This window comes from Dactylosporangium sp. NPDC050588, assembly GCF_040654975.1.
Classification (GTDB): Bacteria; Actinomycetota; Actinomycetes; order Mycobacteriales; family Micromonosporaceae; genus Dactylosporangium; species Dactylosporangium maewongense.
On record NZ_JBFAJA010000007.1, the window covers coordinates 1 to 53,527 of the forward strand.

At 72.6% G+C, this 53,527-nt stretch carries 63 protein-coding genes and 1 pseudogene (1 of these 64 cut by a window edge); 28 read left to right on the plus strand and 36 right to left on the minus strand.

The features are described from left to right. Window positions 1-565, plus strand: a pseudogene (locus AB0I21_RS05925) (MFS transporter); the annotation flags it as partial. Window positions 566-868: 303 nt separating this feature from the next. Here the strand turns inward: AB0I21_RS05925 and AB0I21_RS05930 are convergent. Then, on the minus strand, window positions 869-1,891 hold the full coding sequence (locus AB0I21_RS05930; protein ID WP_360559290.1) for a hypothetical protein: 1,023 nt from the start codon (window positions 1,889-1,891) through the stop codon (window positions 869-871). Window positions 1,892-1,982: 91 nt separating this feature from the next. Continuing rightward, window positions 1,983-2,681, minus strand: coding sequence for a hypothetical protein (locus tag AB0I21_RS05935; protein WP_360559291.1), 699 nt, complete (start codon window positions 2,679-2,681; stop codon window positions 1,983-1,985). 467 nt (window positions 2,682-3,148) lie between these two features. On the opposite strand from AB0I21_RS05935, the gene AB0I21_RS05940 reads away from it, so the two are divergent. Then, entirely contained in the window at window positions 3,149-3,889 is a 741-nt protein-coding gene (locus AB0I21_RS05940; RefSeq protein WP_360559292.1) for a hypothetical protein, read from the plus strand. Window positions 3,890-4,015: 126 nt separating this feature from the next. Here the strand turns inward: AB0I21_RS05940 and AB0I21_RS05945 are convergent, their stop codons facing one another. The 4 genes from AB0I21_RS05945 to AB0I21_RS05960 all read right to left on the minus strand — a co-directional run bounded on the left by AB0I21_RS05945 (window position 4,016) and on the right by AB0I21_RS05960 (window position 7,019). Beyond that, window positions 4,016-4,432 carry a DNA-binding protein gene (locus AB0I21_RS05945; RefSeq protein ID WP_360559293.1) on the minus strand — a complete coding sequence of 139 codons (417 nt, stop codon included), beginning with the start codon at window positions 4,430-4,432 and terminating at the stop codon, window positions 4,016-4,018. Window positions 4,433-4,451: 19 nt separating this feature from the next. After that, window positions 4,452-4,955 (minus strand): SigE family RNA polymerase sigma factor, encoded by a 504-nt coding sequence (locus tag AB0I21_RS05950; protein WP_360559294.1) that lies wholly within the window; start codon window positions 4,953-4,955, stop codon window positions 4,452-4,454. Window positions 4,956-4,961: 6 nt separating this feature from the next. Beyond that, entirely contained in the window at window positions 4,962-6,032 is a 1,071-nt protein-coding gene (locus AB0I21_RS05955) for an FUSC family protein (protein ID WP_360559458.1), read from the minus strand. A 111-nt stretch (window positions 6,033-6,143) separates the two neighbouring features. Further along, the gene (locus AB0I21_RS05960) at window positions 6,144-7,019 is read right to left on the minus strand and encodes an NAD(P)H-binding protein (protein ID WP_360559295.1); all 876 of its coding nucleotides are present in this window, start codon (window positions 7,017-7,019) and stop codon (window positions 6,144-6,146) included. A gap of 81 nt (window positions 7,020-7,100) precedes the next feature. Here AB0I21_RS05960 and AB0I21_RS05965 point away from each other — a divergent pair, with 81 nt between their 5' ends. Then, window positions 7,101-7,829 (plus strand): TetR/AcrR family transcriptional regulator, encoded by a 729-nt coding sequence (locus AB0I21_RS05965; RefSeq protein ID WP_360559296.1) that lies wholly within the window; start codon window positions 7,101-7,103, stop codon window positions 7,827-7,829. A gap of 91 nt (window positions 7,830-7,920) precedes the next feature. Here AB0I21_RS05965 and AB0I21_RS05970 read toward each other — a convergent pair whose 3' ends face one another. Beyond that, the gene (locus AB0I21_RS05970; protein WP_360559297.1) at window positions 7,921-8,595 is read right to left on the minus strand and encodes an alpha/beta fold hydrolase; all 675 of its coding nucleotides are present in this window, start codon (window positions 8,593-8,595) and stop codon (window positions 7,921-7,923) included. A 58-nt stretch (window positions 8,596-8,653) separates the two neighbouring features. Here AB0I21_RS05970 and AB0I21_RS05975 point away from each other — a divergent pair, with 58 nt between their 5' ends. Next, window positions 8,654-9,043 carry a helix-turn-helix domain-containing protein gene (locus AB0I21_RS05975; RefSeq protein WP_360559298.1) on the plus strand — a complete coding sequence of 130 codons (390 nt, stop codon included), beginning with the start codon at window positions 8,654-8,656 and terminating at the stop codon, window positions 9,041-9,043. A 220-nt stretch (window positions 9,044-9,263) separates the two neighbouring features. Here AB0I21_RS05975 and AB0I21_RS05980 read toward each other — a convergent pair whose 3' ends face one another. Continuing rightward, a complete protein-coding gene (locus tag AB0I21_RS05980) occupies window positions 9,264-9,887 on the minus strand; it encodes a TetR/AcrR family transcriptional regulator (protein WP_360559299.1) in 624 nt (207 codons plus the stop codon). 107 nt (window positions 9,888-9,994) lie between these two features. Further along, the gene (paaZ, locus tag AB0I21_RS05985) at window positions 9,995-12,019 is read right to left on the minus strand and encodes a phenylacetic acid degradation bifunctional protein PaaZ (protein WP_360559300.1); all 2,025 of its coding nucleotides are present in this window, start codon (window positions 12,017-12,019) and stop codon (window positions 9,995-9,997) included. A gap of 216 nt (window positions 12,020-12,235) precedes the next feature. On the opposite strand from paaZ, the gene AB0I21_RS05990 reads away from it, so the two are divergent. After that, complete coding sequence (locus AB0I21_RS05990; protein ID WP_360559301.1) at window positions 12,236-13,711, plus strand: glycoside hydrolase family 43 protein; 1,476 nt, start codon at window positions 12,236-12,238, stop codon at window positions 13,709-13,711. On the opposite strand, the gene AB0I21_RS05995 is transcribed toward AB0I21_RS05990, so the two are convergent. Beyond that, a complete protein-coding gene (locus AB0I21_RS05995; RefSeq protein ID WP_360559302.1) occupies window positions 13,706-14,785 on the minus strand; it encodes an NADH:flavin oxidoreductase/NADH oxidase in 1,080 nt (359 codons plus the stop codon). The two genes, AB0I21_RS05990 and AB0I21_RS05995, sit on opposite strands and share 6 nt — an antisense overlap. A 146-nt stretch (window positions 14,786-14,931) precedes the next feature. On the opposite strand from AB0I21_RS05995, the gene AB0I21_RS06000 reads away from it, so the two are divergent. Continuing rightward, on the plus strand, window positions 14,932-16,539 hold the full coding sequence (locus tag AB0I21_RS06000; protein ID WP_360559303.1) for a methyl-accepting chemotaxis protein: 1,608 nt from the start codon (window positions 14,932-14,934) through the stop codon (window positions 16,537-16,539). On the opposite strand, the gene AB0I21_RS06005 is transcribed toward AB0I21_RS06000, so the two are convergent. The 6 genes from AB0I21_RS06005 to AB0I21_RS06030 are packed head-to-tail and all read right to left on the minus strand — an operon-like array spanning window position 16,529 to window position 21,840. After that, window positions 16,529-17,173 (minus strand): hypothetical protein, encoded by a 645-nt coding sequence (locus AB0I21_RS06005; RefSeq protein WP_360559304.1) that lies wholly within the window; start codon window positions 17,171-17,173, stop codon window positions 16,529-16,531. The genes AB0I21_RS06000 and AB0I21_RS06005 overlap by 11 nt on opposite strands. Further along, window positions 17,170-18,570 carry a hypothetical protein gene (locus tag AB0I21_RS06010; RefSeq protein WP_360559305.1) on the minus strand — a complete coding sequence of 467 codons (1,401 nt, stop codon included), beginning with the start codon at window positions 18,568-18,570 and terminating at the stop codon, window positions 17,170-17,172. Before AB0I21_RS06010 ends, AB0I21_RS06005 begins: the two co-directional genes overlap by 4 nt. Further along, entirely contained in the window at window positions 18,567-19,343 is a 777-nt protein-coding gene (locus AB0I21_RS06015; RefSeq protein WP_360559306.1) for an ATP-binding cassette domain-containing protein, read from the minus strand. Before AB0I21_RS06015 ends, AB0I21_RS06010 begins: the two co-directional genes overlap by 4 nt. Then, window positions 19,340-20,029 (minus strand): hypothetical protein, encoded by a 690-nt coding sequence (locus AB0I21_RS06020; RefSeq protein ID WP_360559307.1) that lies wholly within the window; start codon window positions 20,027-20,029, stop codon window positions 19,340-19,342. The genes AB0I21_RS06015 and AB0I21_RS06020 overlap by 4 nt, the downstream gene beginning before the upstream one ends. Beyond that, window positions 20,026-20,559 carry an RNA polymerase sigma factor gene (locus tag AB0I21_RS06025; protein ID WP_360559308.1) on the minus strand — a complete coding sequence of 178 codons (534 nt, stop codon included), beginning with the start codon at window positions 20,557-20,559 and terminating at the stop codon, window positions 20,026-20,028. The genes AB0I21_RS06020 and AB0I21_RS06025 overlap by 4 nt, the downstream gene beginning before the upstream one ends. Before the next feature lie 45 nt (window positions 20,560-20,604). Further along, window positions 20,605-21,840, minus strand: a complete 1,236-nt coding sequence (locus AB0I21_RS06030) for an MFS transporter (protein WP_360559309.1) — start codon at window positions 21,838-21,840, stop codon at window positions 20,605-20,607. 75 nt (window positions 21,841-21,915) lie between these two features. Between AB0I21_RS06030 and AB0I21_RS06035 the strand changes: the two genes are divergently transcribed. After that, complete coding sequence (locus AB0I21_RS06035) at window positions 21,916-22,458, plus strand: MarR family transcriptional regulator (RefSeq protein ID WP_360559310.1); 543 nt, start codon at window positions 21,916-21,918, stop codon at window positions 22,456-22,458. Here AB0I21_RS06035 and AB0I21_RS06040 read toward each other — a convergent pair. The 4 genes from AB0I21_RS06040 to AB0I21_RS06055 all read right to left on the minus strand — a co-directional run bounded on the left by AB0I21_RS06040 (window position 22,418) and on the right by AB0I21_RS06055 (window position 24,860). Next, window positions 22,418-23,122, minus strand: a complete 705-nt coding sequence (locus tag AB0I21_RS06040; RefSeq protein ID WP_360559311.1) for an aquaporin — start codon at window positions 23,120-23,122, stop codon at window positions 22,418-22,420. The two genes, AB0I21_RS06035 and AB0I21_RS06040, sit on opposite strands and share 41 nt — an antisense overlap. 217 nt (window positions 23,123-23,339) lie before the next feature. Continuing rightward, the gene (locus tag AB0I21_RS06045) at window positions 23,340-23,966 is read right to left on the minus strand and encodes a TOPRIM nucleotidyl transferase/hydrolase domain-containing protein (protein ID WP_360559312.1); all 627 of its coding nucleotides are present in this window, start codon (window positions 23,964-23,966) and stop codon (window positions 23,340-23,342) included. Window positions 23,967-24,025: 59 nt separating this feature from the next. Then, on the minus strand, window positions 24,026-24,184 hold the full coding sequence (locus AB0I21_RS06050; protein WP_360559313.1) for a hypothetical protein: 159 nt from the start codon (window positions 24,182-24,184) through the stop codon (window positions 24,026-24,028). A gap of 121 nt (window positions 24,185-24,305) precedes the next feature. Further along, entirely contained in the window at window positions 24,306-24,860 is a 555-nt protein-coding gene (locus AB0I21_RS06055) for a hypothetical protein (RefSeq protein ID WP_360559314.1), read from the minus strand. 91 nt (window positions 24,861-24,951) lie between these two features. Between AB0I21_RS06055 and AB0I21_RS06060 the strand changes: the two genes are divergently transcribed. After that, window positions 24,952-25,083, plus strand: coding sequence for a hypothetical protein (locus AB0I21_RS06060; protein ID WP_360559315.1), 132 nt, complete (start codon window positions 24,952-24,954; stop codon window positions 25,081-25,083). A gap of 3 nt (window positions 25,084-25,086) precedes the next feature. Here the strand turns inward: AB0I21_RS06060 and AB0I21_RS06065 are convergent, their stop codons facing one another. Further along, on the minus strand, window positions 25,087-26,049 hold the full coding sequence (locus AB0I21_RS06065; RefSeq protein WP_360559316.1) for an aldo/keto reductase: 963 nt from the start codon (window positions 26,047-26,049) through the stop codon (window positions 25,087-25,089). A 59-nt stretch (window positions 26,050-26,108) separates the two neighbouring features. Between AB0I21_RS06065 and AB0I21_RS06070 the strand changes: the two genes are divergently transcribed. From AB0I21_RS06070 to AB0I21_RS06080, 3 genes are all read left to right on the plus strand, one after another. Further along, window positions 26,109-26,540: a hypothetical protein gene (locus AB0I21_RS06070; RefSeq protein ID WP_360559317.1), complete on the plus strand. Its 432-nt coding sequence runs from the start codon at window positions 26,109-26,111 to the stop codon at window positions 26,538-26,540. Between the two features lie 166 nt (window positions 26,541-26,706). Beyond that, complete coding sequence (locus AB0I21_RS06075; RefSeq protein WP_360559318.1) at window positions 26,707-27,327, plus strand: class I SAM-dependent methyltransferase; 621 nt, start codon at window positions 26,707-26,709, stop codon at window positions 27,325-27,327. 30 nt (window positions 27,328-27,357) lie between these two features. Continuing rightward, complete coding sequence (locus AB0I21_RS06080; protein WP_360559319.1) at window positions 27,358-27,960, plus strand: hypothetical protein; 603 nt, start codon at window positions 27,358-27,360, stop codon at window positions 27,958-27,960. A gap of 41 nt (window positions 27,961-28,001) precedes the next feature. On the opposite strand, the gene AB0I21_RS06085 is transcribed toward AB0I21_RS06080, so the two are convergent. Next, complete coding sequence (locus tag AB0I21_RS06085; protein WP_360559320.1) at window positions 28,002-28,733, minus strand: hypothetical protein; 732 nt, start codon at window positions 28,731-28,733, stop codon at window positions 28,002-28,004. A gap of 108 nt (window positions 28,734-28,841) precedes the next feature. On the opposite strand from AB0I21_RS06085, the gene AB0I21_RS06090 reads away from it, so the two are divergent. Further along, entirely contained in the window at window positions 28,842-29,450 is a 609-nt protein-coding gene (locus tag AB0I21_RS06090; protein WP_360559321.1) for a DUF2716 domain-containing protein, read from the plus strand. Here AB0I21_RS06090 and AB0I21_RS06095 read toward each other — a convergent pair. After that, window positions 29,387-29,929 carry a sigma factor gene (locus tag AB0I21_RS06095; protein ID WP_360559322.1) on the minus strand — a complete coding sequence of 181 codons (543 nt, stop codon included), beginning with the start codon at window positions 29,927-29,929 and terminating at the stop codon, window positions 29,387-29,389. The genes AB0I21_RS06090 and AB0I21_RS06095 overlap by 64 nt on opposite strands. A 148-nt stretch (window positions 29,930-30,077) precedes the next feature. Here AB0I21_RS06095 and AB0I21_RS06100 point away from each other — a divergent pair, with 148 nt between their 5' ends. Then, window positions 30,078-30,992 (plus strand): NAD(P)-dependent oxidoreductase, encoded by a 915-nt coding sequence (locus AB0I21_RS06100; protein WP_360559323.1) that lies wholly within the window; start codon window positions 30,078-30,080, stop codon window positions 30,990-30,992. After that, window positions 30,989-31,936, plus strand: coding sequence for an RNA polymerase sigma-70 factor (locus AB0I21_RS06105; protein WP_360559324.1), 948 nt, complete (start codon window positions 30,989-30,991; stop codon window positions 31,934-31,936). The genes AB0I21_RS06100 and AB0I21_RS06105 overlap by 4 nt, the downstream gene beginning before the upstream one ends. Here AB0I21_RS06105 and AB0I21_RS06110 read toward each other — a convergent pair. Continuing rightward, entirely contained in the window at window positions 31,933-32,484 is a 552-nt protein-coding gene (locus tag AB0I21_RS06110; RefSeq protein ID WP_360559325.1) for a TetR/AcrR family transcriptional regulator, read from the minus strand. The genes AB0I21_RS06105 and AB0I21_RS06110 overlap by 4 nt on opposite strands. A 70-nt stretch (window positions 32,485-32,554) precedes the next feature. Here AB0I21_RS06110 and AB0I21_RS06115 point away from each other — a divergent pair, with 70 nt between their 5' ends. Further along, on the plus strand, window positions 32,555-33,511 hold the full coding sequence (locus AB0I21_RS06115) for an alpha/beta hydrolase (RefSeq protein ID WP_360559326.1): 957 nt from the start codon (window positions 32,555-32,557) through the stop codon (window positions 33,509-33,511). Between the two features lie 28 nt (window positions 33,512-33,539). Here AB0I21_RS06115 and AB0I21_RS06120 read toward each other — a convergent pair whose 3' ends face one another. Continuing rightward, complete coding sequence (locus tag AB0I21_RS06120; protein ID WP_360559327.1) at window positions 33,540-34,067, minus strand: RICIN domain-containing protein; 528 nt, start codon at window positions 34,065-34,067, stop codon at window positions 33,540-33,542. 131 nt (window positions 34,068-34,198) lie between these two features. On the opposite strand from AB0I21_RS06120, the gene AB0I21_RS06125 reads away from it, so the two are divergent. Continuing rightward, window positions 34,199-34,711 carry a macro domain-containing protein gene (locus AB0I21_RS06125; protein WP_360559328.1) on the plus strand — a complete coding sequence of 171 codons (513 nt, stop codon included), beginning with the start codon at window positions 34,199-34,201 and terminating at the stop codon, window positions 34,709-34,711. After that, entirely contained in the window at window positions 34,708-35,472 is a 765-nt protein-coding gene (locus tag AB0I21_RS06130; RefSeq protein WP_360559329.1) for a nucleotidyltransferase domain-containing protein, read from the plus strand. Before AB0I21_RS06125 ends, AB0I21_RS06130 begins: the two co-directional genes overlap by 4 nt. On the opposite strand, the gene AB0I21_RS06135 is transcribed toward AB0I21_RS06130, so the two are convergent. Then, on the minus strand, window positions 35,448-36,386 hold the full coding sequence (locus tag AB0I21_RS06135) for a DUF2332 domain-containing protein (protein WP_360559330.1): 939 nt from the start codon (window positions 36,384-36,386) through the stop codon (window positions 35,448-35,450). The genes AB0I21_RS06130 and AB0I21_RS06135 overlap by 25 nt on opposite strands. Window positions 36,387-36,424: 38 nt before the next feature. On the opposite strand from AB0I21_RS06135, the gene AB0I21_RS06140 reads away from it, so the two are divergent. From AB0I21_RS06140 to AB0I21_RS06150, 3 genes are read left to right on the plus strand one after another with little or no spacing between them, the layout of a single operon-like run. Continuing rightward, window positions 36,425-36,793: a hypothetical protein gene (locus AB0I21_RS06140; protein WP_360559331.1), complete on the plus strand. Its 369-nt coding sequence runs from the start codon at window positions 36,425-36,427 to the stop codon at window positions 36,791-36,793. Further along, window positions 36,790-37,542, plus strand: a complete 753-nt coding sequence (locus tag AB0I21_RS06145; RefSeq protein WP_360559332.1) for a hypothetical protein — start codon at window positions 36,790-36,792, stop codon at window positions 37,540-37,542. Before AB0I21_RS06140 ends, AB0I21_RS06145 begins: the two co-directional genes overlap by 4 nt. Before the next feature lie 9 nt (window positions 37,543-37,551). Then, entirely contained in the window at window positions 37,552-38,130 is a 579-nt protein-coding gene (locus AB0I21_RS06150; protein WP_360559333.1) for a suppressor of fused domain protein, read from the plus strand. Between the two features lie 63 nt (window positions 38,131-38,193). On the opposite strand, the gene AB0I21_RS06155 is transcribed toward AB0I21_RS06150, so the two are convergent. Continuing rightward, window positions 38,194-38,877, minus strand: coding sequence for a hypothetical protein (locus AB0I21_RS06155; protein WP_360559334.1), 684 nt, complete (start codon window positions 38,875-38,877; stop codon window positions 38,194-38,196). A 154-nt stretch (window positions 38,878-39,031) separates the two neighbouring features. Between AB0I21_RS06155 and AB0I21_RS06160 the strand changes: the two genes are divergently transcribed. Then, entirely contained in the window at window positions 39,032-40,177 is a 1,146-nt protein-coding gene (locus AB0I21_RS06160) for a histidine kinase (protein WP_360559335.1), read from the plus strand. Then, complete coding sequence (locus tag AB0I21_RS06165) at window positions 40,174-40,848, plus strand: response regulator transcription factor (protein WP_360559336.1); 675 nt, start codon at window positions 40,174-40,176, stop codon at window positions 40,846-40,848. The genes AB0I21_RS06160 and AB0I21_RS06165 overlap by 4 nt, the downstream gene beginning before the upstream one ends. A gap of 491 nt (window positions 40,849-41,339) precedes the next feature. Here AB0I21_RS06165 and AB0I21_RS06170 read toward each other — a convergent pair whose 3' ends face one another. Next, window positions 41,340-42,020 (minus strand): DUF4304 domain-containing protein, encoded by a 681-nt coding sequence (locus tag AB0I21_RS06170; protein WP_360559337.1) that lies wholly within the window; start codon window positions 42,018-42,020, stop codon window positions 41,340-41,342. A gap of 233 nt (window positions 42,021-42,253) precedes the next feature. Between AB0I21_RS06170 and AB0I21_RS06175 the strand changes: the two genes are divergently transcribed. Then, the gene (locus tag AB0I21_RS06175) at window positions 42,254-42,862 is read left to right on the plus strand and encodes a hypothetical protein (protein WP_360559338.1); all 609 of its coding nucleotides are present in this window, start codon (window positions 42,254-42,256) and stop codon (window positions 42,860-42,862) included. Between the two features lie 10 nt (window positions 42,863-42,872). Here the strand turns inward: AB0I21_RS06175 and AB0I21_RS06180 are convergent, their stop codons facing one another. From AB0I21_RS06180 to AB0I21_RS06190, 3 genes are read right to left on the minus strand one after another with little or no spacing between them, the layout of a single operon-like run. Beyond that, window positions 42,873-44,102, minus strand: coding sequence for an FAD-dependent oxidoreductase (locus AB0I21_RS06180; RefSeq protein WP_360559339.1), 1,230 nt, complete (start codon window positions 44,100-44,102; stop codon window positions 42,873-42,875). After that, a complete protein-coding gene (locus AB0I21_RS06185; protein WP_360559340.1) occupies window positions 44,095-45,483 on the minus strand; it encodes an NAD(P)/FAD-dependent oxidoreductase in 1,389 nt (462 codons plus the stop codon). The genes AB0I21_RS06180 and AB0I21_RS06185 overlap by 8 nt, the downstream gene beginning before the upstream one ends. Beyond that, window positions 45,480-46,883 carry an FGGY family carbohydrate kinase gene (locus AB0I21_RS06190; protein WP_360559459.1) on the minus strand — a complete coding sequence of 468 codons (1,404 nt, stop codon included), beginning with the start codon at window positions 46,881-46,883 and terminating at the stop codon, window positions 45,480-45,482. Before AB0I21_RS06190 ends, AB0I21_RS06185 begins: the two co-directional genes overlap by 4 nt. A gap of 113 nt (window positions 46,884-46,996) precedes the next feature. On the opposite strand from AB0I21_RS06190, the gene AB0I21_RS06195 reads away from it, so the two are divergent. Continuing rightward, window positions 46,997-47,584, plus strand: a complete 588-nt coding sequence (locus tag AB0I21_RS06195) for an HD domain-containing protein (protein ID WP_360559341.1) — start codon at window positions 46,997-46,999, stop codon at window positions 47,582-47,584. A gap of 82 nt (window positions 47,585-47,666) precedes the next feature. Here AB0I21_RS06195 and AB0I21_RS06200 read toward each other — a convergent pair whose 3' ends face one another. Further along, on the minus strand, window positions 47,667-47,900 hold the full coding sequence (locus tag AB0I21_RS06200; protein ID WP_360559342.1) for a cold shock domain-containing protein: 234 nt from the start codon (window positions 47,898-47,900) through the stop codon (window positions 47,667-47,669). A gap of 164 nt (window positions 47,901-48,064) precedes the next feature. Here AB0I21_RS06200 and AB0I21_RS06205 point away from each other — a divergent pair, with 164 nt between their 5' ends. Then, window positions 48,065-48,469 carry a RidA family protein gene (locus AB0I21_RS06205; protein ID WP_360559460.1) on the plus strand — a complete coding sequence of 135 codons (405 nt, stop codon included), beginning with the start codon at window positions 48,065-48,067 and terminating at the stop codon, window positions 48,467-48,469. Window positions 48,470-48,982: 513 nt separating this feature from the next. Here the strand turns inward: AB0I21_RS06205 and AB0I21_RS06210 are convergent. From AB0I21_RS06210 to AB0I21_RS06220, 3 genes are all read right to left on the minus strand, one after another. Next, window positions 48,983-49,351: a DUF3592 domain-containing protein gene (locus AB0I21_RS06210; RefSeq protein ID WP_360559343.1), complete on the minus strand. Its 369-nt coding sequence runs from the start codon at window positions 49,349-49,351 to the stop codon at window positions 48,983-48,985. 402 nt (window positions 49,352-49,753) lie between these two features. Further along, window positions 49,754-50,323 (minus strand): dihydrofolate reductase family protein, encoded by a 570-nt coding sequence (locus tag AB0I21_RS06215; protein ID WP_360559344.1) that lies wholly within the window; start codon window positions 50,321-50,323, stop codon window positions 49,754-49,756. A 154-nt stretch (window positions 50,324-50,477) separates the two neighbouring features. Then, window positions 50,478-50,951 carry a hypothetical protein gene (locus AB0I21_RS06220; RefSeq protein WP_360559345.1) on the minus strand — a complete coding sequence of 158 codons (474 nt, stop codon included), beginning with the start codon at window positions 50,949-50,951 and terminating at the stop codon, window positions 50,478-50,480. Window positions 50,952-51,325: 374 nt separating this feature from the next. Here AB0I21_RS06220 and AB0I21_RS06225 point away from each other — a divergent pair, with 374 nt between their 5' ends. The 3 genes from AB0I21_RS06225 to AB0I21_RS06235 all read left to right on the plus strand — a co-directional run bounded on the left by AB0I21_RS06225 (window position 51,326) and on the right by AB0I21_RS06235 (window position 53,070). After that, a complete protein-coding gene (locus tag AB0I21_RS06225) occupies window positions 51,326-51,613 on the plus strand; it encodes a hypothetical protein (RefSeq protein WP_360559346.1) in 288 nt (95 codons plus the stop codon). A 71-nt stretch (window positions 51,614-51,684) separates the two neighbouring features. Beyond that, window positions 51,685-52,350 carry an SDR family NAD(P)-dependent oxidoreductase gene (locus AB0I21_RS06230; protein WP_360559347.1) on the plus strand — a complete coding sequence of 222 codons (666 nt, stop codon included), beginning with the start codon at window positions 51,685-51,687 and terminating at the stop codon, window positions 52,348-52,350. An 84-nt stretch (window positions 52,351-52,434) separates the two neighbouring features. Continuing rightward, window positions 52,435-53,070 carry a LysE family translocator gene (locus tag AB0I21_RS06235; protein ID WP_360559348.1) on the plus strand — a complete coding sequence of 212 codons (636 nt, stop codon included), beginning with the start codon at window positions 52,435-52,437 and terminating at the stop codon, window positions 53,068-53,070. Between the two features lie 146 nt (window positions 53,071-53,216). Here the strand turns inward: AB0I21_RS06235 and AB0I21_RS06240 are convergent, their stop codons facing one another. Further along, window positions 53,217-53,527 carry the 3' portion of a hypothetical protein gene (locus AB0I21_RS06240; protein WP_360559349.1) on the minus strand. 388 nt of this gene lie beyond the right edge of the window, so 311 of the gene's 699 nt are visible here — the last part of the coding sequence; the start codon falls outside the window, past its right edge; its stop codon occupies window positions 53,217-53,219.

Here is a 53,527-nt window from a genome sequence, read left to right on the forward strand (position 1 = left end):
GGCCGCCCTCGGCGCGCTGGCCATGGTGCTGTGGGGCGGCGCCGAACGCCGCGCCACCGGCATGGTCGGCTTCGTCATCGGGGTCGGCCTCGGCGCCGCACTCGTCGGGCTACGGCCATCGACGGCGCTCGCGGCAGCAGGCAGCCTCATCTGGTACGCCTCGCTCACCATCCTCAACGCCCACTGGCTCGCGATCATCCAGGTCAAGGTCGGCCTCGAACTGCAGGGCCGGGTCCTCGCCACGAACCAGATGCTGGCCGTGGCGATGACACCGGTCGCGTTCCTGACTGCGCCGCCGTTCACGGAGGCGGTCGCGCCGCTGCTGCGGCCCGGTGGCGCGCTCGCGGACACCGTCGGGCGGGTCGTGGGCGTGGGGGACGCCCGCGGCACGGGCCTGATCCTGCTGGCCTGCGGCGTGCTGCTGGTGATCTGGGGCGCGCTGGGCCTGGCCTACCGTCCCCTGCACCGCATGGAGGACGACCTGCCGGACGCCGCAGCGGGCGCCGAGATCCCCGACTCGCTGGACGAGGTCCAGGCCCAGGCCGACGAACAGGCGCGCGTGTAGTCCGACGCACCGGGCGGCCGCGCCGTTTCTCGACGCGGCCGCCCACGAACAGCACGTGATCGGGGGCCAGGCTGACCTCGCGGCAGCACCAGCGATTTGCCGAGGGTTCCGGCCTGGCCGGCCCGATCGGGCACGAAAAGACCACCAGCTCGAAGTGCCGCAGCCAACCCGGTGTCGCCGCACTCGAGGGCGCCGAGGGTCAGGGCGGTGTCGCAGCGGTCGTCGGCCTTCCAGCTCCACCGGAGCGGAGCACCTTCCTGCTGATGAAGAGGAGCACGATCAGTTGCTGGTGTGCGGCCAGCCCTACCGACGCTCTGCCCAGCCGGCCCACGCTGCGAGCCATTCCTCGTGGGCGGTGTGGTGAGCCTGCGGGTCCTGCTCGGCGTCGTCCCGCAGCCGGCGCCAGGCGAGGTGAGCGGGACGGCTGGGCACGGCGTCGCTCAGTCCGGTGCCGTGCAGTAGGGCCTCGCCGATCGCCCGCTCCTGCAGCGCCCGGTCCTCCCGGAACCAGGCCGCGTTGCGGTACAGGTTGGCCAGCTCGTCCACGATGCCGCGCACCGACTCCTCGGCGGCCGGCTCCGACTCGCCGGTCAGCTCCGTGTGGCGTCGTACGGCGGCGCGCCACAGCGTCCCCCAGTGCCACGGCAGGTCGGGCAGCACGCCACCGTCGGCGAGCCACTCGGTGTGTTCCGCCGTGGCCGCGAGGACCATGTCGACGAGCGCACGGTGCGGCTCTCGCCGCGGACCGTCCAGGACCGGCTCGCCGGCCGCCCCTGGTCCGCCCACCGCCTCAGGCTCCCGTTCGCTGCCGCGCAGAGCCGGCGGCTGGCGTCGAGCCAGCATCGCGGCCACGTCGGGGACGGTCTCCACGGCGATGACGTCCGGGTGCCAGTCCTGGGCGCCGACACTGATCTCCAGGTCACCCAGCCGGCAGCGGGCGGCCCACCACCGCTGCCCGGCCCGGATGATCCGGGCCGCGACCGGCGCGCCGTCGACGACCACCGTGGCGTCGCCTTCGGTCCAGTCCTGGGTGGAGAACCGCTCACCCGCCTGGCGCAACTGATGCTCCACCATCGACCGCAGCGGCCGGTGCCCGAACCGTCGCGCGGTGTCCACCACGACCCGGACGTTGCCGGCGTCGTGGACGACCTCCACGCCCAGCACCACGCCGTCGCCCCGGTGCAGCCCGCCGAGCTGCGGCTCGGCGGGCCGGGTCGCCTCGGACACCGCGACCACCCCGAGGTCGCTGCCCTCGAGCGCCTGCCGGATCCGTTCAGTCTGGGCTGCGTGCAGGTCGCTGGCCTTGCGGAATTCGTCAAAACGCATCGCCCACACCTCCCTCCGTGCCGCCTTTATTCTGCCATCGCGGCGCGATCCGGGCACCGACGTCCAGCAGTGCCCGGATCGCACTATCGCATCAATAGATGTTTGTCGAAGTTTTAGGTCCGTAGGAATAACAGACCCAGGCCTCGGAGGTGATGATGAAGCTGCCGTATGTGACCTGCGCCGTGGCCGGCCCAACCGTCAGGTGTACGTCGACGCCGTACATCGTCCACGAGAACGAGCCGGTGAAGCCGTCGTACTCATCGAAGTAGGGCGCCGAGCGGCCGCCCCTGTCCTTGATCTCGATGGTCCAGTGGACGTCCCACGGCGTGCCTGCCTCCGGATGCAGCCGTACGCCTGACGTCAGGACCGCCCAGGCGTAACCGGTCGGGCTGAGATTGACCCACGACGTGCCGCACTCGCCGGTGATCTCGGCGTAGTTCGTGCCCGGGGCGCCCGCCGACTTCGCCGGCAACACGCCCTTCGTGGGCCGGTAGGTGCCCGCCCGGGCCGCGGCGGCCTTCGCGGCCGGCACTGCTGCCTGCGCCCCGTCTGGCAACGTCACGATCTCCAGGCCGTTGGCCTTGGCGGCTGCTTCGTCGAAGCCGACCAGCTTCATCGTCGTCTCGCCCGGCGTCGATGCGCTCGGCGACTGTGCCGGCGACCCGCCGGGAGCCGCAACTGCCGCAGCCGGCGCCAGCAGCGAACCCCCGATCAGTGCCAGCGCGGCCATGCTGGCCGTGAGTAGATTCTTTGCCGTTGCCGCCTTTCGGGCAGCATGGGGCAACGCCATCTTGCCTCCCCGTGAGTGATGATTGAGCCTCCAACCTATTCGATCGATCATGTAATTTATAGATTTACATTACTGAATGATTATATGTGACTACTCAAATGTTGCGCCGCAGCACAAGAAGCCTGGACGGGTTCATTGCGTAGTCGGGGGGTAGCGTTTGGTTGCTGTGTCGATGAGATCGTGTAGGCGGCGGTTGGTGCGTCTGGTGGCTCGGGCGATGTCGGGTTCGTCGTTGCTGTGGATAGACCTGATCGCAGGGTTGTGCAGGGGTCCCGCCTTATGTCTATACGCACCAAAGAATACACTTGTGCCGATGTGCTGGTCGCCGCGGGCGGACTCGGTACGGCGGTGCGGTCGGCTTTCAGGGCGTGTCCAGCGAAGAACGTCTCGGTGAGTAGCGCATGGGTCGATGCGCCCGTCGCGGCGCTGGCCGTGCCGGGCCGAGCCGTCTGATAGAAACTATGTTCGTGGATGAAGAACAGGTGCCCGGCGGGCAGGACCACGTCACCGAACGGCTCCCGTCCGGCGTGCCGCACCGCCCGGTTCGGGCGATCGGCATCTTCACCGGATCGCCGGCGGACGACGTCGCCGAAGAGTTCCACAGCCGGCGTCGTACGCGGCTCGCCCTCACCCTGTCGACCGCCGCGGCGGTGATCCTCGGGTCGTTCCTGCTGGCGCACGACGCCGGGCCGATCGAACTGCCGAGCTCCGCGGGACGCGAACCGGGTGCGGCCGGCGCCGCGCAGCCGGACGGGACGGAACCTGCGGTCGAGTTCGGCACCAGCCCGTCCCCGGGTACCGGAAGCGATCCGTCGGCGGGCAACGGCCGAACCGAGTCGGGCGGCTCGGCCGGACGCCCGGGCAACGCCACGGACGGCGATGGACACACCGACCCGGGGCCGGCCGTCACCACCGCCCCGCCGACGGCCGGCGCGCCGGCCACCACGGCGCCGGTGACGAGCGCCAACCCCGAAGCGACGCCGGCGCTGGTCGCCGTCAGCCTGTCGACCCTCGGCGGGGTTGTGGTCGCCGGCTGCGCCGACGGGAAGGTGCGCGTCCTCGACGTCCGGCCCGCCCCGGGCGCGAAGGTCGCAAACGTGGACGGCGGCGCCCGTGACACGGCGCGCGTGGAGATCGACCTGCTGGCCGCCAAGCTCCGCCTCAACGTGCGCTGCGTCGCCGGTCTGCCGGTCGCCACCCCGGTCTGAAGCCGAGCCGTCCCGGCTGGTGCTGCGACCGCGAGCGTTGGCCGGGTCGGACATGCCGGTTGACGTTCCCGGGTCCGGGCTGTCGGGATGGCAGCTCTCTACGGGCGCGCCGGCTCGAGCCGCCGATCATGTCGTCGGGTCGCTCCGGGCCTCCAGTCGCTCGTAGCGCTGCCGGGCCGCTTGCGGGGTGCCCAGGCCGAGGCTCAGCGCGATGTCCTGCCAGGTCATCGCGCGGGCGCGGGCGGTTCTGAGCAGGTAAAGCTCCGTGGCGTCCACTTCCGCCCGCACCTCGGGTAGCAGGGTCAGTGCCGCGACCAGGTCGGACCTGTCCAGCGGGGGCTCGCCTGGGGCCGGCGGGATCGACCCGGCGGCCATCGCCGCGGCGACGCGGACCACCTCGTGCGGGGCGGCGACGTCCGCGTGGGTATGCCGCGAGCGCAGCTCGGGCGATGCGGCGTGGCGCTCGGTGAGGTGGGCCAGCGCGGCGTACACCCGCTCCGCGCGCCGTGCCTCGGGGTCGGGGAAGGTCAGCATCTCCGTCATACCTTCGGAGCATGCCAGCTCAACGATCTGTTTTCAACAGATTATTCAAATTCAGCGTGTCGGCGATCTCCGCCTCGGTCATGCCCTCGTAGTAGCGCAGCACCAGCACGGCGCGCTGCTTGGCCGGCAGCCCCCGCAGGTGCTGCCACATCGCCTCCTGCTCGATGCGCGCCGCGATCTCGTCCGAGCCGCTGCGCTCGGGCAGCGCGTCGACCGGTCGCTCCCGGTACGGCCGGCTGTGCCACCTCGACTTCGCGGTGTTCACCATCGCGCGCCGCACGTAGCCCTCGGCCGCGGCCGGATCTCTGATGCGCCGCCACCGCTGGCACGCCTTGAGCGGCGTGACCTGCAGCAGGTCCTCCGCCTTGCTGCGGTCGCCGACGAGCAGGTACGCGCTGCGCAACAGGGCGGGCGACCGCGCCGTCACGAACGCCCGGAACGCGTCCTCCGCCGAATCGTCCGTCAACCCTCCACGCACCACTGCCTGACAACATCGGATGGAAGGACGCAACTTCGCGCCCACCGGTTGTCATCCGCGGCGGACGGTTCCAGCCGAGTCGGAGCGCCGCTGGAGGCGGCGACCTCTGGAAGCTCGCCGGCCCGGGTTCAGGCGGTGCCACGGTTGGCACAGGACGATCGCGCCGCCGATGAGGCCGCCGATCACCGTCTCGACCCCCCGGTCGAAGAGGAGCTGCCCGGCCGGGCGGGGCACCGCCAGCTGCCCCATCAGCAGCGCCATCGGGGTGATGCACAGCAGCGCCAGCCCGTAGTGCCGTCCGACCAGCAGCTCCGTGACGATCTGCAGCGCCGCCACGACCAGCACGGTCGCGTACGGCGGAAGGTGCAGCGCGAGCAGCGCCGCGCTGGGCAGCAGCCCGAGCAGCGTGCCGAGGACCCGGTGCGCGGCGCGGGCCAGTTGGGCGGTGCGGCCGGGGGCGCTGAGCGGAGCGACGGCCGCCACGGTCGCCCAGTACGGGTGGCCGATCCCGATCCCGGTCGCCAGGCCGCCCGCCAGCACCACGGCGAGGGCGTAGCGCACCGGCTCCCACGTCCACACGTGCGCCAGCCGGGCCGGTCGGCTCCGCTGCCGGCGGACGAGGCTGCCCACGTTCCCGACCAGCAGCGCGAACAGGCTGCTGGCCCCGGTCACGGCGGCGGCGACCGCGACGTCCGACACGTGGTGCGGGGCCGAGGCGACCGTACCGAACGCGAAGACCAGGAAGAGCGGCCCCGGCGGGTGCCAGTCCTGCGCGGCGGCGAGCACGGCGCCCAGCGCCGCGACGAGCGCGGCGACCGGCACCGCGACCCACGCCCGCGATTCCAGCGAGCCGACGAGCACGCCGAGGACGACCGACGCCGTCAGCGCCGCTGCGGCGCTCGCCTGCATCGCGGCGCGGGACAGGTGCACGTGGTTGCGCCCGTACAGCGAGGTGAACGCCCCGAAGGCGGCGTAGGCCGTCCAGCCCGGGTGGCCCAGCGCCAGCACGGTGAGCAGGGGGACCAGGACGCTGACGCCGGCCCTCAGCGCGGCCCGGTGGGTGCCTCGCATCGGGCGGATGTGGAGCAGGTCCGTGAGCATCGTCCGTGCCTGCTCACCCATCCTCTTCACCCGTCTTGTCCTTATTTGCGATGGTCGCCCATCCTTCATACCGCGCCGGTCAGCTCCGGCCGGGGCAGGGGCGGAAACCGGAGTCCGGGTGTGGCCGCCGGGTCATCGAGCTGCGAGCTGCGCCGCGGTCATCGTGGCGAGGACCGCGCCGGCCGGGACGGCGGGCCGCCCGATGACGGTCTCCAGGGTCGGGTCGGTGACGGCGAACTCGCCCCGGCGGGCGGCGCGGAACATGCCGAGGGTGAAGTCGGCGGCCTGCGGTGGCATGCCGCGCTCGACCGCCGCGGTCTTCCACGCCTCGTCGTCCACGACGACCCGTTCGATGGTGCGCCCCGTGAGGTCGCTGAGCATGCCGGCGACGGCCTCGAAGTCGAGTGCCTGGGGCGCGGTCAGCGGTGCGGTGACGCCGTCGAGGGTGACGTTGCCTGCCAGTACCGCCGCAGCCACCTCCGCCAGGTCGGCGTGGTCGGTCCAGGAGACCGGGCCGTCCTGAGGCGCGACGAGCCGGCCGGTCTCCAGGGCGGCGCCGAGGTGGTGGCCGAGCGTGCTGGCGTAGAACCCGTTGCGCAGGGCGGTGAATGCGACGCCCTGCCGGGTGAGGTGCTCTTCGGTCAAGGCGTGGGTGAGCTGCGGTGCGAAGAGTGAGTCCTTCGCCGCTGCTTGATGGCTCGTGTACAGGATGCGCTGCGCTCCCGCTGCGCGTGCGGCGTCGATGGCGGCGATGTTGGCCGCGACCGCACCGGCGCCGCGGATCGAGGCGGAGATGACCAGCACCTGGCGGGCGCCCTCGAACGCGTGCCGGAGGGTGCCGGGGTCGGTGAAGTCGCCGACCCGGACGCGGACGCCGCGTTCGGCGAGCGCGGCGGCCTTGCCGGCGTCGCGGACGCTGACGCCCACGGTGTCGGCGGGGACCAGTTCCAGCAGCCGGGTGACGATGCGGGATCCGAGGTTGCCGGTGGCTCCGGTGACGATGATCATGTCGCTCCTTGTTTCCGTTGGTATCGGTACGACGTTATCAGCGATTTTCCAACGGAAACAAGTTCCTGTTATCCTCGATACATGGAGCAGACGCAGGTCGCCGGGGTTCGCGACGAGAGCCGTTCCGCCGTCCTCGACGCGGCCGCACGGCTGCTGGCCGAGCACGGCGCCCGCGGCGTGACGACCCGGGCGGTGGCCCAGGCCGCCGGCATGCAGGCGCCGGCCATCTACCGGCTGTTCGGCGACAAGGACGGCCTCATCGATGCCCTCGCCGAGCACGTCATGGCCACCTATGTCGCCGGCAAGTCGGTCTCGGCGGCCCAACCCAGCGGCGACCCCGTGGCCGACCTGCGCGCCGGATGGCAGCTGCACGTCGAGTTCGGACTGGCCAACCCGGAGCTGTACGCACTGCTCAACACCCCCGGCCGCGGCGCGCCCTCCCCGGCGACGACCGCCGGCATCGAGGTCCTGCGCACGCTGGTCCGGCGGCTCGCCGCCGCGGGCCGCCTGCGCGTCGACGAGCGACGGGCCGTGGCCATGATCCACGCTGCCGGCACCGGCACCGTCCTGGCCCTGCTGGGCATGCCCGCGGCACTGCGGGACCCCGGCCTGGCGGACGTGATGTTCGACGCCGTCGCCGACCGGATCCTCACGGCCGCACCTGCGGCGCCGGACGCCACCACGACCACGGTCACGGTCACGTTCGCCGCCCTGGTGCCCGAGGTGCCCGCGCTCACCGACGCCGAACGGGCCCTGATGATGGAGTGGCTCAACCGTTCACTCGACCAGGCGCAGCGCCCGCGAGACTGAGACCTGCGACCGCGAACGGTGCCGCCGCGCTGCGAGCGCGAAGCCGATGCTGCCGTGGCTTCGGCAGGTATGGCGGGACCGGGTTGACTCCTCAGTGCGCTTTGAGGAGGAGTTCGGTGAGCTCGAAGGGCATGGTGATCATGCAGTCGTGGCCGGTGGGCAGCTCCCACACCTCGTCCTGCGGGGGGACGGGGCGCCGCGGTGGAGCGTCGGTGGTGCAGTGGATGTGGGTGCGTGGGATCGCGTGCGCGGCTGGATTGTCGAAGGCGACCGGCTGTTGCAGGCAGCGGACCGGTTGGTCGGACAGCATCGTGTCCAGCCAGGCGAGGTCGGCCGGTTCCGTGACGCCGAAGGAGCGGGACATCGGTGGCACACGCCATGGGGTGTCGGTCTGTGCCGCCCGGTCGATGAGGTGTTGGGTGGCCGGCATCACGTCGACGGCGCTTTCGCCGTCGTGGGGAACCATGGCGTCGAGGAAGACGAGGCGGGCGATCTTGTCCGGTGCGCGGTTCGCCGTTCCGGTGATGACCATGCCGGCGTAGCTGTGGCCGACGAGGACGACGTCGTCCTCGTCGTCGAGCAGCCGCACGACGTCGTCGATGTGGGTGTCGAGTCCGACCTCGGGGCTGAGGAGATGGATGCGGTCGCCGTAGCCGGTCAGGGTCGGTGCGAGCACCCGGTGGCCGGCGGCGCTCAGCAGCGGCACGACGCGGTCCCAGGCCGCCCCGCTGTGCCACGCGCCATGGATGAGGACGTAAGTGGACATGCCTATCCTTCGCTGTGAGGGTGTTTCTTGGGAGCTCCCTCATGCTCTGACGGATGTCATGCAGCGGCAATCAGGCACATTCCGGTGCCTCGGTTCTCTGGAGGTAACCATGCGCAGCGGATGCCGACCGCTGATCGAGGACAAGTGGTCACTGCACGTCATCTCGATGCTGGACGCGGGGCCGAGACGGTTCAGCGAGCTCAAGCGCGGCCTGGACGGCGTCAGCCAGCGGATGTTGACCGTCACCCTGCGCAATCTTGAACGCGACGGCATCCTCGTCCGTACCGTGCTCGAGGTCATGCCCCCGCACGTCGAGTACCGGCTCACCGAGATGGGCGTCACCCTCCACGAAGCGGTCAAGCCGATGATCGCCTGGGGTAGGGAGAACGTGGCCGAAGTGGAACGATCCCGTGCGGCCTACGACACCCGGACCGTCGCGGAACGGTGAACGGGCTGCGCTACCGGCCTGCCCGCTGCGGGCCAGCGCGTCGCACAGCGGGTCCACGACGATGTCCTGCTGCAGGCGGCTCCCGCTGACCAGGGTCACCGCCGCGACGACACAGCCGAGGTGCCGGGCGGCCACGTCAGATGCGACGGCTGGGGCATGGTCAGTGCGGTGGCGGCCAGGTTGCGGGGCTCGCCCATGTAGGAGATCGCGGGAGCGCGGCTCAGGGGGTGGGTTGGGTGGAGAGGCCGTGCAGGGTGAGGGTGACGACGGCGGAAGCGATGTCGGGGGAAGGGCGGGAGGGGTCGGGGCGGTACCACTCGGTGATGGAGTTGACCATGCCGAAGAGGAGGCGGGTGGCGAGGCGGGGGTCGATGTCGGCGCGGATCTCGCCGGCGTCGGCGGCGGCGCGGACCATGGCGGCGACGCGGGTGTCGAGGTCGCGGCGGCGGTGGAGGGCGTCGCGTTCGACGGTGGTGTTGCCGCGGACGCGGAGCAGGAGGGTGACGTACGGCAGCTCGGCCAGGAGGACCTCGGCGGTGCGGCGCAGCACGTGTTCGAGGCGCTGCGCCGGGCGGCCGGAGAGCGCGGCGGGTTCGGCGAGCACCGCGGTGAGGGCGTCGAGGGCGCGGCCGACGCCGAGGCCGAGCAGCTCCTCCTTGCCGGTGAAGTGGTGGTAGAAGGACGACTTGTTCAGGCCGGTCGCGCGGGCGAGGTCCTCCATGGAGGTGGCCTCGTAGCCGCGCTCGTTGAAGACCGTGACGACCTTCGCGATCAGTTCGTCGCGGCTGTACCGGGGAGGGCGGCCGCGGCCGGGGCGCTGCCCGAGCTCGACGGCGTCGCTCATGCCGCCACCACCGCAGCGCTACGGCGTCGACCTGAGCGGCCCGAGACGCGAAACTGGCCGCTCATGCCGCCGCCCCCCCACTGCGCCGCTGCGTCGGCCCGGGACGCTCACCCGGCCGGCTTCGCGACCAGGGTGAGGACGTCGTACTTCGCCACGGACTCGCCGTCCTGGCGGGTGACGTCGGCGTCCCAGCGGACCTCGCCGTAGTCGGCGGACTCGCGCGGGGTGATCTGCTTGCAGGTCAGGGTCACGGTGAGCTCGTCGCCGAACTTGACGGGGGACAGGAAGCGCAGCGAGTCGACGCCGAAGTTGGCCAGGACGGGGCCCGGGTCGGGGTCGACGAAGAGGCCGGCGGCGAGGCTGACGACGAGGTAGCCGTGCGCGACCCGCTCGCCGAAGAGCGGGTTGGCGGCGGCGGCCTCGGCGTCCATGTGGGCGTAGAACGTGTCGCCGGTGAACTCGGCGAAGTGCTCGACGTCCTCCTGCGTGACGCGGCGCGGGCCGGCGACGACGGTGTCGCCGGGGCGCAGCTGGGCGAGGTTCTTGCGGAACGGGTGGACGTCGTCGACGTGCCGCTGCGCGCCGGCGACCCAGCGGCCGGTGACCGCGGCGAGCGTGTCCGGGTCGGCCTGGACGGCGGTGCGCTGCATGTGGTGCAGGACGCCGCGGATGCCGCCCATCTCCTCGCCGCCGCCGGCGCGGCCGGGGCCGCCGTGGACGAGCATCGGCAGCGGCGAGCCGTGGCCGGTGGACTCCTTGGCGTCGCGGTCGTTGAGGATCAGCAGCCGGCCGTGCCAGGGGGCGACGCCGAGGACGACGTCGCGGGCGAACGCGGTGTCGGCGGTGACGACCGAGCCGGCGAGGCTGCCCTGGCCGCGGGCGGCGTACTCGACGAGCTGGTCGGTGGTGTCGTAGGCCATGACGGTGGCGACGGGGCCGAACGCCTCGACCTCGTGCGGCTCGGCCCGGTCCGGGTCGCCGACGAGCAGGATCGGGGACAGGAACGCGCCGCGCCGCGGGTCGGCGTCGAGCACGTCGACCTTCTCCGGGTCGCCGTAGACGATCCGGCCGGCGCCGGTGAGGGCACCGACGCTGCGCCGGACCTCGTCGCGCTGGTCAAGGCTGGCGAGGGCGCCCATCCGTACACCCTCCGCGGCCGGATTGCCGACGACGGTCTTCGCGAGCCGGGCGGTCGCCGCCTCGACCACGGCCTCGACCAGCCCTGACGGCACGAAGGCCCGCCGGATCGCGGTGCACTTCTGGCCGGCCTTCACGGTCATCTCGGCGACGAGCGCCTTGACGAACAGGTCGAACTCGGGCGTGCCGGGGCCGGCGTCGGGGCCGAGCGCCGACAGGTTGAGCGAGTCGGCCTCGGCGTTGAACCGCACCGCGTTGCGGACCAGCGCGGAGTGGGTGCGCAGCAGCTGCGCGGTCGACGCGGAGCCGGTGAAGGAGACGAGGTCCTGGCCGGTGAGGTGGTCGAACGTGTCGCCGAGGCCGCCGGCGACGAACTGCAGGGCGCCGGCGGGCAGGAGGCCGGACTCGACGATGACCTCGATGAGCTCGGCGGTGAGGAACGCGGTCGGCGTCGCCGGCTTGACGATGGTGGGGACGCCGGCCAGGAACGCCGGCGCGAACTTCTCCAGCGGGCCCCAGACCGGGAAGTTGAACGCGTTGATCTGCACCGCGACGCCGTGCAGCGGCACGCAGACGTGCTGGCCGAGGAACGTCCCGCCCTTGCCGAGCGGCTCGACGGGGCCGTCGACGTACACCGTGTCGTTGGGCAGCTCGCGCTTGGCCTTGCTGGCGTACGAGAGCAGGACGCCCATGCCGCCGTCGACGTCGAACTTGGAGTCGCCGAGCGTCGCCCCGGTCCTCGCGGACACGGCGTAGAGCCGCTCCCGCTGCTCGCGGATGTGCAGGCCGAGCGCCTTGAGCAGGGCGGCGCGCTGGTGGAAGGTGAGCTCCCGCAGCGCCGGGCCGCCGGTGCGCCGGCCGTAGTCGAGCGCGGCGGCGAAGTCGACGCCGCTGGAGCTGACCCGCGCGATCTCCTCGCCGGTGACCGCGTCGTGGACGGCCTTGCCGTCGTCGTCGGCGGTGTGCCAGGCGCCGAGGACGTGGCTCCGGAGCATGGGACTGGGCATACGGCTCTCCTCGACCAACGAAAACTCGACCAACGAAACCAGCGGAAGACCAGCGGACCTGGACCAACGGAGGACCAGCGGAACTGGACCAACGGAAGACCAGCGAACCGGCCGGCGGACAAGCAACAAGAACTAACCAAACGTTCAGTCGAATAATAGACCCCCGCCCAGGCCCCGCTGTCAACGCCTTGGAAGGGTCACCGCATGACGAGCGACCTGAGCAACCCAGTCGTTGCCGGCTTCCACCCGGACCCGAGCGTCTGCCGGGCCGGCGACGACTACTACCTGGCCTGCTCCAGCTTCGAGTACTTCCCCGGCGTGCCGATCTTTCACAGCCGCGACCTGGTGCACTGGACGCAGATCGGCAACGCGCTCGACCGCCCGAGCCAGCTGCCACTGCCGCCCGGCACCCGGTCCTCCGGCGGCCTCTACGCACCCACGCTGCGCCACCACGACGGCCGGTTCTGGCTCGTCGTCACCAACGTCAGCGCCGGCGGCAACCGGCTCTACACCGCCACCGACCCGGCCGGGCCCTGGTCGGAGCCCATCGCGCTGCCGGGCGTCGCCGGCATCGACCCCGACCTCGCGTGGGACGCCGACGGCACCTGCTGGTGCACCGTCGCAGGCGTCTCGCAGGTGCGCCTCGACACCGCGACCGGGGCCGTGCTCGGCGAACCGCAGCGGATCTGGTCGGGCACGCCGGGGGCGAAGGCGCCGGAAGCGCCGCACCTGTACCGGATCGGCGACCACTGGTACCTGCTGCTGGCGGAGGGCGGCACCGAGCGCGGCCACGCCGTGTCGGTCGCGCGCGGCCCGTCGCCGTCCGGGCCGTTCGAACCGTGCCCGTTCAACCCGATCCTCACCCACCGGGGGACCGGCCACCCGATCCAGAACACCGGCCACGCCGACCTCGTGCAGGCGCCCGACGGCTCCTGGTGGATGGTGCTGCTCGGGGTGCGCCCCGGCGGCGGCTCACCCGGCTGGCACGTCCTCGGCCGGGAGACGTACCTCGCGCCGGTGCGCTGGGTCGACGGCTGGCCGGTCGCCGGTCCGCTGACCCTGGACCTGCCGGCCGTGGGCTGGCCGCTGTACCCCGCCGCCGTCGAGCCGGTCCGCGACGACTTCGACGGTCCCATGCATCCGCGGTGGGTCTCGCTGCGGCGGCCGCCGTCCACCAGCCCGGACCGGCCCGGCTGGCTGACGCTGCACGCGGCCGGCGGGTCGCTGGACGACCTGGACGTCACCCTCGTCGCCCGGCGCCAGCAGCACCTCGCGTGCCGGGCCAGGACGCTGCTCGACCCGGGTGAGGGCCGCGGCGGTCTCGTGGTCCGCCTCGACGAGGCCCACCACTACGAGATCGAGGTGTTCGCCGGTACCGCGACAATGCTGGCCCGGATCGGCCCGCTGCGCGCCGAGGTGGCGTCCTGCCCGGTGCCGGACGGACCCGTCGTCCTCGGCGTCGACGTGGCGCCCGCATCCACCGACGACCCCCGGTGCGGACCCGACGTCCTGGCGTTCGGCGTGGAGGGCGCCGACGGGACGTTCACCGCACTCGCCTCGCTCGACGGCCGCTACCTGTCGACGGAGGTCGCCGGCGGCTTCACCGGACGGGTCATCGGCATGTACTGCGCCGACGGCACCGTCCGGTTCGACTGGTTCGACTACGCCGGCGGCCTATGAGCGGGGGATCGCGACGGGGCGGCCCGCGCGGTACTGCGGCGGCCACGCGACGTCGTCGCCCAGCTCCAGCGCGGCCCGCTGCGGCCACGACGGCTCACGCAGCAGCGCGCGGCCGAGCGAGACCACATCGGCGGACTCCTCGGCGAGGATCTTCTCGGCCTGGGCGGGCTCGGTGATGAGCCCGACCGCACCCACCGGCAGGCCGGAGCGCTCGCGGACCGCCCGGGCGAACGGCACCTGGTAACCGGGGCCGGCGACGATCTGCTGGCCGGCGTGGTTGCCGCCGCTGGACACGTCGACCAGGTCGACGCCGTGCCCGGCGAGGACGGCGGCCACCTCGGCGACCTCGTCGACGGTGAGACCACCCTCGACCCAGTCGGTGGCGCTGACCCGCACGAGCAGCGGCAGCCGGTCCGGGACCGCGCCGCGGACCGCGTCGACGACCTCCAGCAGCAGCCGGGACCGGCCGGCCAGGTCGCCGCCGTAGGCGTCGGTGCGCAGGTTGGACAGCGGGGACAGGAACTCGTGCAGCAGGTAGCCGTGCGCGGCGTGGACCTCGACGACCTCGAACCCGGCGTCGACCGCGCGCCGGGCGGCCGCGGCCCAGTCCCGCACGAGCGCGCCGATCTCGCCGGTGGACAGCTCGGCGGGCGTGGCGAAGCCGTCGAACGGCACCGCGGACGGCGCGACGGTCGGCCAGCCGCCCTCGGCCGCCGGCACGCTGCCCTTGCCCCGCCACGGCGCGAACGTCGACGCCTTGCGCCCCGCGTGCGCCAGCTGGATGCCGGGCACCGAGCCCTGGCCGCGGATGAACGCGGTGATCCTGGCGTAGTCCGCGGCCTGCCCGTCGCTCCAGATGCCGGCGTCCTGCGGGGTGATCCGGCCGTCGGGGCGCACCGCGGTCGCCTCCGCGATGACCGCGCCGGCGCCGCCGCGGGCGATGCCGCCGAGGTGCACCAGGTGCCAGTCGGTGGGGTGCCCGTCGGCGGACGAGTACTGGCACATCGGTGCCGCCCAGACGCGGTTGGGGAACGTGACGCCGCGCAGGGTCACCGGAGCGAAGAGTCGGCTCATGTCGCCGCCAACACCCCGGCCGGCGCCGCGTCTTCCACCTTATGACCAAGGCAACATCACGGGCGGGCGATGATCGCGAATCACCTTCGGGCAAAGGCCGCGTTTCGTACGGTGGGGTGAGCTCACTCGTACTTCGGAGGCCCCTGGTGACTTCGCCTGCCGGTACACACAACTGGTTCACCGACCTCAGCGTCCGCGTCAAGATCCTCGCCGCGATCGGTGTCGCGGCCGTGGTCGCGCTCGCCGTCGGCATCACCGGGCTGCTGTCGCTGTCCGACACCAGCGACACGGCGCAGCGGATCTACCGCAGCAACGTCGCGAGCGTCGCCGCGGTCGGGCAGATCAAGGCATCCGCGGCGCAGGCCGGGATCGACTCGGCCAACCAGGCCATCTCCCAGAACCCGGACACGGTGAAGAAGTTCAGCGGGATGTTCGAGGACGACCTGAAGGCGTTCGACGCGGCGATGGAGGCTTACCGCAACAGCTTCCCCTCGGGCAACCCGGCGACCATCGACCACCTGGCAAGCACCTGGCAGAGCTGGGTGCAGGTGGTGAGGACCAAGCAGCTGCCCGCCGGCGCCCGCAACGACTACGTGTCGTGGCAGCAGACCCGCGACACGGAGGTCCAGCCGATCGTCGCGACCCTCTACAAGGACATCGCGGAGCTGAACGACGCGGAGCGGGCGGACGCCGCCAGGTCCGCGGCCTCGGCCCGCTCCGGCTACGAGCGCAGCCGCCGGAACTCGATCATCATGCTGGTCGTCGGGCTCGCGCTCGCGCTCGGCGTCGGGCTGGTCGTGGCGCGGGGCGTCGTGCGGTCGCTGAGCCGGGTCCAGTGGGTGTGCGAGGCGCTGTCGGCGGGCGACCTCACGCACACCACCGGGCTCCAGACCCGCGACGAGCCGGGACGGATGGGGCAGGCGCTGGACAACGCGCTGGTCCGGCTGCGGCAGACCGTGCTCACCATCGACGGCTCGGCGACGTCGCTCGCGAGCGCCGCCGAGGAGATGTCGGGCGTGACGACGCAGATCTCCACGTCGGCGGAGGAGACCTCGGTGCAGGCGCAGGCGGTGTCCGCCGCCGCCGAGGAGGTCTCCCGCAGCGTCGACACGGTGTCGGCCGGCAGCGAGGAGATGGGCGCGTCGATCCGGGAGATCTCGCAGAACGCCACCGAGGCGGCCCGCGTCGCGACCGATGCCGTGACGATCACCGAGTCGACGTCGACGACGATGAACAAGCTCGGTGCGTCGTCGGCGGAGATCGGCAACGTCGTCAAGGTGATCACGTCCATCGCCGAGCAGACCAACCTGCTCGCCCTCAACGCCACGATCGAGGCGGCCCGGGCCGGCGACGCGGGCAAGGGCTTCGCGGTCGTCGCGTCCGAGGTGAAGGACCTCGCGCAGGAGACCGCCCGGGCCACCGAGGACATCGCCCGGCGGGTCGAGGCGATCCAGGCCGACACGACCGGCGCGGTCGCCGCGATCGAGCAGATCTCGCAGGTGATCGCCCGGATCAGCGACTTCCAGACGACGATCGCGTCGGCGGTCGAGGAGCAGACGGCCACGACCGGCGAGATGAGCCGCAGCGTCGCGGAGGCCGCCGCCGGCGTCGGCGAGATCGCCGCGAACATGACCGGCGTCGCCGAGGCGTCCCGGGTCACCAGCCAGGGCGTCGCCGAGTCCCAGCAGACGACGGCCGAGCTGGCCCGGATGTCCTCGGAGCTGTCGACGCTGGTGGCGAGCTTCAGGTACTGACGTCGCGGGCGCCGCGCCACGTGAACAGGGCCGTCCCGGCGGCGAACACCAGCGCGGCGCAGACCGCACCGCCGACGTCGCCGGCCGGGCGGCCCGGCCAGATCCACGGTGTCGTCAGGGCGGGGGCGTGCCACTGCGTGTACAGGGCGTACACGCCGGCCATGGCGTAGCCGAGCGGCCCGGCCCACGCGGGGGCGCCGCCGAGCAGGACCGCGCACAGCAGGCCGACGCCGACCAGGCCGGCCAGGTCACGCACGCCCCGGAGCGTGCCGCCGGCCGCGAGCAGCGCGCCGGCCGCGACCGCGGTCAGCGCGAGCGCGGTGCCGAGGCGCAGCCACGGCAGCCGGCCGCCGGTGGCGCGCTCCGGCTCGCCGAACGGGCCGGCGGCGGCGACGGCGATCGCCGCGGCGCAGCCGGTCTCGAACAGCAGCGGCAGCTGCAGCGCCCCGTAGTCCTTCCACTGCCACAGCAGCGCGACCCGCAGCCCGGCGGCGCACGCCAGGATCACCGCGAGCGCCGCCGGCACCCGCCGCCCGACCACGTGCAGCCACACCAGCCGCGCCGCGCCACCCCCGGCACCCCGCCACCACCGCGCGGAGCCGCGCCTGGCGCGGGATTGCCCAGGCGGGGTCATGGCAGCTGCTCCACGGTGAGGGTGCCGGCGCGCAGCGCGTCCAAGTGGTCGGCGAGCCAGGCCCGTCGCGCGTCGGGCGGCAGCGCGGCGAGCCGCTGGGCCGCCGCGGCCGCGTCCGGGTCGGTCACCGATGCCGGGGTGCCGAGCAGGGCGGCGACGACCGCGTCCTGCGCCGGGGTGGCGTCGCGGGCCGCGCCGATGACCGAGGCGACGATGTCGCGGCCGGCGTCCGCCCGTACCGCCGCGGCGACCTGCTCCAGGGTCAGTGTCCGCCCCGGCAGCTGGCTCGGCAGCAGCAGCCGGTACTCCGTCGGGGTCCTGCTCCATGCCTCGCCGGCCCGCGCCACGCCGATCCCGCCGGGCCCGGACCGGTAGGTCGTGGCGGCCTGAGTGACGCGGACCGGCGCGCCGGGCAGCCCCGCCACCGCGCCGAGCACCGGTGCGAGCGCCTCCACCGCGGCCGGCAGGTACACCGCGTACGCCGGATGCAGGCACACCGGGACCGGCGTGCCCGCGCAGATCGGGGTGTAGGGCACCGGCCGGTCGTCGGCGGCGCGGTGCAGGACGGGGATCGCGACCATCCCGTGCGGGTCGATCCGCGCGGTGCCGGCCAGGGCGGCGGCGGACCCGGCGGCGAGCAGCCCGGCAGCGGTGACGGCGGCGGCGGACCGGCGCAGCCACGGCCCGCCGGACCCGGCCGGCAGGCCCACGACGCCGAGCAGCGCCGCGGTGCACCCGGCGAGGAACAGCAGCTGGGCGATCGGCAGGTCGGGCAGGTACCGGTAGAACGTCGCCACCCCCTGGTCGGCGCCGAGGTTCCAGGGGTTCGCGACCAGCGGCGAGATCTGCCAGTGCGAGCGGTCGCCGTGGATGAGCTGGACGGTGAGCTGCAGCGCGAGGAACACGCCGACGGCGGCGACGGGTGCGGTGAGCCGGCTCGGGCGCAGCGCCCCGGCGGCGAACCCGGCCGCGGCGAACGCCGGCAGGCTCGCGGCGCCGACGATCGCGGGCCACCACAGCGGCCCGCCCCACGCGCCCTGCGCGGCGGTCACGCCGTACAGGACGCCGACACACACCAGGTAGGCCAGCAGCGCCCAGCACGTGGTGGCGGCCCAGGCGACGACCTGCCGGGCCCACCGCGGCCGGGCGGTGGAGGTCAGCAGGCCGGTCATGCCGTGGCGGCCCTCCCGCGACCCGATCCACGCCGCGACCCCGACGACGCTCGGCGCGAACACCGACACGGCGGCGGTCTGCATGCTCGTCGCGCGGATGTTCCACAGCGGCGGGTACGCGACGCCGCGCCGGAACGCGACGAGCCAGAACAGCAGGCCGAGCAGCGGCAGCATCCACACCATCGCGTTGCGGCGCAGCTCCAGCCGCAGCAGCCGGGCCGTCACGGCCGAGCCTGCGCCGGGTCGGTGCCCGCCTGCGCGGCCGACGCGAGGACGGCGCTGTAGCCGCGTTCGAGGGGGGCGTCGCCGGCGGCGTCGGTGCCCTCGCCCCGCGCGGTCAGCTCGCCGGGGGTGCCCCGGAAGACCAGCTTCCCCTGCCGCAGCAGCGCCACGTCGGTGCAGGCGGCGCCGACGTCCTCGACCAGGTGCGTGCTCACGACGACGGTGCCGGTCCCGCCGAGGTCGCGCAGCAGCGCCCGGAACGCGACCCGCTGCTCCGGGTCGAGACCCGCGGTGGGCTCATCCAGCAGGATCAGGTCGGGCTCGTTGACGATCGCCTGCGCGATGCCGACCCGGCGCAGCATCCCGCCGGAGAGCGTCCGCAGCTTCGCGCGGGCCTGCCCGCCCAGGCCGACCCGTTCGACGGCGGCGGCCACCGCGCGCGGCACGGCGGCGGCCGGCATCTCCTTCAGCAGCGCGAAGTACTCGACGAACTCCACGACCGTGAACCCCGGGTAGTAGCCGAGGTGCTGCGGCAGGTAGCCGAGCCGCCGCCGGATCCGCCGGCGCTCCCGGTGGTCGCCGGGGTCCAGGCCGAGGAGCCGGATCCGGCCCGACGACGGCGGCAGTACCGTGGCGAGCATCCGCAGCAGCGAGGTCTTGCCGGCCCCGTTCGGGCCGAGCAGCCCGACGACGCCGGGGCCGGCGGTCAGCGTCACCCCGGCGACCGCCTGGGTGCGGCCCAGGCGCCGGGTCAGGTCCGTGATCTCGACGTTCATGACGCCTCTCTCGTGATCCGGGTGGCGAAGAGCGCGACGGCCGCGCAGCAGGCGGCGATCGTCAGGTACGGGACGACCAGTGCGGCCTCGGTGATTGCGGCCGTCATCCGTCCGGCGGCGACCCGCCCCGACAGGACGGTGATGACCCAGCCGGCGACGCCCGCCGCCACGCCGGCGTTCGCCGAGCGGGCGAGCGTCGCGGCGGCGAGGGCGAGGGCGCAGACCGCGGTCATCGGGACCAGCCAGCCGAACGTGACCGCCGTGGCAGTGCCCGAGGCGACCGACGCGCCGAGGCCGAGCAGCGCGTTGAGCCCGAAGACGGCGAGGGCCCGGACCAGCAGCACGAGCCGGTCGCTGACCGCCATGCTGCACGACAGCTCCCACGCCGGGTCGATGCCCGGCCCATACGCGTAGGCGATGCCGGCGGCGGCGACCGCGGGTGCGCACAGGGCGACGTACGGCGTCCCGGTCCCGCGCGTCGCCAGGACCCCGGCGGCGAGCACGACGACCGTGGCGATCACCCAGCCGAGCAGCAGCGACGGCGTGGTCACGAGGGCCCGCGCCAGCCCGGCCGAGCGCAGCAGCCGCCCGGCGAGCCGCTCCGCGGGGCCCGGCCGGCGGCGCCACACCTGCGCCGCCACGCCGACCCAGACGCGACCCAGGTCGACGTCGTCATGCCCGCTCACTGTGCCCCTCCGCCCTGCAGCGCGGCCCGCAGCAGCCGGCGGATCTGGTGCGCGCGGCTCTTCACGGTGCCCGCCGGGACACCCATCAGCTCGGCCACCTCGGCCACGGTGCGGTCCTCCTCGTACATCAGCCGCCACGTCTCGCGCTGCGGGCTGCCCTCAGGTCCGAGGGTCTCGACGGCCCCGGCCAGCTCGACCCTGGACAGCGCCGCGTCGATGGGGTCGGGCAGCTCCTCGACCTGCTCCTCGACCGTGGCGAGGACCGTCTCCGGGCGGCCGCGCCGGCGCAGCCACAGGGCGGCCTGCCGCCGGGCGATGCCCCACAGCCAGCCGCCCGCGCCCTCCCGCCGGTAGCTCCCGGCGCCCCGCCACGCGCCGAGGAACGTCTCCTGCAGCACGTCCTCGACGTCGGCGGCGGGCAGCACCGCGCGCAGCCGGGCGGCCAGCCACGGCGCGTGCCGTGAGAACAGCACCCGCAGCGCGGTGTCGTCGCCGCCGGCCATCGCGGCGATCAGCGCATCGTCGTCCATCACCTACTCTGTTGCGCCCCGGCGGCGTCAGGTTCGCCGATGCTCTCAGTTTTCCGTTTGCCGTCGCAGGTGTCGTACCGACGACGGCGCCAACGACAGGAGCACGGTGACGGTCATGACGGCCGACGCGACCAGCAGCCAGGTGCGCTCGCCGGCCGCCGCCGCGACGGGTCCGGTGAGCGCCAGGCCGAGCGGGCGCATCACGAATGAGCCGACCTGGTCGAAGGCGAACACCCTGGCGAGCTTGTCGGGGGCGACCTGCTGCTGGATGGCCAGGTCCCAGTTGACGCTGAACACCTCCAGGCCGAGCCCGTGCAGGAACGCGCCCGCCATCACCACCGGCAGCGGCACCGGTAGCGCCATGGCGAGCGGGAAGCAGGCGGTCAGCGCGAGGAACGCGGTGCCGGCGAGCAGCATGCGGCGCGGCCGGTACCGCAGGGTGACGACGCCGCCGACCATGAAGCCGGCCATCAGCGCGGCGAGGGCCCAGCCCCAGGCGGCGTCGCCGAACCGGTGGGTCATCAGGACCGGCCCGAGGACGCCCTGCACGCCGCCGTAGACCAGGTGGTAGATCAGCGCCTGGACCAGCAGCGTCCACAGCCACGTGTGCCGGAGGATCTCGCGGGCGCCGCCGGCCAGGTCGTCGAGCATCGAGCGGGCCTCGGCCTTGTCCTGCCCCGTCACCCGCATGGCGGTGAAGCAGACCGCGGCGGCGGCGAACGTCGCGGCGTCCACGGCGATCGCCCAGCCCGGCCCGAACAGCCCGACGAGCAGGCCGGCGAGGCTGAAGCCGAGGATCATCGCCGTGTTCTGCGACAGGCGCAGCACCGACACGGCGGTCGGCAGCGCCGCGGCGGGCACGGTCTGCGGGACGACGGCGCGGGAGCTCGGGCCGGCGATCGCGGCGAGGCCGCCGTTGAGGGCGCTCATGACGGCCAGCATCGGCACGGTCGCCGCGCCGGTCGCCAGGCTCACCGCGACGGCGGCCTGCGACAGGCACGAGAGCGTGGCGGCGACCTGCATGAGCAGCGCGCGGGAGAACCGGTCGCCGAGCACCCCGGCGAACAGGGTGGTGACCACGTCGACCAGCGCGTACGCCGCCACGACCAGGCCCAGCTCGGTCGCCGACCCGCCGAGGTGCAGCACCGCCAGGGCCATCGCCACGGGGGTGATCGCCGACCCGAGCCCGATCAGCGTCCGCCCGGTGAGCAGCCACCGGAACGGCACCGAGTCCCACGGTCTCGTCGGGTTCTTCGCCTGCCTGTCGAGGACGTCCAGCATGCCCTCGAAGGTATTTCGCTAGCGAATTATTTGTCAACGAACTATTCGCCAGCGAACGAATGCTACGATGCGGGGATGGGGCAGGACTTCGCCGACCGTCACGTCGCCCGCTGGCGCGACCACTGGATCGACATCCCGTTCGACGACGCGATCGAGGCCGCCACCGTGCGCCTGGCCCGGATCTCCCGCCACTTCCGCGACACCATCCAGACCGCCGCGGCGGAGGTGGGGCTGCAGCAGTTCGAGTACGAGACGCTGCACCACCTGATGGTCCGCGACACCCCCGGCCACGCCTCACCGCGCGCGCTCGCCGACGACCTGGGCGTCTCCCCGGCGGGCATGACCGGCCGCCTCGACACCCTGGAGAAGGCCGGCTACATCAAGCGGACCCCCAGCCCCACCGACCGCCGCAGCGTCGACATCGAGGCCACCACCGCCGGCGTCGCCATCTGGCGCCGCGCGATGATGCTCCGCGGCCGCGCCGAGGAGGAGCTCCTCGGCGCCCTCTCCGAACGCGAGCTCGCCACCCTCAACCGCCTGCTGAAGAAGCTCACCACCGCGACGGAGACCTCCGTGCTTACGGTCCGGCCTGCTGATCGGACGCCGGGGCCGTCGTGAGCTCCTCCTCCGGCACGGGCCTGGCCGGCAGCTCGTCGGGGTTCAGGGCGAGGAACACGGCGCCGGCCACGGCACCGGCGAGCAGCTGGACGACGATGTACAGCACGGCCGTGTACCACGTGAGCAGGCCCATCAGCCAGACGCCGACGGTGACCGCCGGGTTGAACGCGGCACCGGAGATCCGGCCGACGGCGATGGCGCCCGCGGCGACCGTGAAGCCGATCGCCAGGCCGTAGAAGGAGTTGTTCGGGTTCGTCTTGCTTGTGGCCACGTTGAGCATGACGTACACCAGCGCGAAGGTGAACAGCACTTCGACCAGCAGCGCCGTGAACAGCTCCCGGCCGGACAGCTGCAGCGAAGCGACGTTGCGCGGATTCACCACCCACCGGGTCACGACGGCACCCACCACCGCCGCGACAGCCTGCGCGACCCAGTAGGCGATCGCGTCGGGCAGCGCCAGCTTGCGCCGGACGAGGACACCGGTGGTCACCGACGGGTTGTAGTGCCCACCGGAGACGTGGCCACCCGCGTAGACCATGACCATGAGCACCGCGCCGATGGCCAGCGGAGCGAGCGGCGTCCCGGTCAACACACTCGTGCCGACCGTGAACACCAGGAAGAACGTCCCGATGATCTCCGTGATGTAGGCGGCGTGCTTGTGCATGACTGCCCTCCTCGGCACAGACGGGTCTCGCTCCGGTGCCGCGACCCAGACCGCCAGGCAGCCGGAGCGTGCTCACCTCCTGCCCCCACCCGCCTCAGTTAGGCCAGCCGGCGCTCACGAAACGCGACGAACGGACCAGCGTCGAGAACCGGGTGTCCTGGTGCATGCACGGCAACCCGGTCGACAATCAGATGGCGGGCTGGGCGGATGCCTGGCGTCACGGGTGGGCGTTGGTGAGGACGGCGTCGAGGGGGTGGGGGACGCGGTCGAGGTCGACCGTCTCGACGAGCAGGCCGGCGTAGCGCAGTTTGCGACGGGAGCCGCTGGCGAAGAACCGGCGCAGCTGCGCCTCGGGCGGGCGGTCGCGCCAGACCGGCTGGTGCTGCATGGTGCGGAACGGGCCGAGGTCGCCGTGCTCGTCCAGGAGGGCCTCGATCGCCGGTACGCCGATCGCGCGGATCAGCTCGTCCTCCAGATCGGCGACGCACACGTGGAACCCCAGCGCCGCCATCTCCGCACGCGTCGCCGGGGTGCCGATCCCCGCCCGGGCGAGGCCGCGCCGGAAGACGTGCTCCTCGCCGGCGTCGCACAGGCCCGCCAGTCGTACACCCTGCGGACCGAACGTTGCCAGGAACCTCGGGACCGCGTGCGCGCCGCCGGCCGGCAGCACCACGACCCGCTCGGCGTCGAGGTCCCGGCCCCGGCGCCTGGCCAGGGCCTCGAGGGCGATCTGATCGCTGAGCCCCTCCACCAGCAGGATCGCCGCGGCGCCCGCGACCCTCGCCAGCGCCCGGGCGGTCGCCGCCACGCCGGCCTCAGGGCCGCTCAGCTCCGCGTCGTCCACCTGGTCGATGCAACGCCCGCGACCGCGGTCCGCGCCACCGATTTTCCGGCGGCGCGCGGTCAGCCCGGCCAGCCGGGCAGGGTCGGCAGGATGCGCTCGGCGATCTGGGTGGCGCGGGCCTCGTCGCCCGAGTCGTGCGACTCGCGGATGATCGCGATCTCGGCGGTGCCGCCGGGGTCGGTGGGGTCCCAGGCGACCAGCAGCGACGCGTTCTTCATCCCAGCGGCCCGTCATGACGCCGCCCGCATAGACGGCGATCGCCACGGTGATGACGGCCGGCGGGATCCAGCCGAGGAGGGCGCTGCGTCGCATGGCCGGTGAGCCTACTGGACGGTAACCTCAGTCGATCAGGCGGTTGATGATCTCGTCCGGGTCGGCGTCCTCGGCGTCCTCGGCGTCCGCTCGGACGTCGATCTCCCAGCCGCGGACCTCGGCTCTCGCACCGGGCGCCAGGAACTCCGAACCGCCCGGCGTCAGCTGCAGCACGACGCTGTCGTCGCGCCAGTCGGTCGTCACCGTGACGACGCCGCGGTCGCCGTCCGCCATGCACGCCGCCATCCCGCGCAGCACCGTGCACGCCCACAGCAGCGTCGGCAGCCGGAAGTCGGCCCGCGACTCGAACTCGACGACGAGCGCGGCGGTGGCTTCGTCGTACCGCAGCAGCAACCCGTCCTGGACGAGGTCGAGCAGCACGTCGGCATGGTCGCCGTCGAGCCACGAGTCGCACTCGGCGATCGCGGCGGGCAGCTCGTCCCGGTCCTCCTGCCCGCCGATGACACCGGCCCACTCCGCCGGCGACCAGGCCGACGCCGGCTCGACCGGCGCGTTCAGGTACGCCCGCAGCCGGGAACGTTCGATCCTGACCGCCGCCGTCACGCAGACTGACTCTGACACGGCGACACTGTAGACCGTTTGGAGATGCCCGTGCGCAACCCCGCGGCCGACGTCGCGGGTGTTCCGCACGACGTTCGCCGGAGGCGCGTGGGTGATGCTCCGCGAGGACCCGGACTTCCATCAGCGGTTCGTCGCCACCGTCACCCCCGACCGCGTCGCCGGGCACTGGGACGCGTCCGACGACGGCGGCGTCACGTGGCGCAAGGACTTCGACCTGCTGTAGCGTTCATTGGCCGGCGTACGGGTCGGCCCAGTCGAACCGGTCGGCGGCGTCGAGACGGGCCAGCTGGTCGGCGCTGAGCGCGAGCGCGACGCCGTCGAGCGCCGAGTCGAGCTGGTCGACCTTGCTGCCGCCCAGCATCGGCCGGAGCCCGTGGCTGAGCAGCCACGCCAGCACCACCTGACCGCGCGCGGCCCCGGTCTCGGCGGCCACCGCGTCCAGGGCGGCGATCCTCGCGGTGTTGCCCGGGTGGTCGTACACGTCGGGGATCGGCTTCATCGGGTTGTCATACGCACCGGACAGCAGCGGCGTGTACGCCCACACGTCCATGCCGTGCTCCTTGGCGTAGTCCGCCTGCTCGTCGCTGAGCACCCCGAAACGGTGCACGACCCCCGGCGGCAGCGTGCCGGGCCGCGGCCGCAGATAGGTCGCGTTGAGCTGCAGCGCGTCGAACGGCTTCCCGCCGGTCGCTGTCGCGTGCGCGCGACCGCGCTCCACCAGCCACGCCGGGTGGTTGGAGACCCCGAACCGGTCCGCGGCCAGGCCCTGCAGCGCGTCGACGGTGTCCTCGACCCGCACCGACCGGTCCTCCTGGTGCAGCCACAGCAGGTCGACCCGATCCACGCCGAGCCGCTCCAGGCTCCCGTCGAACGCCTTGCGCACCGCGGCCGGCGACAGCCCCGCCCGCCGCTGCGGCCACGACCCGGGCTCGACCGGCTCGGCGCCGAGCTTCGTCGCGATCCGTACCGTGGTGCCGGGCCGCGCCTTCAACCACCGCCCGATGACCCGCTCACTGTCCCCGCCGTGCCCGCTCTCACTGGCCCAGAACGCGTAGCAGTCCGCCGTGTCGACCCACACCCCACCCCGCTCGACGAACCGGTCAAGCAGCGCGAACGACGTCCGCTCGTCGATCGTCGTCCCGAACATCATCGCCCCGAGCACCAGCGGCACCTGCGTCACATCGTCCATACCGCCGACCCTGACACCTGGAGCGCGCTCCAGGTCAAGCCACGTGCGATCATGCCGCCGTGGGCTTCTTCGGTGGTTTCCTGTACGGCGGCCAGTCCTGGACCGAGGCCGACCGCTCCGCCGCGCGGGCACTGACCGGCCCGTGGCTGCACGTCGACATCCACGACAGCGACTTCGCGGCGCTCACGTACCGCCCCGCGGGCCCGGGTACTGGCGTCGCATTCCTCGGCTACACCCCCGGCGTGTACTTCGGCATGCCCGACGCCGGCCCACCCACCGACGCTCCCCGCGAGGCCGCCGGCCTGGCCGCCTGGTGGGCCGGCCTGAACCCGTCCGCCCCGTCCACCGACCGCGACACCATGGCCGCCACCCTGCTGCCGTACCTCGCCACCGACGAACCCCAGGACGCCGACGACGACAGTTCTCCGTTCGTCGAGGACAAGGTGGACGACTTCCTCACCGCCCTGGGCCTGCCCTCGTTCCGCGGCTGACCCCGCGATGGCAACCCTGGCATCCAGGACGGCGACGCCCTCGTTGCGGAGACCCGCGCGGCCCTGACCCCCGGCCAGCGCACCGTCTTCGACGGTGCCTACCCCGAGCGCGCCTGACCGCGTTCCGGGTCGTGCAGTAGCGTCGGGCGGCGTGGAGCCGGACTGGGTGAGGGACACGCGGGCGTCGTACGACACGGTCGCGGTCAGCTACGGGGAGATGCTGAAGGACGCGTTGGACGGGCAGCCCGTGGTGCGGCACGTGCTGGCGATGTTCGCGGAGCTGGTGCTGAACGCCGGAGGCGGGCCCGTCGTCGATGTCGGCTGCGGTACCGGCCGAGTCACCGCCCACCTGCGAACACTGGGCCTCGACGCGCAGGGTGTGGACCTGTCCCCGGGCATGGTCGAGGTCGCGCGGCGGGACCATCCTGCGGTCAGGTTCGACGTGGGCTCGATGACGGGCCTGGACCTCGCCGACGGTTCGGTGCAGGGCATCCTCGCCTGGTTCTCGATCATCCACGTGCCTGACGACGCGGTCCAGCAGGCGTTCGGCGAGTTCCGGCGGGTGCTGCGGGCCGGCGGGGTGGTGCTCGTCGGCTTCTACGTCGGCGACACCACGAAGCTGAAGACCGAAGGCTACGGCGGCCACCCGATGAAGGTGCACGTCCACCGCCGCCCGATCGAGCGGGTCGCCGGCTGGCTGACCGAAGCGGGCCTGCGCACCGACGTCGAACTGCTGCACCACCTGGACGACACCGTCACCGGCGGCATGCTCATCGCACACACCTGACGGCGCCGGCGATGATCTACGCTGATCCTCGTGGGCGTGGCGGAGGGTGGTCGGATCCTCGCAGTTCGCGTCAGCTTGTTGATGGGGCCGCTGGTCCTCATGTTCGGCGTCGCCGCGCTCGCCGGCATCGTCGGCCTGACCACCGCGCGTGCGGAAGCTGTGTTCCTGGTCGGGACCATCGGCATCGTCGTGCCGATCGCCGTCCTGGCCGGGCGATGGGCCGCCCCGATGCTGGTCGTGGCCGCCCTGGTTGCCGGCTTCCTGGCGTCGGCCGTGCTGTTCACGTCCGTCCCGACGATGGTGCTCTCCGTGCGGGGGCGTCCGACGACAGCGGTGGTTGCGACAAGCACTGACGTCACGGTGCACACCAGATCAGGCACCAGCCACGAGTGGCGGTATCAGCTCGTCGACACGGCCGGCCGGCCGATCCCCGGCCGCCTGGTCGCGACCGGACCGTACTGGCAGCCCGGCGACCAGGTCGACGTGCTGGTCGATCCCAATGGGCGGATCGATCCGCACGAGGCCGGCGAAGCCGACGAGTGGCCATCATCGGCCGTCATCGCCGGGTCGTTGATCGCTATCACGGCAGGCTTGGCGGTGCTGGCCGCCAGGCGAGGCAGGCGTCCCTCGTAGACAACCGGCCGGCCTGATCGAACCCACCGCGGCAGGATCGCTCAGCGGCGGCGGAAGAAGCTGCGCTTCGGCTGCACGAGGTTCTTGATGAGTGCGTGGATCGTGTCGAACGTGAGCACGGTCGGGTTCCGGTCGGTTGATGCGAGCAGGCCAAGGCAGCGCAGCACGAACTCGCGGGGGCCCCGCTGGTCGGCGGTGAAGACGGGACCGCCCGCGAAGCCGGCGGGCAGCGTGCCTCGCCAGCGCACGACGCCGTCAGGGTCGCGGGCGATCGTGGAGGTGGCGATCGCCAGGGGTCGTGCCTCGCCGGGCTCGCCCAGCTCCCGGGTGACGTGGCCCAGGGCGTACGCCCCGCGCGGCTGCGCATCGACGGCGCGGACGTGCTCGGCCTTGGCGGCGGCGCCGTCGGTGATCTGCGTGGTCGCCCAGGACCAGCCCTTCCTCGCCGCGTGTTCGTGGAGGAACGACGTGCTGGTCACCGCCACACCGGAGCGCCGCGCCCACATCTGCTCGAAGTCGGGCACGACAAGTTCGTCCGACGCCGCGCCGGTGGGCTCGACCAGTTCGGGCCGCAGCCGCACCTCGCCGAGCTTGGTGCGCGTCAACCGGTCGGCGGTCAGCCACCATTCGCGGACCTGTTCGCCGTCGGGCGTGGAAGCCACCAGCTCGTTGTAGAAGAACGCCGTCCCCGGGCTCGTGCGCGACCCCACCGGGAGGGTGCTCGCGCTCCAGTGCTCCAGGACCAGGTCGGCGAGTGGATCTTCGTCTGTCACGGCTGACATCTTGCCTGCCGCACGTCCGCGCTGGCGACCCCGAATTCCGCTGGTCGCGTCGGTGGGCGGCAGACTACGGTCATCGCTTGTCGCTGTCCGTAGACCGCTGTGGTCGAGCGCCTGCCTGAGGGGGCGAACGTCGTGGGCCCGCGTGCGGTAGTGAGGCTCAAGCAGGCGGAGTACGACCGCGTGTGGGATCGGTTCTCCAAGCGGTTCGGGTTCCGGCCGGGCATGGCACGCAGCACCTGGCCCGCGATCCGGGAGCCGGTCGAGTCGGTGACCTGGAGCCTCGACCGGTTGGATGACGATCCCGGCGACGTCCAGCTGGATGCGATGGTGGCCGCCGTGCACGCTGGGTTGCGGGAGTGCACGCCGCCGCGCGGCACGCTGCTGGTCCTGGACTGGCAGCACGAGTGCTTCCGGATCCGCCCGCACCGGGTCGCCGCCGGGGACGGATCGGTCTGGGTGCCGAGCGTGATGCCCGACGCGGACTACCACATCCACCTCGCCGAGAACTTCAGCTACGGCACCTTCGGGCATCCCTGGGAGCGCACGCTGTGCGTGATGGGTTCGCCGCTCCTCGACCGGGTCGGCGGGTCCGTGAAGGTGGAGCCCCCGTACACCGCGGCTGAAGCTGTGAAGCGGCTTCGCGGTCATGACGGGCGGAGTTGTTGTTCGATGCGGAGGAGCTTGTCGGCGTTGAGGTCGGTCTCGTAGCAGGTCGGTGCTGGGTCGGTGAAGAGTTCCGGGTACACGACGATCCGCCGCTCGCCGTCGAGGTTGGCCTCGATCGTGCCGATGACCAGGACCGTGCCGGGTGGGATGCGGTCGGGTTGGATGACGACGCTGTGCAGGGCGCCGGGGTGGGTGCGGCGGTCGGGGCTGTCGCGCAGCGGGGGCAGCCGGGCCAGCGCGGCCCGCCGCCGGCGGTTGGACCGCCACTGGTTGCGCACCAGGTTGTGCGCCACGCCGAGCAGCCACGGCAGCAGGCTGGCCTCGGTGAGCTCGGTCCGGCCGCGCGCCGCCCACACCTCCAGGAAGACCGCGGCGCTCAGGTCCTCGGCGAGCGCGGCGTCCCCGGTCCGCCAGAAGCAGAAGGTGTACACCTGCCGCGCTTGCCGCGTGTACAGGTCACCGAACGCGGCGGCGTCGCCGGCCCGCGCCCGGTCCCACAACAGTCGGTCGTCGTCATCCATCACCAATGTCGTGTCCGCCGCCGCCCTCCGCGTCCCGCTCCGGGATCACGGTCGCATAAACGCCGCCCGGCGACGGTGTCACAGGGCGTCGGCCTGTCTCGTCCCAGTGTGAGGAGTACAGAGGAAACGGGACGAGGAGGACGGCGTCATGCGAGTGTTCGTGGCAGGCGGGACCGGGGTCATGGGGCGGCGGCTGGTGCCGCTGCTGGTGGCGCGCGGGCATCAGGTGACCGCGACGACCACGACCGCGGCGAAGATCGGGCTGCTGGAAGGGCTCGGCGCGAAGGGGGTCGTGATGGACGGGCTCGACGGGGCGGCCGTCGGCGAGGCGGTGGCGGCGGCCGCGCCGGACGCGATCGTGCACCAGATGACCGCGCTGTCGTCCGGGCACTCCGGCAAGCCCAACCCGCGGCGACCCGACCGGTTCTTCGCGCTCACCAACCGGCTGCGCAGCGAGGGCATCGACCACCTGCTCGCCGCGGCCGAGGCCGTCGGCGGCGCGCACATCGTGGCGCAGGGGCACGCGAGCATGAACGGCGGGCGCGACGGCGGGTGGGTGAAGACCGAGGACGACCCGCTCGTGGTCGTGGAGGGGACCAAGGCGATCAACCACCTCGAGTCGGCGGTCGTCGCGGCCGGCGGCGCGGTCCTGCGCTACGGCGGCTTCTACGGCGCCGGCTCCCACGACGACCAGGTCAACCTGGTCCGCAAGCGGCTCGTGCCGATCGTCGGGCGTGGCACCGGCCACTTCTCGTGGGTGCACGTCGACGACGCCGCGGCCGCCACCGTCCTCGCCGTCGAGCGGCGGGCGCACGGGATCTTCAACATCGTCGACGACGAGCCGGCCCCGGTCGCGGTGTGGCTGCCGTACCTGGCGGAGTGCGTCGGGGCCAAGCCGCCGCGGCGGGTGCCGGTGTGGCTGGCGAAGCTCGTCGCCGGGGACATGGCCGTCGGCGCGCTCGTGGAAGGCCGCGGCTTCTCCAACGCCAAGGCGAAGCGGGAGCTCGGCTGGAAGCTGCGGTACCCGTCGTGGCGGCAGGGTTTCAAGGAGGCGGTGGCATGACGAAGGTGGAGGAGTTCGAGGAGCTGCGGCCGCTGCTGTTCTCGATCGCGTATCGGATCCTCGGCAGCGTCGCCGAGGCGGAGGACGCGGTCCAGGAGACCTGGCTGCGCTACGAGCAGACGGGCACCCGGCCCGCGTCGGCGAAGGCGTTCCTGTCGGCGGTGGTCACGCGGATCTCGATCGACGTGCTGCGCTCCGCGCGGGTGCGGCGGGAGGCGTACGTGGGGGAGTGGTTCCCCGAGCCGCTGCTCGCCGACCCGTACGACGACCCGGAACGCTCCGCCGAGCTCGCCGACTCCGTGTCGATGGCGGCGTTGCTGCTGCTGGAGCGCCTGACGCCGCTGGAACGGGCGGTGTTCGTGCTGCGGGAGGTGTTCGGGTTCGGCTTCGGCGAGGTCGCCGCCGCCGTCGGTCGGTCGGAGGCGGCGTGCCGGCAGCTCACCGTGCGGGCCCGCCGCCACATGGACGTCGGACGGCCCCGGTTCGAGGCGGACCGCCGCGAACGCGACGAGCTCGCCGCCCGGTTCTTCGACGCCCTCCACGACGGCGACGTCGACGCCCTGCGCGAGCTGCTCTCCGCCGACGTGCAGATGGTCGGCGACGGTGGCGGCAAGGCACCGGCCCTCGCCAACACGATCTTCGGCGCGGACAAGGTGGCGCGCCTGCTCGCCGCGTACTTCCCGGCGGTGTTCCGCGCCGACCTGGGCGTCGAGCAGTGCGAGATCAACGGCCAGCCCGGCGCCGTCTTCCGCGACGGGAACGGCAACGTCGCCGGCACCGTGTCGCTGGACGTGCTCGACGGCCGGATCCAGACGATCCGCTCGGTGGTCAACCCCGACAAGCTCGCCCACCTGGGCCCGGTCGCGGACGGCTGGGCCCTCGCCCGCGAGGTGAAACGGGCCCGGGCGGCAGGGGTGGAGCAGGCGCTCGACGAGGGCCGTTAGCCCAGCGCGCGCAGGACCATGTCGACCAGGGCGTCGACGTCGGTGGTGGTCATCGGCTCGCCGGTCATGCCCATGCGGTGCAGCAGGGTGCCGACGACGACGTCGATGAAGAACAGGACGCGGTGCTCCGGCTCGTCGAGGGCGTCCTGGAGCACCAGCCGGTACGGGTCCTGCAGCTGGGTGGACAGCACCTGCCGCAGCGCGGGGTCGTTGACGGCGTCGGTGAACACGCCCGCGAAGGCGGCGCCGATGCCCGGCTCGCCGATCTTCGCGGCGATCCAGCGGATGGCGTTGGCGAGGAGGGCGGACCGGTCGGCGCCGGTCAGGGGCACCGGGCCGAACGCGTCGACGAGGCAGGCGGTGATCAGCGCGCCCTTGGACGGCCAGCGGCGGTAGACGGTGGTCTTCGCGATGCCCGCGGCGGCGGCGATCCGGTCGACGGTCGCGTGCGCGTAGCCCAGCTCGTGGACCGTGCGCAGCGTCGCGGCGAAGACGGCGGCGTCGACGCCGGTGCGGGGGCGGCCGGGCGGTCTGGTGGAAGCGGGCATGGCCAAACCATACCCAGTTGTGCTACTCCTAGTATCGATACTTCAAGTAGCGTAATTGGAGGGGCGTGCCATGAGAGCACCGCTGGGCATCCGGGTGTTGCAGACGCTGCGCAAGGAGCCGGACTGGCTGGCGATGCCGGCCGAGGACCTGGACGCGTTCCGGACCGCGGAGAACCGGCGGCGGTCCGCGCCGCTGATCCGGGTCGTCACCGGCTTCCCCGCCCGCGGCGTGACGATCCACTGGCACGAGCTGCCGCTGCCCGGCAGGTCGCTGCGGATCCGCGTGTACCGGCCGGCGAACGAGGACGCCGGGAACCCGCTGCCGGTCGTGCTCCACGTGCACGGCGGCGGGTTCGTCGGCACCGCCGTCCAGAGCGACTGGATCAACAGCCACCTGGCCGCGCGGCTGCCCGCGGTCGTCGTGTCGGTCGAGCACCGCCTCGTCGCCGCCGGGGTCCCGTTCGAGGCCGCCGTCGCCGACGGGTGGGACGCGCTACGCCACGTCCTGGACCACCCGGCCGCGCTCGGCGTCGATCCCGCCCGCGCCGCCGTCTTCGGCGAGAGCGCCGGCGGGCTCGTGGCCGCCCTCGCCGCGATCCGGGCCCGCGACGCCGGCCTCGCCCTGCGGGCGCAGGTCCTGGTCAACCCGTGCGTCGACCTCACCGAGACCGCCCTGGACTACCCGTCGATGACCGAGCATGCCGACAGCCCCACGCTGACCGTGCCGCAGTTGCGGCTGTTCCGCCGGCTGGCCGTGCCCGAAGGCACCGACGCCAGGGATGTGTCGCCGCTGTACGCTGGAAGCCTCGCCGGCCTGCCCCCGGCACTCGTGGTCGTGCCGACCCTGGATCCCGTGGCGGACCAGGGCCGCGCGTACACCCGCCGCCTCCGCGAACAGGGCACCCCGGCGCAGCTCACCGAGCACGCCGGCGCGCCGCACGCGTTCCTCAGCATGCCGGGCGTCGTCCCGCACGCCAGGGCCGCCCGTGCCGAGATCACCGGCTTCCTCCACGGCCGCCTGACCTGACCGCCGTGGAGGAAGCCGGGGCCTCACCTCACGCCCACTTCTGGAACATCTGCTTGGTGTTGTTGCGCGCGTTGTTGGCCAGGACGAACCCGACACCGTCCGCGTCCACCCCGGTCTCGACCGCGAGCGCCAGGCCGGAGAGGTCGTTGGTGATGCGCCAGATCTGCAGCCCGTTGTCGCGGATCAGGACCCACTTCTGGCTCGTCGTCTGGTCGCACGGGTTCTGCACCACCGGCGTCCCGGCCGTCGACCCGAGGCCACCCAGCGTGTCGAGGCATTGGTTGCTGTACCGGTTCTGGATGGTGTACCTGTCGTTGCCGAGCGGCGTGAACTTCCACTGCCCGTTGTAAGCCATGTTCCCGTACTCCGCCGTCACGACCTGCAGGTCGTTCGTGGTGTACGGCGCCGGCACGGCGGCCACCTTGTCGGTGGCGAAGCTGCTGAGGCGTTCCCACTCCCCGTCGGCCGCACGGGCCGGCGCCGACACCGCCACCACGCCACCGGCGGCGAGGGTCACGGCGAACAGCAGTCGCATGCTCTTGCTGACGATCGTCATCGCTGACTTCCTTCCGTCATGCCCGCCTGCGGTGGCGGGTCATGACGGCCACTGTCGGCCGCCGACCTTCGCCGAACCTTCGGCAATCCTTGCGCCGGCCCTTGCCCGGCCCGGCGGGATGGCATCATGCGGTGGTGGAGATCGAGGTGGTGCTCGGGGACATCGTCGACGAACAGGTGGACGCGATCGTGACCGCGGCCAACGAGTCGCTGCTCGGCGGTGGCGGCGTCGACTGGGCCGTGCACCAGGCAGCCGGGCCGCGGCTGGCGGAGGCGGGTGCGGCGATCGCCCCGTGCGACCCGGGCGACGCGAAGGCCACGCCGGCGTTCGCGCTCGACCCGCCCGTGCGGTACGTCATCCACACCGTCGGACCGGTCTGGGACGGCGGCGCGTACGACGAGCCCGCCATCCTCGCCTCTTGCTACCGCCGCTGCCTGGCGGTGGCCGACGAGCTCGGGGTCCGCAGTATCGCCTTCCCCGCCATCGCCACCGGCGTCTACGGCTTCCCGCCCGCCGCCGCGGCCAGGATCGCGGCCGACACGCTGCGCACCACCCGCACGTCGGTCGAGCGCGTGCGCCTGGTCGCGTTCGACGAGGAGGCCATGGACCTCCTGACCGCCGCCCTCGCCCGGGAGCCGTCGTGACGCTCGAGGTGCCCGCCTGGGCGGGGGAGGCCGCCCGCGGCCTGGCGCGGCCGCTGGTGTTCGCGACCGTCAGTGGGGCGCATCTGTACGGGTTCGCGTCCGTCGACTCCGACCTCGACCTGCGCGGCGCGCACCTGCTCGCCGCGGAGGAGGTCGTCGGGCTGCGGACCGGGCCGCAGACCCTGCAGCACGCCGGGGTCCGCGACGGCGTGGAGCTGGACGTCGTCAGCCACGACCTGCTGAAGTTCGCGAAGATGCTCACCGGCCGCAACGGCTACGTCCTGGAGCAGCTGCTGTCGCCGCTGGTGGTCGTGACGACCCCGGTGCACGCCGCGCTCAAGGCGCTCGCGCCGGGCCTGGTCACCCGGCACCACGCGCACCACTACCTCGGCTTCGCCGCCACCCAGGAGCGGCTGCACGCGAGGACCGGCGAGCTCAAGCCCGCGCTGTACACGCTGCGGGTGCTGCTGACCGGCATCCACCTCATGCGCACCGGCGAGGTCGAGGCGGACCTGGGCGTGCTCGGCGCTGATCTGCGCTATGTGCCGGACCTGATCGCCGCGAAGCGCGAGGCCGAGCACGGGCCGCTGCCCGACGGCGCCGCCGCGCACCTGGCCGCGGACGTCCCGCGCCTGCGCGCCGAGCTGGAGGCCGCCCGCGACGCCTCACACCTGCCGGACCGCCCTGACCCGGCGGCCGTCGACGCGCTGCACGACCTGGTGGTGCGGACCCGGCTTCAGCCGAACCAGGTCATCGCCTGACCGTGCGCCCTGGTCCACGCGAGGGGTCGCCCGTCGAGGGCCAGCACGTTGTGCAGCGTGTCGTCCGGTTCGTCCGGGATCCGCCCGTACGGCAGGACGTCCGCGCCCTCCACGGCGATCCAGTGGCCGGGCAGCCGCCGTACCACATCCGCGAACGCCAACCGGCGGGCCGACGGCACCTGGTAGAGCACCGAGGTGTGGAAGACGACGAGGGTCGCGCCGCCGGGCGCCCGCGCCGCCAGGCCCGGCAGGTCGTCGACGAGGTCACCGCGGCGCAGGACGGGTGGGTCGGCGGCGGCGACGGCGGCCGCGGCGCGCAACCGGTCGCGGCGGTGCTGGTGCTCCGGCCAGATCAGCGCCTCCAGCCAGGCGACGTCGGCCGGGTCGGTGACGTCGAGCGGGTTCAGGTCGATGCCGGCCCGCCACACCACCTCCGGCAGCCGCTGCGGTGGTGCCGTGCCGGTGAGCGCGCAGTCGAGCACCGGACCGTCCTCGCCGATGATGTCGCCGCCGTTGTACCGGTAGCGGTACCGGTCCGGGTAGAGCCCCGGACCCGCGGACGCCCCCACCTCGAGCAGCGCCAGGGGCTGCGGCAGCGCGGCGAGGACCGGCAGCAGCAGCGCGCACCGCCCCGCCTCGTTCGTCTGCGTGGCCCGCCGCCGCAGCTCGGTCTGCACCGCGGCCCAGTTCGCGACCGTGAAGTCGTGGAACGCCCCCGGATCCTCGACCGGCCCGCCGAGCAGCCGCACCACGCCGAGCAGCAGGTTCGGCTGCCGCTTCGGCTCCGGCACCGTCTCCAGCAGCGCCACGACCTCGGCGTCCCGCGCGATGGCGAGGCACAGCCGCTCGTACACCGGCGACACACCCTGCGCTTCCCGCTGTGCGAATTCGGTGAACCTCGATGCAGTGCTCACCGGGTGATCGTCGCACGACTCTGTGGCACGATCGGGTCGTGGATGACGTGTCGCGGGGACCTGTGCTGGTGATCGGGCTCGACCCCGAACGGATCCCCGGCTGGGACCCTGAGCCGGTCGTCGCGGCGATCGCCCGCGGCCAGGCCCACTTCGCCGAGCACGGCATCGAGGCCGACCTGTGCCTCCTCGCCCCCGACGAGGACCCCGCCACCGCGATGACCGAGGCCCTGACCGCCAAGCCCTACACCTGCGTCGTGGTCGGCGGCGGCATCCGCAAGCACGAGCCCCTCCTGCTCCTCTTCGAGCAGGCCGTCAACCTGGTCCGCCGGCACGCCCCGGCGGCGGCGATCGCCTTCAACAGCACCCCCGAGGACACCGCCGAAGCCGCCCTCCGCTGGCTTCGGTGACCACCTGCTGGTTCCGCCCGCTCGGCGATCCGGGCGAGCACCGGGACGTGCACCCGGACGACCTCGCGGCCGTCTACGACTCCCCGGAGGCGGCCTTCCGCTGCGACACCGCCACGGCCGCGGTGATCGTGTTCCTCGTCGGCGACGCCCACTGCCTGGTCATGCTGCGCTCGGGTGGGACCGACGAGTTCCTGGTCGAGCCGGGCAACGACGACACGTCGGTGTCCCTGTCCGGCGTGCGGACGGCCGTGCCCGCCGGCGCCGTCGTGCCCCGCCGGCGCGGCCTCGAGGCCCTTCAGGGCATCGACGACCCGGAGCGGCTACGCGCCGCGCACTCCTGGCGGGCGGTGCCATGCTGGCTGCACGACCCGCTGCACGAGCGGCTCGGCGACGTCGTCGAAGCCCTGATCGACCGTGCCTACGCCGCCCCACCGGACGCGCCCGCCGCCCTGCTCCATGTCAAACACCTCATGCTGTTCCACAACGAGGCACAGGCCAACGGCTTCTCGGCAGAGTTGGCAGCGGACGCCGCCCTCGGCGCGGACCACCTCGACCTGCCCGACCTCGCCGCCGTCATCCGCGAGATCCACGCGGACGAGGACATCGACTGGCGACGGCTCCACGAGAGGTACCAGGCCTGTTCAGGCCCGTTCGGCGACGACGCCGGGCTGATCCGGGCCGCGGTGGCGCGCCGGTTCGACGCCTTCCCGGGCGAGTTCGGCGCCGACGACCGCACGCCCCACCCGTAGGCTGCTGGCGTGGTCGAGCTCCCGCCGTGTGACGACGTGTGCGGTGCGCTGGAGGAGCACGTCCGGCGGTTCTTCAGCCCCCGTCGCGTCGAGGTGCTGACGTGGGAGGCGGGGCCGATCCGGGCCGCGAACCCGCACTTCCGGGTGCTGCGGGTCGCGCCCGCTGAGCCCGGCGGGCTGTGGGAGTACGTGTCGACGGGCGGCTGGGCGGCCACCGCCGAGCGTGATGACGGCCTGGAGTTCGTCCTCAGCACGCCGGTCGCGACGCCGTGGGCGGTCGAGCTGCTCGCGATGATGGTGTACTACCACCGCGGTGGCCAGCTCGGCCTCGGCCACACGGTCCCGATCGGGGAGCCGTGGCTGCCCGGCTCCCGCTGCGACCACCTGCTGGTCTCCCTGCCCTACCCGTTCGGCCCGGAACTGGAGCTGTGCCACGTCGGCGACCGTCACGTCGAGTTCCTGTGGCTGGTGCCCATCACCGAGGCGGAGCGCGACTTCAAGGTCGCGCACGGTCAGGAGGAGCTCGAACAGCGCTTCGAGGCGGCGGGCCTCCAGTACTGGGACGTGAATCGCGGCTCGGTCGTCTGATCCGGCACCGCCGGGGCACGGTCCGCTCCTGGCCGGCGCATCACCGGCCAGGAGCGGGGACCGTCACCGATCGTCGCGCAGCCAGCGCCAGGCGACCACGCCCACCCAGACCTCGAACGCGAGGGTGCTCACCGCGAGCAGCGGGAACATCGCCCCCGCCAGCAGGGTCGCGCTGCCGGCGAGGCTGAGCACGACGATGACGACGCCCGCGCGGACCAGCCACGGGTTCCTGCCCCCGGCCCGCAGCGCGAGCGCGATGGCCCCCACGAAGAACACCCGGGCGAACACCGAGAACGCCAGCCCGAACGGCGCGACCGAGTCCCAGCCCGCGAGGATCCGCAGGTCCGCCCCGGCGGAGGCGGTCTCGAGGGCCACGTCGTGCAGCATCCCGCCCAGCGGCCAGATCAGCGCCAGCAGCGCGCCGGCCGCGACCGCGACGGTGGCGAGGGCCCCGCTGCCGTCGGCCCGCCGCAGCCGCACGTGCACCGCCCCGAGGAACCCGAGCAGCAGCGTGCCCGCGGCCATGAAGGCGAAGTTGCCGATGCGGTACAGCTGCGCGGCGTCGAACACGCTCTGCCCGCGCTCCAGCGCGGGGTCGGCCGGCGAGCCACCGTGCGGGAGGACGAACACCGTCATCGCCACCATCACGAGCAACTGGCAGACGGTGAAGGCGATCCCGAAGCGGGTGCTGGCGCGGGTCATGTCGGCCGCCGGCGCCTGTGGACGGCCGGTTTCGGTCAAGGTCATGGTGGTTCCTCAAAGTTCGTCGGAAGGGTCCGCGAGGTGCGGATGCCGCCACGGTACGAACGGCGCCGGCCGACCCGCATCGACCCACGGGCTGCTCCGACGATCAGCCCGTGGGATGAGGCCCGCGCCGCTGGTCATGGCTTACGCTCGCCGCGTGAACCCCAGGCTGGACCGGCTGCACGTGACCCGGCTGGACGTCGTCCTGACCGCCGTGCTGACGGTCGCCGGGCTCGTCCAGGCGCTGGTGCTGCCGTTCGCCGCGCCGGGGGTCGGCGAGCTGTTCGTCGTCGGGTCGACGCTGCCGCTCGCGTGGCGCCGCCGGCACCCGGTCGAGGCGGCCGCGGTGTCCAGCGCGTTCTGGCTCATCACGATGGACGGGTTCCCGCTGCTGGGCTTCGTCACGGTGCTGCTGCAGTTCTACGCCCTCGGCGCCTACGGCGCGCCCCGCGCGGCGGTGTGGGCGGTGTCGGTGTGGGCGTGCGTGACGGGCGTCGTCGGCACGCTGCTCGGCCCGGAGGTGCCGACGGCGGCGATCGGCTCGGTCCTCGTCGTCGTCGCGCCGGTCCTCGCCGGGCGCGTCGTGCGCCGGCAGCGGCAGCAGCACCAGGCGCTGCTGGACCTGGCACGCGAGCTGGAGGCGGAGAAGCGCAAGGTGCAGGAGGCCGCGGTCAGCGAGGAGCGGGCCCGGGTCGCCCGCGAGCTGCACGACGTCCTCGGCCACGAGCTGACGCTGATCGCCGTGCAGGCGGAGGCGGCGTCGGCGGCGCTGCGGCTCGCCCCCGACCGGGCCACCGCGCCGGTCGAGGCGATCCGCGAGACCGCGCACCGGACGCTGCGGGAGATCCGTGCCGCGTTGGACGTCGTGGCGCCGCCCACCGACCCCACCGACGCGACCCCCGCCGGCCTCACCGACCTCGCCCGCCGCGCCCGGGACGCGGGGATCGCCAACTCGCTCACCGTCACCGGCACGCCGTGGGCCGGTCACACGTCGGTGTGGCTCGCGGTCCACCGGATCGTCCGCGAGTGCCTGACCAACGCCGGCCGGCACGCACCCGGCACACCCGTGACGGTCGACGTGCACTGGACCCGGGACACGGTCACGGTCACCGCGGTGAACGCCGCCGGCGCCGGCGCGCAGGCCCGCGCCGTCGATGACAGCCGGACCGGCGACCGGGAGGGCCGTGGCCTCGCCGGCATGCGGCACCGGGCCGAGCTGCTCGGCGGCACGTTCGCGGCGACCAAGGGTGACGGGCGCTTCGAGGTGCACGTGACGCTGCCGCAACCGGGAGCGGCCGCATGACCAGCGTCGTCATCGCCGACGACCAGGTGCTGGTGCGGCACGGGCTGCGGCTCATCCTGGAGCTGGCCGGGTTCGAGGTGGTCGCGGAGGCGGCCGACGGCGCCGAGGCGGTCGCCGCGGTGGCCGCGCACGGGCCCGACGTGGTGCTCATGGACCTGCGGATGCCGGTGATGGACGGCGTCGAGGCGACCCGGCGGATCGTCGAGGACACCGCGGGACGCACGCGGGTGCTGGCGCTGACCACGTTCGACACCGACCAGCACGTCCTCGACGCCCTGCGGGCCGGTGCGGCCGGCTTCCTGCTCAAGGACGTCACGTCCGACGGTCTCAGCGACGCGATCCGCCACGCCGTGGCCGGCGAGCCCGTCCTCGCGCCGAGCGTCCTGACCCGCGTCCTGGACCACTTCGCCGCCCGGCAGCCGTCGCTTTCGTCGCCGCCGCCCGGCCTGCGCGACCTCAGCGAACGCGAGCTGGAGGTCCTCGGCCGCATCGGCGCCGGCCTGTCCAACGCGGAGATCGCCGCCGACCTCGTCATCAGCATGGCGACGGTGAAGACCCACGTCCGCCACATCCTCGCCAAGCTCGACGTCCGAGACCGCGCACAGGCCATCGTCGTCGCCCACGACGCCGGCCTCCGCCACGACCCGACCCGCTCCGCCCGCGGCGCGTGACACAGACGCGAGGAGCTCGTCAATCCGAGCCACTCCGGCGAAGGCCCAGCCGGCGAGCGTGATCACGCTCAGCCGCGTCGCGGACAGTGATCCGCCGTCGAACCCGTGCCGGTGATGACCGCTGCGGCCCCGGGGAACAGATCGACCATGCCGTTGGAGTAGTCAGGGTGCTCCGGGGAGGGGGGACGTCCTCGGCGATCCGGTAGCGACTGTCACTGGTGTGCACAGGGCTGCTGGTCACCATGGTGCGCACTCCTTCACGGACCGAGCCTACGCTGCCGGCAGGGGGTGCTGACCATGACGCGACCGCCAGCCGTCGTGGCCGTTCTGAAAATCCTGGAGAACCCTGATGCTGAGGTGGCCTGCCCCCGGTGCGGCGCCGGTCACCTCACCGTCGCCATGGTCGAGAGTTCACATGAGGAGCGAGTTTCCTGCACAAACTGCGATTTCGAGTCATGGGTTCGTCTCACCCCACCGAGCGACGGTTCTGTTTAGCCGAACATTTCCCGAGCCGAGGAGGTCGGCCGAGCCTGCCCCGTTACCCGCCGAGAGCCAGCCGCCTGCTGACGGAGCCAGGCTGCCTGTTCCGCATCACGTGGACTACGTGAAGGGCGATCGAAATCATCGAGGACCCCCTGCAACCGGGGATTCATTCCCTTGCCCGCCAGCACGTAGGCCAGGGCGAGGTCCTTCCGCTTCGTCACCCACCATCCCCGTGCCCCACCATCAAGGAAGTCGGCCAGGCCGCCGGGATCCAGGAGCGCCTGCAGCTCGGGAACTGCGACCTGCTCGAGCCGTTCGCCCAGGACCAGGCCGCAGTCATCCCCACCATCGGTGCCCCGGATGACCCAGCCATCCCGGAGTCGAGACTTCACCGGCGGATCCAAACGACGCCGCAGCAGGCCATGCCGCTCGACCGGATTGGTGGGCCGTTTCTGCGAAGAGTCGTCGATCAAGTACTGCCACCACGCGGCTGGCAGTACCGCCAGATTGACATAGAAGTTGACTTCGTCGCCGTCGTTGTACGACGACTTCTGCAGATTGACGACCGCAATATCCCCGGCAGGCGACCTCCGCCGCCAAGTCGGAGCCGGTCCTCTGAATCCGGCCTCCCGCAGTGGCGGACCCACGTGCATCTTGACCATGGCCCCGAAGGCTTCCTTGGCTGTCACAAGGACATCAGAACATGGCGAAACGGAACGGCGATCATGATCGTTCACGCAGATCGAGCCAGCGCCCCGTTCTCGCGAACGAGACCAGCCGGCGGCCGGTTGGGTGTCAACGGCCTGGCGGCGCTGGCTGGCGGTGGGGTTGTCACGCAGCGGACGGGGGCGGCGCGCAAAGGCGACACGGGGGCCGTGATCAGGTAACTACGATCACTGGCTCTGAGCGTCGGAGGCGTTGAATGACCGTGCAAGAGCAGACATCGACACTGGCCAGTGGTGTTGAGTGGGGCCGCAGGTTGGGGGTGGCGGTCCTGGCCGGTGGCGTCGCCGGGCTGGTCGCCGGGGGTGTCGGCGGGCGGCTGATCATGCTCGCGCTGGCCCGGATGAACCATCCGCGGGCGACCGGGGTGCTGAGCGACGACGGCTTCGTCATGGGCCAGTTCACCCTCGCGGGCACCGTCAACCTCCTGCTGGTCTGCACCGTCATCGGCGCGATCGGCGGGCTGGTCTGGGTTGCCGTCCGGGGTCTGCGCTTCGGTCCGGTGTGGTGGCGGCGGGTCAGCGTGCCGCTCGGAGCGACGCTCGTCATCGGGTCGATGATGGTCCACAGTGACGGTGTCGACTTCACGCTGCTCGACCCGCCGCTCGTCGCCGTGGCCCTGGTTCTCTGTATCCCGCTGCTCGCGACGATCCTCGTCACGTGGCTCGGCGACCGCTGGATCGGCAGCGACCAGACCGTCTGGCAGCGGATGCCGGCGGCGGTCGCCTGGATCGCCAGGGGCGCCTTGGCCGTGTTCGCCGGCTGGGCCCTGGTCGACATCGCCACCAAGGTCGGTCAGATCCTCTAACGGGAGCGCGTCAGGAGGCGAGCGAGATGGTCACGGGGCCGCCGGTGGGGTCGGCGGCCGTGACGAGGCTGAACGGGACGCGGAAGACGCGGCCCGGGGCGGCGGGCCAGGGGAGGCGCGCGGCGCCGATGCGGTGGCCGTCCTGGGTGGCGAGGACGTGGGGGAAGCGCCGGTAGGTGTCGGTCCACAGCTGGAGGCGGCCGCGGACCGGGGGCGGGCCGGTCGGGTGGAACCGCTGCGGTGCGACCCAGCGCAGCGGGGGCTCGCAGGTCAGGGCGACGGGTCGTACATCAGCGGCGGCACCGGCGAGGAAGGCCAGGACGGCGGGGGTGACGTGGCGGCCGTCGAGGGCTGCCAGGTCGGCGGTGTCGACGGGGTGCAGGAGGTTGCCGGCCGCGAACACGCCCGGGACGCTCGTCGCGAGGGTGGTGTCGACGCGCGGGCCGTGGGTGCCGGGGTCGAGGGCGAGGCCGCCGGTGCGGGCGAGCTCGTGCTCGGGGATCCAGTCGCCGGTGAGGACGACGGTGTCGCACGGGATCCGGTGGCGGCGGCCGGTGCGCAGGTCCTCGATGTCGACGGACTCGACGCGGCCGTGGCCGTTGACGGCGGTGACGCGGGTGCGGGTCAGGACGGGGACGCCGAACGCGAGCCGGCCCGGCATCCGCAGCGTCGCGTGCGGCGACTCGGTGGTCATGAGCGCGGGGCGGCAGCCGGCGTGGCGCAGGGTGAGGGCGGCGGACCAGCTGACGAGGTCGGCGCCGACGATGACCGCCCGGGTGCCGACGTCGCGCCGGTACAGGTGGACGAGCTGCTGGAGCTGGCCGGTGGTGTACACGCCGTCGGGGCGGTCGCCGGGGATGTGCCTGGCTGGTCTCGGGCGTTCGCGGGCGCCGGTGGCGAGGACGACCGCGTCGGCGGTGATGACGCGCCGGCCGCGGGGGGAGGTGACCTCGAGGGAGCCGTCACCGGTCCAGCCGGTGACGGTCGCCTCGGTCTCCAGCCGGGCGCCGGCCGACAAGGCGGCGGCGGTGAGGCGGCGGGCGTAGGCGGGGCCGGAGACGAAGCGGTGAAGGTCGCGGATGCCGTACCCGAGGTGGGCGCTGTGCCTGGGGATGCCACCGGTCGCGGCCTCCCGCTCCAGGACGAGAACCCCGTCGCCGAGCCGCCCGGCGAGGGCCGCGGCGGCGGTGAGCCCGGCCGGGCCGCCGCCGACGATCGCGACCCTGACGTGCTCACGCATGCCCACCACCGGTGCCTCCGAGCGTCTCGACCAGGTCGCGGAGCTGGGCGCCGCAGTAGAAGCCCTGGCAGCGGCCGTTCATCGCCCGTGTACGGCGGCGCAGGCCGTTGAGATCCGCCGGCGGGATCGGAGACGTGTACGCGTCGCGGATCTCGCCCATCGTGACCCGCTCGCAGAAGCACACGACGCGCCCGTACTGCGGGTCGGCGGCGATCGTGGCCGCGTCCTGGTACGGGCGGGGGAACGCCTCACCGAGGTTCGGCATGCGCGGCGGGTCCGGCAGGTCGGCGCGAGGTGTCACGTCCAGGTGGCCGGACAGCAGTTCGCCGACGTGCTCGGCGATCGCCATCCCGGCGGTGAGGCCGGTGGAGCGGATGCCGCCGACGAGGACGTACCGGCGCGCGGGGTCGACGTCGATCAGGTAGTCGTCGCGGTCGATCGCGGCGCGCAGGCCGGCGTACGTGGCGGTGACCTCCTCGTCGAGGAGGCGCGGCAGCAGCGCGCGGCCCTTGTCGAGCAGGAAGTCGAGGCCCGCGGGCGAGGTGCCGGTCGCGGTGCGGTCGTCGAGGTCCTCCGCCGTCGGGCCGAGCATGACGTTGCCGTAGACCGTCGGGCTGACCAGGACGCCCTTGCCCGCCTTGGACGGCACGGGCAGCACGATGCACGGCACCAGCGGCCGGGCCGCCTTGTCGAACACGAACAGCTCCCCGCGGCGCGGCGTCACGGTGAACCGTTCGTGGCCGAACAGCCGGTCGACGGTGTCCGCGCCGAGCCCGGCCGCGTTGACCACCCAGCGTGCGGTGACGTCGCCGCCCGTACACACGAGGCGAACGACATCAGGACCGCTGTCGACGGCCGTGACGCGGTGCCCGAGAAGGAGCGTCACGCCGCGGTTGACGGCGTCGGTCGCGAGGGCCAGGTTGGTCGTCCACGTGCAGGTGATCGACTCCCCGGGTACGGTCATACCGCCGAGAGCGCCCGTACCGAGGTCGGGGACGCTCGCGTAGATGTCGGCGGCGCTGACCAGCTCGCACTCGAGGTACCCGTTGCGCTCCGCCTTCGCCCGCAGTGCGGGTAGCGTCGCGAGCTGCTCGTCGTTCCACGCGACCAGCAGCGCGCCCGTACGTTCTACCGGGATGCCGGTGGCCTTCGCATAGTCGCCGAGCATGGTGTACCCGCGGGCGACGAGACGGGCCTCGAGCGTGCCCGGGGTGGCGTCGAACCCGGTGTGCAGGATCGCCGTGTTGGCCTTGCTGGTGCCGTCGCCGACGTCGTCGCGGGCCTCGACCAGCGCGACGGTGAGCGAGGTGCCGCCGAGCAGGCGGGCGATCGCCGCGCCGACGAGGCCGCCGCCGATGACCGCGACGTCATAGGTGGTCATCGCTGCTCGACCGCGGCGTGGAAGCGGGCCATGTGCTCGGCGGCCCGGTCCGGCGACCATCGCGGCTCGTAGAGCGCGGACGGCCGCCATCCGCCGGTCACGTCCGCCGCGGTCAGCGCCGGGTCGAGGGCGAGCGCGGCGCAGGCGGCGGCGCCGAGCGGGGTCGCGTGCGGCGACGGGTACACCTCGACCGGCAGCTGCGCGAGATCCGCCTGCGCCTGCATGAGGACCCGCGAGCGGGTGAGCCCGCCGTCGACCCGCAGCCGCGTCAGGGGCGTGCCGAGGTCGTCGCCGGCGAGCCGCGCGACCGCCGCGACCTGCGCGGCCACGCCCTCCAGGACGGCCCGGACGAGGTGGCCGCGGCTGGTGCTGAGCGTCATGCCCTTGAGCTGCGCGGTCGCGCCGGCGTCCCACCACGGCGCGGCGAGCCCGGCGAGCGCCGGCACGCACAGCACGCCGCCGTTGTCGTCGGCGGCGACGGTGTCGAGCTGGTCGGCGCCGTCGATGAGCCCGAGGTCGGCGAGCCAGCGCACCGCGGACGCGGCCGTGTACACCTGCCCGTCGAGGCAGTACTCCACCCGGTCGCGCAGCCGCCACGCGATCGACGCCGACAGCCCGTGCGCCGACCTTCTCGGTGCCGCGCCGAGCTGGGCGAGCATGAAAGCGCCCGTACCGTACGTGCACTTCGCCTCCCCGGCCCGCAGGCAGGCCTCGGCGAGCAGCGCCGCCTGCTGGTCGACGATGAGCCCGGTCACCGGCACCTCGCCGCCGAACGCCGTGGTCGTGCCGACGACCGCGTCGCTGGCCACGACCTCCGGCAGCGCCTCCCCGCCGAGGCCGAACACGTCGAGCAGCTCCCCGCTCCACGCGCCCGTGTCGAGGTCGAGCAGCAGCGACCGGCTGGCCGTGGACGCGTCCGTGACGAACGCGCCGCACAGCTGGTGCACCAGCCACGTGTCGGTGGTGGTGACGACACCGTCGGTGGTGAGGTGCTCGCGGATCCAGCGCATCTTCGGCGCGGAGAAGTACGGGTCGAGGACCAGCCCGGTCCGGGCGGCGACCGTCGTCTCGTGGGCCCGCCGCGCGTCACAGACCGCCTCCGCGCGCCGGTCCTGCCAGACGATCGCCGGCGTGAGCGGCGCGCCGGTCGCCCGGTCCCACGCGAGCACCGTCTCGCCCTGGTTGGCGAGCGCGACCGCGGTGATCCGGTGCCCCTCGGCGGCGCGCCGCCCGGCGGTGAGCACCGACTCCAGCAGCGCTCCCGGGTCCTGCTCGACCCCGCCGCCGCCGATGTACGAGGGCCGCAGCGGCTCCTCGGCGATCGCCAGCACAGTCCCGCGGCCGTCGGTGACCACGGCCTTGGTGCCCGACGTCCCCTGGTCGACCGCGAGAATGCGCATGGTCACGTATACCAGTTCTCGTTCGCTCCCTAAAGATGAACAACAGGTGAAGCAGGCGCGAACTCCCTTTCGGGATCTCGGCACCGGGCGTTCAGCGTCCTACGGTCGTAGGTATGACGACCATGGTGCGGCAGCGGGTCGACGTCGCCGCGGCCAGGGACCTCGCCGAGGCCCTGCTCACCGACCTGCCGCAGCGCTGGGCGCACACCGCGGGCGTCGCCGCCCGGGCCGTCGAGCTGTGCGCCGCCCTGGGCCCCGCGATGTCCCCGGCCGACCGCGACCACGTCGTCGCCGCCGCCTGGCTGCACGACATCGGCTACGCCGACCCCGTGCGCGACACCGGCTTCCACCCGCTGGACGGCGCCCGGTTCCTGCGCGGCGCCGGCTGGGCCGCCCGGATCAACGCCCTGGTCGCCCACCACTCGGGCGCCTGCTACGTCGCGGAGGTCCGCGGCCTGCACCACGAGCTGGCGGAGTTCCCGCGCGAGCTGTCCCTGGTCGCCGACGCCCTCACGTACGCCGACCAGACCGTCGGCCCGGACGGCACCCGCGTCGACGTCCGCACCCGTATGGCCGAGATGCTGTCCCGCCACGGCGCCACCTCGGACAACGCCCGCGTCCACCACCTGCGCGCCCCGGACATCCTCGCCACCGCCGCCCGCGTCGAACACCACCTCCACCTCCACCTCGCCACCGCGTAGCACCCACTGGGCGGCGCGGAACGTCGCGTGGCGCGGGTCGCCGGGTGGCCCACGTCGCCGCGCGGCTCGGGTCGCCGCCGGGTCATGGGACGACGCGGACGGCCCGGTAGTCGAAGCCGTCCTGGCCGGGGGACTCCCAGTCGAGGCGGACCACCTGCCCCTGCTCCAGCGCCCGGAATCCGGGCATGTCGATGTGGCTGAAGTGCGCCCAACACCCGCCCGGCGTGTCCGGCGAGTCAAGGACACCCCAGCCCTCGTCGACCCGCCACTCCCGCGTCGTCGCCGTCGTCGTGCCGGTGCGCACCTGCTCAGCCACCCGCGCAGCGTAAGCCGAACATGCCGCCAGCAACGCGGTTTCCGGCTACGGTGCTGGTAGTACGGTGCGCGTTGCCAGTGGCCGATCCGGACGTCCGGCGATCGTGGGTGGCCCGATTTTCGTTCGTCACCGCCGAGGGAGTTTGCGACGATACGTCCGTGACCATGTCCGGCTCCATCGAGCTGATCCGCGCGCCCCGGCTGACCGACCAGGCTCCGTACGCCTACGCCGCGGTGGCCTCCGACGTCCGGCGGCTGGTGTTCACCGCCGGAGCCTGCCCGCTCGACGAGGCCGGCGCGACCGTCGCCGTTGGCGATGTGGCCGGGCAGGCCGAACAGGTGATGGCGAACCTTCGCACGGCGTTGGCGGCCGCCGGTGCCACCCTCACCGATGTGGTCAAGACAACCGTCTACGTCGCCAGCCATGACCGCACCGACCTCGTCACCGCATGGGACGTGGTCCGCCGGCACTTCGCCGACCACGATGCGCCCAGCACCCTGCTCGGGGTTACGGTCCTCGGCTACCCCGACCAGCTCGTCGAGGTAGAAGCCGTCGCAGCGCTCCGCTGACTGAGAGCCAGCTACTGCCGGCAACGCCCTTCAGCCCACCGCCGAGCGCCTCTCAGCGGCAGATGTTCGCCCGATCTTGGCGATGTTCGGAAGTACAGCGTTGTGCTGTCGCATCCACTCGGGTTGCGCTCGTATCACGCTTCGCTGCGCAGCCGCGATCGGGAATGCAGTACATCAGGAGTTGTCCCGGGACAGGCATCGCGTTGCGAGCACAGGACGTCGCGTTCATCCACGATCAGTTCACCCACGCAGACTGCCTTGCCCTGCCCTCCGCCTGACGGCCACGAGCCGGGCTGCCGATCGACGCCATCGGCGACGACCGCGTCGAAGTCCTCCGGCGCCTCGGCGTACCTGCGCTCGAACGCGCCGTCAAGTGCTTGTCGCTGACCGGGTTGGCGCTGCTGGTCCTCGTCCAGCTCGTCTTCGCTGACTCCGATGCCCCGTTGCGCGGATGTTGTCGCCGAGTACCGAAGGCGACAACTTCCGCTGGCGTTGCGGCGCGCTCGCGGTGACCTATGCGACGCGGGTGGCGCCGTAGGCGGCGCCGGCCAGGAGCACGACTCCGCCGATTCCCACCATCCAGCGGGTGCTCCCGTCGCCGTTCGGGTCCTCCACCCGGCCGGTCGGGTCCTTCGGGTCGTACCGGACTTCCATCCGCGCGCCCACCTTGACCTCGGTCGCATCGCCAGTGTTCGACACGTCGGCCTGGACGGTCCTTCCGTCGGCGGTGGTGAACCGAACTTCTGCGAAAGGGCCGCCCTTGGTGTACGACACCGACACGATGTCGCCCGTGGTGACCAGCCCACGTTGCTGCAGGATCCGATGGTCGTAGTGCATCTGGACCGCGATGCACACGAACACCAGCCCGGCGACGGTGGCCAAGACGATGCCGGCCCACTCCTTCGTGTTGGCGTATGGCGAGCTGTGCCGTGCGCGGCGTCGCCTGGGCAGCGTGGGGCGCGTCTTCAGCCTGGTCAACCTCGTCGCCTGATCGTCCGGCCGCAACCGTCGTCGCCGTTTTCGCTTCCCGGCCATGCGCCCATTATGTGCGCATGGCCGCACGTTACCGACGGCCGTCGGCGCGCGTTCGGAGTTACGGCCGGACGCGCAGTACTGACATGATCCGAGAGCGACCAAGCCGTCAGCGTCGGAGGCTCACTTGGCGGACACGTCGCTGAGCATTGGCATCGATCGACCGCCGCTCGGTCCCGGACACTCGTCGGCGTGCTGGCATTGCCTCCGATACCAGCTCCGTCAACCGCCCGGCCGGCATGGATGCGCCGGTCAAGCCGTTGCTCGCGTGGGCCGGTATCGCAGGGCGGCCACCCCGGACCGGAAGTCATGGCGGTCCACGAGCTCGAGCTGGATGCGTTCGCGCAGACCGGTGAGCAACGTCGGCCCGTGTCCGGCGAGGATCGGCTGCACGACGAACACGTACTCGTCGATCAGTCCCAGATCTGCCAGTGCCAGGGGGAGCGTCACGCCGCCCACGAACAGGCCCTCGCCTGGCTCCTGCTTGAGCTGCTGAACCGCTTGCTCCAGGTCGCCTCGCACCAGCTCGGCGTTCCAGTCGAACCCGCTCAGGGCGCTCGACACGACGTACTTCTTGGCCTGGTCGATGGTCTCGGCGAACGGGATCTGCCACTCACCCATCCAGTCAGGCCACGTGCCCGTGGCCGGCCGCCGCCACGCCGACTCCATCATCTCGTAGGTCACCCGGCCGAAGAGCAGGGCATCGGCTCGTTGCATCTCGGCGGTCCAGTACCGCATCGACTCCTCGTCCGGGGCGAGCCCTGCCTCGTGATGGCAGCAGCCGTCGAGGGTGACGTTGATCGAGTAGCGAAGTGGTCTCATGTCGTTGCTCTCCCTTGATCCGCGCAGCGCGTTTTCACCGGTCCGTACTCAGACGGCTGCCGGCGCCATTTCTCATCGGTGCCTGATCCCACCTGCTCAACACCGTCGTGGTGCGAACCAGGCCGCAGACCGAGCACGCGACCGATTCGGCGCTCTACTCCTCAGCTTGGGGCTGGACGACCGTGCCCGACACGTGGTTGAAGATGGCGACCGCGAGCTGAGGCCGGCCGGCAGCGTCGGCCACCGGAAGTCCGACCTGCTCATCCCGTCCGGCCATGCCCGTGCAGCGCTCCACGATCTCGCCGATCTGATACATCAACCGGACGATCGCCGCGGCCTCGGCCCCCGAATACCAGTACGGGACCGTCACGCCGGCCTCGTCCGCGTACAGGCTCACCTGGATGCCGGTGGGCTCGTGGTCGAGCTCGAAGTATCCCTCATGCCGACGAACGTTGACGTCGCCCAGGACGCTCCGCGACTCCTCGACGATGCGCTCCCAGGCCGCGCCGTCCGGCGCCTCCAGCGCTTCGTCGTCGTCATCGTCGTCCCAGCCCTCATCGTCCTCGACATCCTCAGCGTCGGACGGTGAGGCCGAGTCCTTCAGCAAGAACGTGAGGTCGTAGCTCATGTGTTGGCACGCTACCCGGGGGCGGCGCCGGTCAAGGCCATCCGCATGGCGTGGAGGTGGTCGGTGGCCTCGGTGATGGCGGGCAGCAGGTCGTGTTGAGCGCTGCGCGGCAGTGTCGCCGTTGGTGTGGACGCCGTTGGGCTGGATGGTGTCGGAGCGTGTGGCGAATCTGCTGGATAGGGCGAGGATGCCAAAGGCGCCGACGGGGTAGGGCACGCGGTATCCGGTGTGCTGCGCGGCGCCGAGTATCGGCCCGTCGATGAGGGCGTCGATGGGTACGGCGTTGGAGTACAGGGTAAGGCGCGGCCGCGGAGTCGGGACTGCATGTACCGACCCTGTGCGCAATTTTGCTTCAAGCGGGTTGGAGATGCTTCATGCTTGAAGTGATCAGGCTGGAGAAGCGCGGCTGGGTGAGCCGGCACCCCGACCCGGCCGACGGGCGCGCCACCCTGGCGACGCTCACCGACGACGGCATGGCCAAGGTCGCGATCGCCGCGCCCCGCCACGTCGCCGCCGTGCGCCGGCTGGTCATCGACCCGCTGACCAAGGCGCAGCTACGTCGGCTCGGCGCCGTCTCCCAGCGGCTGCTCGCCGCCCTGAGCGCGCCGTGCCCCACCGAATGGGCACCGCCCGGCGCGGCCGTGCCGGCCGAGCACGGCTGACCCGCCCGCGTCGCGCATTCTCACCCATCCCGGCCGTCCGGCCAGGACTGCACCTCTGAAGGAGCTTCGCCATGCCCACCATCGCCATCGTCGGAGCCGGGCCGGGTCTCGGTCTGTCCATCGCCAAGGTCTTCGGCGGCCACGGATTCGATGTCGCCCTCATCTCGCGCAGCAAGGACAATCTCGACGTCCTGGTCGCCGAACTCAACACCGTAGGGATCACCGCAGAGGGGTTCCCTGCCGACGCCGCAGACGCCGCCCAGGTCACCGCCGCGCTGCGACACGCGATCACGCGGTTCGGGCGGATCGACGTGCTGGAGTACTCCCCGCACGCGGGCCTGACCATGACCGCGCCCAAAGACGTGACCGTCGAATCGCTGCGCCGGCCGATCGACAGCCTCCTGTACGGCGCGGTCGCCGCGGTCCAGGCGGTGCTGCCCGCCATGATCGTGGCCGGATCCGGCACGGTGCTGTTCACCACCGGCGGCGGCGCGATCAACCCGTACCCGATGCTCGCCGACGTCAACATCGCCCAGGCCGGCCAGCGCAACTGGGCCATCAACCTGCACAACACCCTCGCCGAGCAGGGCATCTACGTCGCGAGCGTGGCCATCAACCTGATGATCGGCACCCAGGCCCCAGAGGGCGTCCCCTATCGCGCGCCGGACGAGATCGCCCTCGACTACTGGGTCTTGCACACCACCCGAACTCAGGCCGAGCACTTCATCGGCGCCTGACGACCTGCCCATCACCGTGAGCCCGCAGTACAGTGACGGCTCGGCAGCGGCGCGCGTCGACGCGGAACGGGGGGAGAAGCGGTGATGACAACCGCGCAGGTGCTGGCCTTCGGCGGCGTTGTCGCTCTCGGTGCGATGTCGCCTGGACCGGACTTCGCCGTCGTGATGCGCCGTTCGGCCCTTGCCGGCCGCGCGCACGGCATGGCGACAGCGGTGGGCGTCGCGGCCGGGGTCTTCGCCTGGGCGATTGCCGCCGCCACCGGCGTTGCGGCGCTGGTCGCCATGAGCTCCGTCGCCTTCACCGTCATCAAGTTTGTGGGCGCGGGCTATCTGGTGTACCTCGGTGTCAGCGCACTGCGCTCGGCATGGCGCTCGCGCGACGTCCGATCCGATCCAGACGCCGACCGCACCGCTGGCTCAGGTCTGTGGAGATCGTTCCGCGACGGTCTGCTGTGCAACGCGCTCAACCCCAAGGCGGCGATCTTCTTTGTCGCGCTCCTGCCCCAGTTTCTTCCGTCCGATGCCGGCCTCGTCCCGCTGCTGACGTTGTCACTGATCGCCGTGGTCATCACGGCCGTCTGGTTCCTCACCGTGGCGAATCTGGTCGCCGCGGCTCGCCGGGTGCTCTCCCGACCGGCCGCACGTCGTTTCATCGACGGGATGAGCGGCACGGCGCTGATCGGCCTCGGGGTCCGGCTCGCGTTCACCACCGCCAGGTAAGTCCATCCCGGTCACCCCCGCTCCATCTGCCGCTGCGCCCATCGGCTGCGACCCTCAGCTCGGACCGAGTCGAACTGGCAAGCCCATGACCCCGTCGCCGGTTTCGACGACCGCCTCGCGCAGTGCGCTCCACTGTTCACATGACATCACCAGTTGCAGGCTGCGTCGTGCCGCATCTCGACGACGAAGCTTGCCACCTGTTCGATGGCGTCCGCCGAGAGCGGCGTCAGGTCCCAGACCAGTCCACCGACGTGTGATCTGTAGTCCGGGGTGGGCGCGTTGCCTGACGGCGTGGGCACTGCACTGAGCGCCGCCAGGTCGTCGGGGCGCAGGTCGAGCACGTCGCCGAGATAGAGCAGCCACACCGGTTTTGGGGGGAAGTACCCGAGGATGAGCCGGCGAAGCAATGCTTCCGACCAGGCGATGACATTACACACGCTCGTATCGTCGAGGTTCC

Coding starts and splice junctions, on each gene's coding strand:
- AB0I21_RS05930 (WP_360559290.1), bottom strand. CDS start 1,891: ATGCGTTTTGACGAATTCCGCAAGGCCAGCGACCTGCACGCAGCCCAG.
- AB0I21_RS05935 (WP_360559291.1), bottom strand. CDS start 2,681: ATGGCGTTGCCCCATGCTGCCCGAAAGGCGGCAACGGCAAAGAATCTA.
- AB0I21_RS05945 (WP_360559293.1), bottom strand. CDS start 4,432: ATGACGGAGATGCTGACCTTCCCCGACCCCGAGGCACGGCGCGCGGAG.
- AB0I21_RS05955 (WP_360559458.1), bottom strand. CDS start 6,032: ATGGGTGAGCAGGCACGGACGATGCTCACGGACCTGCTCCACATCCGC.
- AB0I21_RS05960 (WP_360559295.1), bottom strand. CDS start 7,019: ATGATCATCGTCACCGGAGCCACCGGCAACCTCGGATCCCGCATCGTC.
- AB0I21_RS05965 (WP_360559296.1), top strand. CDS start 7,101: ATGGAGCAGACGCAGGTCGCCGGGGTTCGCGACGAGAGCCGTTCCGCC.
- AB0I21_RS05970 (WP_360559297.1), bottom strand. CDS start 8,595: ATGTCCACTTACGTCCTCATCCATGGCGCGTGGCACAGCGGGGCGGCC.
- AB0I21_RS05975 (WP_360559298.1), top strand. CDS start 8,654: ATGCAGCGGCAATCAGGCACATTCCGGTGCCTCGGTTCTCTGGAGGTA.
- AB0I21_RS05980 (WP_360559299.1), bottom strand. CDS start 9,887: ATGAGCGACGCCGTCGAGCTCGGGCAGCGCCCCGGCCGCGGCCGCCCT.
- paaZ (WP_360559300.1), bottom strand. CDS start 12,019: ATGCTCCGGAGCCACGTCCTCGGCGCCTGGCACACCGCCGACGACGAC.
- AB0I21_RS05990 (WP_360559301.1), top strand. CDS start 12,236: ATGACGAGCGACCTGAGCAACCCAGTCGTTGCCGGCTTCCACCCGGAC.
- AB0I21_RS05995 (WP_360559302.1), bottom strand. CDS start 14,785: ATGAGCCGACTCTTCGCTCCGGTGACCCTGCGCGGCGTCACGTTCCCC.
- AB0I21_RS06005 (WP_360559304.1), bottom strand. CDS start 17,173: ATGACCCCGCCTGGGCAATCCCGCGCCAGGCGCGGCTCCGCGCGGTGG.
- AB0I21_RS06015 (WP_360559306.1), bottom strand. CDS start 19,343: ATGAACGTCGAGATCACGGACCTGACCCGGCGCCTGGGCCGCACCCAG.
- AB0I21_RS06025 (WP_360559308.1), bottom strand. CDS start 20,559: ATGGACGACGATGCGCTGATCGCCGCGATGGCCGGCGGCGACGACACC.
- AB0I21_RS06030 (WP_360559309.1), bottom strand. CDS start 21,840: ATGCTGGACGTCCTCGACAGGCAGGCGAAGAACCCGACGAGACCGTGG.
- AB0I21_RS06035 (WP_360559310.1), top strand. CDS start 21,916: ATGGGGCAGGACTTCGCCGACCGTCACGTCGCCCGCTGGCGCGACCAC.
- AB0I21_RS06040 (WP_360559311.1), bottom strand. CDS start 23,122: ATGCACAAGCACGCCGCCTACATCACGGAGATCATCGGGACGTTCTTC.
- AB0I21_RS06050 (WP_360559313.1), bottom strand. CDS start 24,184: ATGAAGAACGCGTCGCTGCTGGTCGCCTGGGACCCCACCGACCCCGGC.
- AB0I21_RS06065 (WP_360559316.1), bottom strand. CDS start 26,049: ATGGACGATGTGACGCAGGTGCCGCTGGTGCTCGGGGCGATGATGTTC.
- AB0I21_RS06095 (WP_360559322.1), bottom strand. CDS start 29,929: ATGGATGACGACGACCGACTGTTGTGGGACCGGGCGCGGGCCGGCGAC.
- AB0I21_RS06100 (WP_360559323.1), top strand. CDS start 30,078: ATGCGAGTGTTCGTGGCAGGCGGGACCGGGGTCATGGGGCGGCGGCTG.
- AB0I21_RS06105 (WP_360559324.1), top strand. CDS start 30,989: ATGACGAAGGTGGAGGAGTTCGAGGAGCTGCGGCCGCTGCTGTTCTCG.
- AB0I21_RS06110 (WP_360559325.1), bottom strand. CDS start 32,484: ATGCCCGCTTCCACCAGACCGCCCGGCCGCCCCCGCACCGGCGTCGAC.
- AB0I21_RS06115 (WP_360559326.1), top strand. CDS start 32,555: ATGAGAGCACCGCTGGGCATCCGGGTGTTGCAGACGCTGCGCAAGGAG.
- AB0I21_RS06120 (WP_360559327.1), bottom strand. CDS start 34,067: ATGACGATCGTCAGCAAGAGCATGCGACTGCTGTTCGCCGTGACCCTC.
- AB0I21_RS06155 (WP_360559334.1), bottom strand. CDS start 38,877: ATGACCTTGACCGAAACCGGCCGTCCACAGGCGCCGGCGGCCGACATG.
- AB0I21_RS06165 (WP_360559336.1), top strand. CDS start 40,174: ATGACCAGCGTCGTCATCGCCGACGACCAGGTGCTGGTGCGGCACGGG.
- AB0I21_RS06175 (WP_360559338.1), top strand. CDS start 42,254: ATGACCGTGCAAGAGCAGACATCGACACTGGCCAGTGGTGTTGAGTGG.
- AB0I21_RS06180 (WP_360559339.1), bottom strand. CDS start 44,102: ATGCGTGAGCACGTCAGGGTCGCGATCGTCGGCGGCGGCCCGGCCGGG.
- AB0I21_RS06185 (WP_360559340.1), bottom strand. CDS start 45,483: ATGACCACCTATGACGTCGCGGTCATCGGCGGCGGCCTCGTCGGCGCG.
- AB0I21_RS06190 (WP_360559459.1), bottom strand. CDS start 46,883: ATGCGCATTCTCGCGGTCGACCAGGGGACGTCGGGCACCAAGGCCGTG.
- AB0I21_RS06195 (WP_360559341.1), top strand. CDS start 46,997: ATGACGACCATGGTGCGGCAGCGGGTCGACGTCGCCGCGGCCAGGGAC.
- AB0I21_RS06205 (WP_360559460.1), top strand. CDS start 48,065: ATGTCCGGCTCCATCGAGCTGATCCGCGCGCCCCGGCTGACCGACCAG.
- AB0I21_RS06215 (WP_360559344.1), bottom strand. CDS start 50,323: ATGAGACCACTTCGCTACTCGATCAACGTCACCCTCGACGGCTGCTGC.
- AB0I21_RS06220 (WP_360559345.1), bottom strand. CDS start 50,951: ATGAGCTACGACCTCACGTTCTTGCTGAAGGACTCGGCCTCACCGTCC.
- AB0I21_RS06225 (WP_360559346.1), top strand. CDS start 51,326: ATGCTTGAAGTGATCAGGCTGGAGAAGCGCGGCTGGGTGAGCCGGCAC.
- AB0I21_RS06230 (WP_360559347.1), top strand. CDS start 51,685: ATGCCCACCATCGCCATCGTCGGAGCCGGGCCGGGTCTCGGTCTGTCC.
- AB0I21_RS06235 (WP_360559348.1), top strand. CDS start 52,435: ATGACAACCGCGCAGGTGCTGGCCTTCGGCGGCGTTGTCGCTCTCGGT.